We start from the raw sequence: 56,731 nt of genomic DNA on the forward strand, positions 1-56,731 counted from the left end.
CTCGCGGTGCACAGGGAGTTCAGGGCCTTGGAGTAGCCCTTGAGTTCCGGTCCGTCCCAGAGCTCGCCGAGGTCGAGGAGGAGGTCCTTCTTGGCGTAGGCGTCCGCGACGGAGCCGGGGTACCAGGTGTAGACGTCCGGCGGGTTGGCCGAGGTGAGGTAGGTCGGCAGCTGCGTGCGGAACGTCTCCGCGGCCACCGTGTTGAGGCTGACGTCCCCGGACTTCCTCTTGCCGTAGGCGGCGACGATGTCCTGCATCGCGGCCTTGGCCTGGGGAGCGGACAGGTTGGACTGGAGGGTGACCGCGCCCGAGGAGGAGGACTTCGCGGACGAGGTGGAGGTGACGCAGCCGCTGAGCAGCGCGGCCGTCCCGGCGGCGCCGAGCCCGGCGAGGAGTTGCCGTCGGCTGGGCTGGGGGTAGGTCATGGAGGGCTCCCTGTGGATCCGCGCGGGCGGGGCCGGCCGTCCTGACGGCCGGGGGCCCGCTCGCGGCGGATCCAGGTTCGCGTGGCGCTTCCACCACGTCAAGAATAATTACTAATTTATTTGCCTGAGGCCGGTGGCTACTTCGCCTGAGGCCGGTGGCTACTGGACCTGAGCCCGGTGGCTACTTGAACTCGGTCCGGTGGACGGTCCCGTCCACCCCTCGATACGCGACGTCCACGGCACCGTCCGGCCCCGCGACCGCGCCGAGCGCACCCTCGAAGGCGGCACTCGGGAACTCCTGCCGCTTCGTCCACCCCTGCCAGGCGCCGTTCTCGTACCGCTGCTGCCAGAGCGTGTAGTCGCCGGCGCGCGCGTACAGCACCACGGCGCCCCCGACGGTGACCAGCGTCGGGCTGCCGCTCACGGTGCCGGCCAGCGACGACCACGCGGACCAGGCGCCTGAACCGTCGCGCGACCGCGTCCAGATGTCGTCCGACGGGGTACGCACGGCGATGTGCACGCGGCCCTGCGCGTCCACGGCGGCGGACGGCCTGCCGTACGTCTGCCGGTCTCCGGGGGCGCCCAGCGACGACCAGTCCGAGGCGGGGCCTCGCTGCACGATCCGCCCGTCCGAGCCGCGCGCGACGAGCGTCCAGTGCGCCGGGTCGGTGAAGGCCACGGACGGCGCGTCGGTGACCCGGCCGCCGAGGCTCCGCCAGCCGCCCCAGCGTCCGTCCTCGAACACCCGTCGGTACACCCGGGAGTCGGTGCCGCGCACGAACAGGTCGATCCGGCCGCCGGCCGAGGCGTACGCGGCGGGCTGGCCGAGGACGCGACCGTCCACGGGCCCGCCCAGGTCGGTCGTACGGCCGCGACCGTCACCGCTCGCCGTGTGCTGCTTGAGGCTGCCGTGCGGACCGCGGAAGAACGTGGTGAGCGTGTCGCCGCTGCGGACGACCGCCGGGCTCGCGGTCGCCGCCTCGCCGATCCCCGTGCCGGGCAGCGCCTCCTCGCCGGTCAGCTTCAGGAAGGCGGTGCCGTGCGCGGGGACCTCCACGGTGTACGACCCGGTGTGCGTGCCGCGGTCGGCGCGGGCGCGCAGATCGCGGACCTTCACCGTCCCGCCGAGCGCGACGTCGGCGAACTCCACCGTGCGACGGGCCGGCTGGTCGGAGCGGTTGAGCAGGACCACGGCCCGCTGCCCGTTCCCGGCGAGGTCCTTGCTGTAGACGTCCCCGGTGGAGTCGGTGGCGACCCGGACGCCCTGGACGGCGAGCGGGTCCTGGTTCACGGCGATGATCTCGGGGTTGCGCAGTGTCCGGACCATCGACGCGGACAGGGTGCGCGGGTCGGAGCCGAGCACCAGCGGCGAGCCCATCTCGGCCCACATCACGAACTGGGTGGTCGACTCCTCCTCGGACAGCTCGAGGGAGCCGTCGGCCATGCGGCGCATCGGGATGAGGTAGTCCGGGTCGTTGTAGTGGCCGGGGCCCTGCGCCTCAGGATGCCAGGCGTTGGCGTCCATGTTGCGCAGGATGTTGGGCCATTGGCCGGGACTGGGGGTGCCCCAGGCGATGTCGGTACCGGTGCGCCAGGAGTCGGCGATCAGCGGGGCGTAGGCGTACGTGTTGTGCGCGTCCTGCTCGGGGGTGTGCGGCAGGCCCCAGTCGTCCGTGAGCGGGTTGCAGAGGTTGAGCAGCATCCTGCGGCCCGACTTGGCGACGGCGTCGCCGAACTCCTTGAAGGCGGGACCCGGATCGAGCTGGACTCCGATGCCGCACAGGAAGTCGACCTTGATGGCGTCGATCTTCCAGTCGGCGAACTGCCGCGCGTCCTCGGTGTAGTGGCCGCGGCTGCCGAGGCCGCAGGTCTTCCCGCCGTCGTACGCGCCGGCGTCGGTGTAGATGCCGGCCTTGAGGCCGCGCCGGTGGAGGTAGGAGACGAGTGCCGGGATGCCGGAGGGGAAGCGGTCGGGGTGGGCCGTCAACCGCCCTTGCGCGTCACGGGGGTTGTCGGCCTGCCAGCCGCCGTCCAGCCACACGATGTCGTAGCCGCTGTCCCGCAGACCGCTGCTGACCAGCTTGTCGGCGACGGCGCGGACCTCCTTCTCGGTGGGCGCGCCGAGCCCGTAGTAGGTGTTCCAGCCCATGTACGGCGTCGGCGCGAGACCGCTGTCGTAGTAGGCGGGGGCGCCTTGGTCCACGGCGGCGTCCGCCGGGGCGTCCGCGCTGGCGGGCGGTGCCGCGGAGGCGGTCAGGACCACGGCGATCGCGGTCGTCAGGGCGAATGAAGTCACGTGCCTCTCCCGGGGGTTGGGAAGCAGGAGGAGGTGTGACGCGGGCCGCTTCGGTGCCGGGGCCGTCGGCGTCACGGCGAAGACTGTGGCGTGCGGCCGGAACCCTGTCAATATTAATTACTAATTTACAGAAACACGGGTTCCCGCCGTCGGGGGTATTGACGGGCGGTCCCCGGCGGTGCAGGGTTTGGCAACGTTGTCAGAGCCCCTGCGGAGCCCAACGAAGCCTGCTCTCGGCAACGTTGTCAGCAGCGTTCCGGGTCGCCTCGCCCCCCGGACATCCCTGATCGGAGCTCGTGTCCCATGCCGGATCAGTCTTCCGTGCCGTCCCGCCGCACCGTCCTCTCCGCCGGATCGACGCTCCTCGCGGGCTTCGGGGCCGGCTTGGGCTTCCCGGGCGCCGCCGCCGCGGCGGGAACCGGCCACCCGCGACCGGCCCCGACCCAGGGTGAACTCGCCGCGTACCGGCCGGTGAAGGTGTCCTCCACCGACTACGCGCCCACCCCGGCCGAGTTCGCCGTGGACGGCCTGGACACGGTCGGCGTGCGCGGCAGCGGATGGCGGGCGGCGGCCGGTGATCCGCAGTGGATCAGCGTCGACCTGCAGGCGCTGTGCGAGGTGGAGTCGCTGCGGTTCGTCTTCGAGGCGACCGTGGACGACCCGCCGTACGTCGACGCGCCGAACGGCAGTCCCCGTGACAACACCACGGGGCAGGAGATCCTCTCCAGTTGCGCGGTGGACTTCGTCGTCGAGACGTCCCGCGACGAGAAGGCGTGGACGGCTGTGTACCACACGGACTCCGGCCGGGGCGGGGTCGTCGGGATCGAGTTGCCGAAGCCGGTCACCGCACGCTGGGTGCGCCTGACCGTGCGCAAGCGTTCGAACGCCAACCCGCTGGGCCTGAACGGCTTCCAGGTGTACGGCACCTGCCGTGACCGGCGTCCCGCCGTCACCGGCTGGACCGACTGGGGCGTGCACCACCGCACTCCCCCGGCGCTCGGGATGGCCGCCGACGGCACCGTACCCCTGGAGTCCGGCTGGGACCTGACCATGGACGACCGGGCCGGCGCCGAGGGCGCCGAGCTGTCCCGGCCGGAGTTCGACACCAGCCGCTGGCTGCCCGCCACCGTGCCGGGCACCGTGCTGACCTCCCTGGTCGACCAGGGGCATCTGCCCGACCCGGTCGCCGGGTTCGCCAATCTGCACGTCCCGGAGGCCCTGTCCCGGCACTCCTGGTGGTACAGGCGCCGGTTCCGGCTGCCGAAGGGCCTGGACACCGGCGCCGGGCGCCACGTGTGGCTGGAGTTCGACGGGGTGAACCACAAGGCGGAGGTCTGGCTCAACGGCGACCGGGTGGGCGAGGTCGTCTTCCCCTTCGCGCGCGCCGCGTTCGACGTCACCCGGCTTCTGGCCGAGGGCGGCGAGCAGGCCCTCGCCGTGCGGATCACGCCGATGCCGTACCCGGGCAGTCCGGGCGACAAGGGCCCCGCCGGGCTGGCGTTCGTGGACGCCGGCGCCACCATGATGAACCGCAACTCGCCGACGTACCTGGCCGCTTCGGGCTGGGACTGGATGCCGGCGGTGCGCGACCGCGCGGCCGGCCTGTGGAACCACGTGCGGCTGCGCTCGACGGGCGCGGCCGTCATCGGTGACGTGCGCGTGGACACCCGGCTGCCCGGCCTGCCCGACACCGGCACGGCCGAGCTGACGCTCGTCGTCCCGGTCCGCAACGCGGACCCGGCACCCCGGAGTGTCACCGTCCGGGCGGCCTTCGAGGGCGTGCGCGTGACCCGGACGGTCACCGTGCCCGCGGGCGAGACGGTCGACGTCGTCTTCAGCCCCGCCGACCACGCGCAACTGCGCTTGCGGAACCCGAAGCTGTGGTGGCCCAACGGCTACGGCGAGCCCGCCCTGCACGACCTGACGCTGACCGCGACGGTCGGCGGCCGCGAGAGCGACCGGCGCACGACCCGGTTCGGCATACGCCAGTTCGGCTACGAGTACGACGTGCCGCTGACCTTCCAGTCGGGCAGCGACTCCTACGCCCAGACCGTGCAGTTCCCCCGGCAGAAGGCCCGCCATGTGCGGATCCGGTGCCGCACCCGCGCCACCAGCTGGGGATCGTCGATCTGGAGCCTGTCGGTGATCGACAGCGCCTCCCCCGGCACCGACCTGGCCCTGCACCGGGACGCCACCGCCTCGACCGTGGACGAGGACGCGCACAAGCCGGGCAACGTCACGGACGGCGACCCGAAGACGCGCTGGTCGTCGGCGTTCGAGGACGACCAGTGGGTCGCGGTCGACCTGGGCGCCGAGGCGTCCTTCGACCGGGTCGTCGTCACCTGGGAGCAGGCGTACGCGAAGACGTACGACGTGCAGGTCTCCGACGACGGGGACACCTGGCGCGACGCCGCCTCCGTCGACAACGCCGCGACCCCGTTGCCGTTCCGCGCCTCGGGCTCGGCCGCGCTGCAGAGCGTGGAGTTCGAGCCGCGCACCGCCCGCCACGTCCGGGTGCTGTGCCACAGCCGGGCCACCAGCTGGGGCGCCTCGATGTGGAGCCTGTCGGTGATCGACAGCGCCTCCCCGGGCACCGACCTGGCGCTGCGCAAGGACGCGACCGCCTCCTCGGAGGAGGGCGGGGGCAGCCGGGCCGCCAACGCCGTGGACGGCGATCCGAACACCCGCTGGTCGTCGGCGTACGAGGACGAGCAGTCGATCCAGGTCGACCTGGGCGCGTCCGTGCGGTTCGACCGGGTGGTCATCCTGTGGGAGCAGGCGTACGCGCGGACGTACACGGTGCAGGTCTCGGACGACGGCGAGGACTGGACGGACGTGAAGTCCGTCGACAACTCCACGGTGCCGCTGAAGATCAGCGTCAACGGTGTCCGGGTGTTCTGCCGGGGCGGCAACTGGGGCTGGGACGAGCTGCTGCGCAGGATGCCCGCGGAACGGATCGACGCGGCCGTGCGCATGCACCGCGACATGAACTTCACGATGATCCGCAACTGGCTGGTGTCGAGCAACCGCGAGGAGTTCTACGCCAGTTGCGACGAGCACGGCCTGCTGGTCTGGAACGACTTCCCCAACGCCTGGGCCATGGACCCGCCGGACCACGAGGCGTTCCTGAGCCTCGCCCAGGACACCGTGCGCCGCTACCGCTCCCACCCGAGCATCGTCGTCTGGTGCGGCGCCAACGAGGGCAATCCGCCCGGCCCCCTCGACGACGGGATGCGGGCCGCGGTCCGGGCGGAGACGCCCGACCTGCTGTACCAGAACAACTCGGCGGGCGGCATCGTCTCCGGCGGCGGCCCGTACGGCTGGGTGGAGCCCGAGCGCTACTACTCCGCGAGCACCTACGGGAGCGGGAGCTTCGGCTTCCACACGGAGATCGGCATGCCGGTGCTGCCGACGGCGGAGACGATGCGCCGCCTCGTGGGCGACGAACCGGAGTGGCCGGTCAAGGGCGCCTGGTACTACCACGACTGGAGCACCCGCGGGAACCAGGCTCCGCAGAACTACCGGGCGGCGATCGAGTCCCGGCTCGGCGAGGCGAAGGACCTCGACGACCTCTGCCGCAAGGCGCAGTTCGTCAACTACGAGAACTTCCGCGCCATGTTCGAGGCGTGGAACGCCCGCCTGTGGGAGGACGCGAGCGCCCTGCTGCTGTGGATGTCGCACCCGGCCTGGTACAGCACGGTGTGGCAGACGTACGACTACGACTTCGACGTCAACGGCGCCTACTACGGCGTCCGCAAGGCGAGCGAGGCCGTGCACGTGCAGGCCGACCCGGTGAGCGGACAGGTCCTCGCGGTCAACCACACGCCGCGCCGGATCACGGGCGCCACGGTCGTCGTCTCCCGCCACGACTTCTCCGGCCGCCGGCTCGGCACCGAGCGGCGCGCGAAGGTGGACGTCGCCCCCTCCTCGACGGCGGCCGCCCTCACCGCGGGCTGGACGGACGACCTCCCCGACCTGCATCTCCTGCGGCTGAGGCTCGTGGACGCGCGGGGCGATCTGCTGGCCGAGAACACGTACTGGCGCTACCGCGAGCCCGCCCACCTGCGCGCCCTGAACGAGGTCGCCGGGACCCGGGTGTCGGTCGAGGTCACCGGCACGGACCGCACGGGCGGGCGGCACCGGCTCACGGCCCGGCTGCGCAACCGGGGCACGACCGTGGCGGCCATGGTGCGGGTGTCGCTGCTGGACGGGAAGGGGGACCGGGTGCTGCCCACCCTGTACGGCGACAACTACCTGTGGCTGCTGCCCGGCGAGTCCCGGACGGTCACGCTCGACTGGCCGGCGCCCGCCCTGCGCTCCGGCCGGCCGGTGGTCCGGGTGGAGGGGTACAACGTCCCGGCGGCGACCGCGAGCGGACGATGAGCGCGGACGGCGGCCGGCATTCAGAAACGGCGCCGCTGAATGCCATGAAAACGATGCGTTGGACGCGAGAATCGGGCAGGAGCACAGTGAACAGGTCCCTCACCAGGACCGGACGACCCCGACTGCACCTTGCGGAGACCACTCGATGAACCACGTCGCCGACCCCGAGCGCTACGACGGCACCATGCGGTACCGGCGCACCGGGCGCTCAGGACTCGACCTGCCCGTGCTGTCGCTGGGCTACTGGCACAACTTCGGTGACGACAAGCCCTTCGAGACCCAGCGCGAGATCGCGCTGCGCGCCTTCGACCTGGGCATCACGCACCACGACCTGGCCAACAACTACGGCCCGCCCTACGGCTCCGCCGAGATCAACTTCGGCCGGCTGATGCAGCAGGACCTGGCGCCGTACCGGGACGAGCTGGTGATCTCCACCAAGGCCGGCTGGGACATGTGGCCCGGCCCCTACGGCCAGGGCGGCGGCTCCCGGAAGTACGTGCTGGCCTCGCTCGACCAGTCGCTGAAGCGGATGGGGCTGGACTACGTCGACATCTTCTACTCCCACCGGCTCGACCCCGGCACCCCGCTGGAGGAGACGATGGGGGCGCTCGACACCGCCGTCCGCCAGGGCAAGGCCCTGTACGTCGGCATCTCCTCCTACGACGCCGAGCGCTCCCGGCAGGCCGCCGCCATCCTGCGGGACCTGGGCACGCCGCTCCTCATCCACCAGCCGTCGTACAACATGCTCAACCGCTGGATCGAGAACGAGGGGCTGCTGGACGCCGCCGAGCAGGAGGGCTTCGGCGTCATCGGCTTCACGGCGCTGGCCCAGGGACTGCTGACGGGCCGGTACCTGGAGGGCGTGCCCGCCGGGTCCCGGGCCACTCAGGGCAAGTCGTTCGACGAGGGCTGGCTGTCGGACGAGATGCGGGGCCGGCTGCGCGCGCTGAACGACATCGCGGCCCGGCGCGGGCAGAGCCTGGCCCAGATGGCGCTCGCCTGGGCGCTGCGCGACCCGAGGGTGACCTCGCTGGTGATCGGCGCCTCGCGCACCGAGCAGCTCGAGCAGAACGTGGCCGCGCTGGAGAACCTCGACTTCACGGACGAGGAGCTGGCCGAGATCGACAAGTACGCCACCGACGGCGGCGTCGACCTGTGGCGGGAGGCCAGGACCGGCCAGATGGGCTGACGCACACGCCGTACCGCAGCGCGCGCACCCGGAACCTCCGGGTGCGCGCGCTGCCGTCTGTGCGCCGGAAGCACCTTCCGCACATGGTATGGACCTGACAGGTTGCCCTGGCTATGCTCGGCCCAACCCGATGAGAGCGCTCTCAGTTTGCGGTTGTTCCACCCCCACCTTGCTGGAACGACGAAGGGCAACTCCCTTGAGACGCAGCAGACTCACCTATGCCTGTCTCTCCGCGCTCCTGGTGCTCGGCGGCTGGTCCGCGGCCGGCACCGGGCAGGCCACCGCGGACGACTCCCCCACCCCGGCGGACCGCGCCCCCACCTCCGCCGTCGCCTCCGACGGACTGCTCCAGGCCATGCAGCGCGACCTCGGCCTGTCGAAGGAGCAGGCCAAGACGCGGCTCGCCGCCGAACGCACGGCGACGGCCGTCGCGCCGAAGGCACGCGAGGCGGCCGGATCCGCCTACGGCGGCTCGTGGTTCGACGCACGCGCCGAACGCCTCACCGTCGGCCTCACCACGGACGCCTCCCCCGCGACCGTGCGCCGCGTCGAGGCGACCGGCGCCGCTGTCCGGACCGTCGAGCACACCGCACGGGAACTCGACACCGCCAAGGCCCGCATCGACCGCCTCGACGCCCCGTCCGGGGTGAGCAGCTGGCACGTCGACCCGGCCGCCGGGACCGTGGTCGTGAACGTCGTCAGGGGCGAGCGGGCTGACAACGATGTCCGCCGCTTCGTGTCCCGCGCTCGCGCGGCCGGTCCGGTGACCGTCCGCACGGTCGCGTCCGCGCCCTCCACCTTCGCGGCCGGCACCGTCGGCGGCGACCCGTACTACACGGGCAACGTCCGCTGCTCCATAGGCTTCTCGGTGCACGGCGGCTTCATCACCGCGGGGCACTGCGGCCAGCCGGGCGCGGGTGTCCGGGGCTGGGACGGCAGTTACATCGGCACCTTCCAGGGCTCCTCGTTCCCGGACAACGACTACGCCTGGGTCAGCGTCGGCAGCGGCTGGTGGACCGTACCGGTCGTGCTCGGCTGGGGCACCGTGTCGGACCAGCTGGTGCGGGGATCGGGCGAGGCGCCCGTCGGCGCCTCCGTCTGCCGCTCCGGCTCGACGACGCACTGGCACTGCGGCAGGGTGCTCGCCAAGAACGAGACGGTCAACTACAGCCAGGGCGCGGTGCACCAGATGACGAAGACCAGCGTCTGTGCCGAACCCGGCGACTCCGGCGGCTCGTTCATCAGCGGCGACCAGGCCCAGGGCGTCACCTCGGGCGGCTGGGGCAACTGCTCCAGCGGCGGCGAGAGCTGGTTCCAGCCGGTCAACGAGATCCTGGGCCGCTACGGCCTGACCCTGCACACCGCCTGAGCCAGGTCCCGTGCCCGGCCCCGGCTCCGGCCGGGCACGGGGCCTTCCCCCACAGCGGTGAAGTTGTCGGAGTGAGTGCTCACTCATTGACGGAGTGAGCACTCACTCCGTAGGCTGCCGCCATGACTCCCACCGAGAAGCAGACCGCCCGTCGTCGCGCGCCCGCCATGTCGCCGGAGCAGCGCCGCGAGATGATCGTCCAGACCGCCATCCCGCTGATCGCCGAGTACGGCTCCGCCGTGACGACCGCGAAGATCGCCCGCGCCGCGGGCATCGGAGAGGGCACGATCTTCCGCGTCTTCGCCGACAAGGAGGAACTGATCGATGCCTGTGTCGCCGAGGCGCTCTCCCCCGACCACGCGATCCGTGAACTCGACGCGATCGACATGACCCAGCCGCTCGCCGACCGGCTCGCCGAGGCGGCCGAGGCACTTCAGGCGCATCTCGCCCGAATGGGCGCCGTGATGGGCTCACTGGGACACCGCGGCGGCAAGCACCCCGGTGCCGTGCGCGGCGCCGGCCGCCAGGAGTCGACGGCCCGCCTCCGCGCGGCCCTCGCGGACCTGCTGGAGCCCGACCGCGCCACGCTGCGCCGGCCGCCGGAGCAGATCGCGGCCCTGTTCTTCGGCCTGCTGTTCACCCAGCCGCGCACGGACGACGAGCCCGATCTGACGCCCGGTGAACTGGTGGACGTCTTCCTGCACGGAGCGGTCACGGGCGAGGGCCGGTGAGGAGGCGCGGGAGGCGCGCCACCGTGTGCACGGGGGCCGCCGCCCCCTCCTGTCCGGCAGGGGCAGGGGTGGGAGACGCCGTGGACGGCTGCAAGCCGTCGAGCAGGCACCAGCCACTCACGCGCTCCTGATCCATCGTGCGGCAGGATGGGTGCATGAGCGTCGTCAAGATCAACGTGTTGACCGTGCCCGCCGAGCAGCGGGAGGTGCTGGAGAAGCGGTTCGCCTCGCGGGCGCACGCCGTGGAGAACTCCGACGGGTTCGAGTGGTTCGAGCTGCTGCGGCCGGTCGAGGGCACCGACACCTACCTCGTGTACACGCGCTGGCGGGACGAGGAGTCCTTCCAGGCGTGGATGGAGGGCCCGATGAAGGCGGCCCACCAGGGCGGCGGCCAGGAGGGCGGCGAGCGCCCGAAGCCCGCGGCGGCCGGGTCGACGCTGTGGTCGTTCGAGGTCGTGCAGCAGGCGGGACCCAAGGGCGCGTGAGGCGAAGGGGGCGGGGCGTGCTCCCCGCCCCTTTCTCTAGTGCTGTGACCGGCGCGACCGGGCGACCGCAGCGAGGACGAACGTGACGCTGATCAGCAGCGACCAGGCGCCGAACTTCTCCACGCCGACCGGCTGCCAGCCGTCGAGCTGGTAGGGGTAGCGCCACGCGCCGAGGTAGGTGGCGAGGTTCTCCGCGAGCCACAGGAAGAACCCGATGAGGACGAACGCCAGGGCCAGGGGCATCCGCAGGCGGCGCCCGCGCACCGTGTAGCGCACCGACGTGCCCGCGGTGACGGCCAGCAGGAGCACGGCGAGCAGCCAGCGGACGTCGGGCAGCCAGTGGTGGGTGAAGAAGTTGACGTACACGGCGGCGGCCACGAGCGCGGTCATCCGGGGCCGGTAGCGGACCAGTTCCATGTCGAACAGGCGCCAGGCGCGGCAGACGTAGCTGCCGACCGCCGCGTACAGGAAGCCGCCGTACAGCGGGACGCCCGCGAACTTGAGCACGGCGGGCTCCGGGTAGCTCCAGGAGCCGAGCGAGACCTTGACGATCTCGAAGGCCAGGCCGACCACGTGGCAGACCGCGATGACGGCGACGTCCCGGCCGTTCTCCCAGCCCCGCAGATAGAACAGCAGGGTGAGCAGCACCCCGTAGACCACGAGCAGGTCGTAGCGGGCCACGGGGAGTCCGCGCAGGAGGCCGGACGCGGCGACGCCGGACATCAGGGCGATGGCGAAGGCGCACGACCGCGTCTGTATCCACGCGAAGTCGAGCAGGTGGCGCAGGTGCGCGCCCACGGGGCCGGTTGCGGTGAACATGTTCAAAAAGACGATCAGGCCGTGCGTTCGGTTGCGCCTGCCGCCAGGTCAGGACGGCAGGTCCCGCCGAAATTCCGTTGCGGCGGGGCCCGCGTCCCCGGACCCTTGGCCCATGCCTTACGCACTTCGCCCGGCCGGCCTCGACGACGCGGCCGCCGTGACCGACCTGCTCAATGAGATCGACCGGATCGAGATAGGCCGGCCCGAGACCGACCTGCACACCGTCGAATCCGACCTGAAGCGGCCCGACATCGCCCTCGCGCACGACTCGTGGCTGGCGTTCGACGGTGAACGCCTCGTGGCCTACGGCCTGTTGTGGGACGATTCGGGCGGCGAGCGCATCGACGTCGACCACTATGTCCTCCCCGACCACCAGCGGGCCGGTGAGCTGCTGCTGGACGCCATGGACGCGCGGGCGCTGGCCAAGGCCAGGGAGAACGGGGCGGACCGGGCGGTGGTGCATCTGCACCTCAACGCCGAGCCCACCACCGACAAGGGCCTGCTGGAGCGGCGCGGCTGGTCCGTCGTGCGCCGCTACCACGTGCTGCGGCGCCCGGTGGACGCGGCCCGCGACCTGGCTCCGGCCGTCCCGACCGGTGTGCGGCTGCGGCCCTGCGCCGACGAGGCGGACCGGGTGCGGGTGCACGCGCTGCACCAGTCCACGTTCGCCGAGCACTTCGACTTCCAGCCGCGCGCCTACGAGCAGTGGCTGCATGATGTCGACGCCGATCTGCTCGACTGGTCCCTGGTCTGGCTCGTCGAGACGGACGACCTGGGTGACGCCGCGTTCCTGCTCGCCCGCGACGACCGGGAGGCGATGGGCTGGATCCGCAGCCTCGGGGTGCGGCGCGAGGCGCGGGGCCGGGGCATGGGCGGTCTGCTGCTGCGGCACGCGTTCGCCACGTTCGCGGCGCGCGGGCGGGACACGGTCGGACTCGGCGTGGACACCGCCAACGCCACCGGCGCCCCCGCGTTGTACGCCCGGCACGGCCTGAAGGTCCACTTCGCGGTGGACACGTGGGAGACCGTCCTGAAGTGAGGCCCTGCCGGGCGCGTCGAAGCGCTCCGGGGTCCGGTCACGCGCCGGGCGCGCCCGCGGGCTCCTGCTCCCGCCGGCGCGCCCCTCGCCGTTCCCGGCACAGGGCCGCGGCCGTGGCCAGCGCGCCGGCGCCCTCCCACAGCCCGACCCCGAGGAAGCCGGCCGGGGCCCGGCCGCCGATCACGGCGAGGGTGAAGACCGTGCAGGTCAGCAGGCGGAAAGGCACGGTCCAGCGGAAGAACGCGCGCCAGTCCGCGAGGGCCGCCAGCACGTAGTACACACCCATGTTCAGCGCCGCCATGGACGACGCGGTCACGAACACGAGGGTGTGATCCCCCTCGCCGCGCGGTTCCGCCGCCGGCGCGAACCCCGTCACCCTCAGCAGGACATCGGGCGCGAGGAGCCCGACGACCCCCATGACGGCCGCGAGGACTCCGAAGACGGCCATCGTCCAGCCGGCCGGCGAGCGGGGCAGGGAGCGCACGAAGTCCTCCTGGATGCGGCGGAGTCGGGGCGGGAGGCCTCAGCGCCGAAGGGTGCCCCGGCGCGCGTTGTTGTACAGACGTAGCAGGTGCTTGGCGACGGCGCACGGGGTCGTGTCCGCATTGCACTGCCGGCACGTCCGCATGTGCTGCTCGTAGTCGGCGTGCGCCTGCTGCAACGCCTCTTCGGGAGATGACATCGATGTCCTCGGGAGTGGTCGACGGATGGGGCGAGGGGCGCACGAGGGGGACGCTGCGGGACGCCGGGAAGACCGCGTGAGACACCCGGGGAACAAGTGGATCATGTTACTGACGGTAGCGGGAAGTCGCGTTCCCGCATTGATCACTAGCTCACAGGCGGCGTCCGACGACCGGAAAAGCCTTGGACGGAGCGGGACTCGGCGCGGGACACTGCCGTACTCACGCCGTGACTCCACGTAGTCGCCCGAACCGTACAGGGGTGGGATGGGAACGCCTGAGACCCGCAGGACCCTGCCGGCCAAACGCTCGGTTCTGCTCGCACTTCGCCACTACGGACGGGTGCTCGTCCGCCTCAAGTGGCTGACGGCCCCGGCGATGCTGCTGACCTCTCTCGGCAACATCGGCATCAACTACATCGCTCCGCTCATCGTGGCCAAGCTCGTCGGCGACATCGCCGGCGGCGGGCAGGTCACCCTCTCCTCGACCCTTCCGTACGTCCTCGGCTTCGTCGCCGTCCTGCTGCTCGCCGAGACGCTGTGGCGCATCGCCCTGCACTGCCTGAACCGGCTGGACGCCCTCGGCATCGAGCAGCTGTACGTGCTCGGGATGGACGAACTGCTCGCCCGGGACGCCGCGTTCTTCCACGACAACTTCGCCGGCTCGCTCACCAAGCGGGTGCTGAGCTTCGCGACCCGCTTCGAGCAGTTCGTCGACACGCTGACGTTCCAGATCATGGGCAGCCTCGTGCCGCTGCTCTTCGGGGTCGTGGTGCTGTGGCGGTACGAACCGCTGCTCGTCGTCGGCCTGCTGGTGATGATCTCGGTGACGGCGGTCTGTGTGGTGCCGCTCATCCGGCGCCGCCAGGCCCTCGTCGACCAGCGCGAGGAGGCGATCGCGCGGGTGGCCGGCCATGTCGCCGACAGCCTCATGAACATGGACACCGTGCGCGCGTTCGCCGCCGAGGAGCGTGAGGCCGCCGAGCACCGCTCCCGCGTGGCGACGTCCCGCCGGCTGACGCTGCGCTCCTGGGACTACGGCAATCTGCGCATCGACACCCTGGTCGCGCCGATGTCGGTCCTGACCAACGCGCTGGGTCTGCTGCTCGCGGTGACGCTGGGCGGCGGCGGACACGGCGTGGAGGCGGTGGTGGTCGCGTTCACCTACTACAGCAACGCCACGCGGATCATGTTCGAGTTCAACCAGATCTACCGCCGGCTGGAGAACTCCATGACGGAGGCGGCCCAGTTCACGGAGCTGCTGCTGACCCCCGCGACCGTGCTCGACCCGCCCGCGCCGGAACCGGCGCCGACGGGCGCCCTGGACGTCCGCTTCGAGAAGGTCGCCTTCGCCCACCGCGGCGGCCGCCCGCTGTTCGACGGACTCGACCTGGAGGTGCCCGCGGGGTCCCGGGTCGGCCTGGTGGGCCGGTCGGGAGGCGGCAAGACCACGCTCACCCGGCTGCTGCTGCGGATGACGGACGTCGACAGCGGCCGCATCCTCGTCGGCGGCCTGGACATCGGCCGGATGCGCCAGGCCGACCTGCGGGACCTGATGGCCTACGTGCCCCAGGACCCGGCGATGTTCCACCGCAGTCTGCGCGACAACATCGCCTTCGCCCGGCCCGGCGCGAGCGACGCGGAGATCCGCCGCGCGGCCGAGGCGGCGCACGTCACCGAGTTCGCCGACGCGCTGCCGCACGGCTTCGACACCATGGTCGGCGAGCGCGGGATCAAGCTGTCCGGCGGTCAGCGCCAGCGGGTCGCCCTGGCCCGCGCGATCCTGCGGGACGCGCCGATCCTGCTGCTCGACGAGGCGACCAGCGCCCTGGACTCGGAGAGCGAGCTCCTCGTCCAGGAGGCGCTGTGGCGGCTCATGGAGGGGCGCACCGCGCTCGTGGTGGCCCACCGGCTGAGCACGGTCGCCGGCATGGACCGGCTGGTCGTCCTCGATCGCGGGCGGATCGTCGAACAGGGCTCCCACGACGAGCTGATCACGATGGACGGCACCTACGCGCGGCTCTGGCAGCACCAGTCGGGCGGTTTCCTCGACGACACGCCCGCGCGGGCCGAGTTCCCCTGAACCCGGCCCGCCCGTACGGCGGTTCAGCCGCGCGAGGCACGCCGGCGGCGCACCACCAGGACGGCGGCCGCGCCGGCGCCCACCGCGGCGGCAGCGGCACCGGCGATCGGCAGGGCCGAGCTGGAACCGGTACTGGCCAGGTCCCCCGAGACGCCGGTGTCCGCTCCGCCGGTCGCCGAACCGCCGGTGGAGGAGCCGCCGCCGGTGCCGCCCGTGCCGGACCCGCCGGTGGACGAGGAGCCGCCGGTGGAGCCGCTGCCGCCACCCGAGGAGGAGCCGCCACCGGACGACGAGCCGCCGCCGGTGGAGCCGCCCCCGGTCACCTGGAGGGTGATGGGCGCCTTGTCGTTGCCGTGCTCGGTGTCCCAGTCGCCGAGTTTGCCGACCAGGGCCACCGAGCCCTTGGCACCGTCGACGGCCTTGTCGATCCGCACCTTGAAGGTCCGCGCGTACTGCTCGTCCTCGTCGGCCCAGACCAGGTCGAAGGGGCACCGGTAGGTCCGGGCGGACACCTTCTCGCAGTTCGGATGCTTCGTCGCCGTGGTGCCGGCGGGCAGCTCGACCTCGACCTCGGCGAGCGGGACACCGTCCCGGTACACCTGCACCCAGGCGGGACCGGCGTTCCTGAACCCGACCTTGAGGTCGACGGTGTCCCCGACCCGGCCCTTCATCGCCTGGTCCAGGGCCTGGAAGTCCGCGGTGTTCGCCGCCGTCACGGACGTCCGCCGGAAGTGCGCGTCCTCCGCGACGGGCGTACCGGGCTCCTGCGCCGGCACGTCCGGCTGCTCGACGAGCTTCAGGGCCGGGCCCGTCCCCGGCACGGGGCCAGAGGTGGCCTCGTCCCCGGGGTAGGCCTCGTAGTCGGTGACGGAGACGTCGAGGCGCTCGTACAGCGCCCGGTCCATGGCGCCGATCTTCAGGCCGCCCTCGGGTGCGTAGGCGACACCGGGCTTCACCTGCTGATCGAACTCGCACAGCGCCATGGCGCCGGTCGGGATCTCGTCGTAGCCCCAGGTCTTGAAGGCACGGCAGTTGGAGGGCACGTCGCTCAGGGACAGTCCATGGCTGACGGTGTACGTCATCCACACCTTGTCGAGCGCCTCGGTACCCGTGTACCAGAAGCGGCCGGGCACCGTGAACGTGCCGCCCGGCCGCACCCCGTCGACCGGGGCGATCTTCTCCAGGACCAGTCCGGGGGCGGGGGCGGGGTCGTCCGCGGCGGCGGGTGCCGCGCACACGGCCAGCAGGGCGACGGCACCCGCCGCGCCGGCGGTCCTGCGGCGCACACGAAGCCCGAGGGCGGTGGTGAACATGAGGTCCTCTGATCGAACTCGGTTACGGAGGGGTGAACCGCGGGGGAACGCGGGTTCACAGCCAAGACGTCCGAGAGGACCGAAGGGTTGTACGACGGAGCCCGCTCACCCGGAGCAGCAGGCGTCCGCGCCGCCCGCGTCTCCCTTCTCGAGCCGGCAGTAGCAGGACGCCTCCACAGGGACGTCGGCGAGGGCGGCGGCGAGCCGCAGCTGCCGGGCCACCATGTGCGCCTCACCGGTCCGGCCGAGGCGCACCAGGCACTCGTGCAGGCCGTGCAGGGACCAGACGTTGTTCGGGTGCCGGCACGGGCGCGGCAGCGTGTCGTCGAGGCCCAGGTCGGCCCGGTAGACCGCCTCGGCCTCGGCGACCCGGCCCTGTTCGAGGAGGAGGGCGCCGTAGGCGTGCCGGGTGGGCTGCATCCAGCCCCAGGGTTCGTCGTAGGGCAGGTTGTCGTCCAGTTCGATGGAGCGTTCCAGCGCGGCGAACGCGGCGTCGTACGCGCCCTTGCGGTACTCCAGCTCGCCGTCGAGCATCGCCCCGGCGATCTCGAGGATGTCGGCGCAGGTGTTGTTGAAGAGCATGCGGGTGCCGGGCACCCGGGCGACCGCCTCGTGGAAGAGCCTCCGCTCCTCCTCCGCCTCCCGTACGCGGTGCGTCGAGGAGAGGGCGACACCGCGCGCGTAGTGGGTCATCGCCGTGGTGACGCAGTACAGCTCGGGGTCGGCGGGCAGCGGCAGGGCGAGGATGTCGTCCCAGCGGCCGAAGCGGATCAGGGCGTGGACGCGCATGGCGAGGAAGCCCTCGAGCCAGTCGGCCATCGGCGGGCTCTGCACCCTCAGCAGATCCTCGGGGACGGACGCCTCGAGCCGTGCCACGGTGTCCAGCGCCACCTCGCTCTGCCCGAGGAACAGCGCCCCGTAGATCTTGAAGTGGTAGTTGTGCGAGCGGTACAGGGTGTAGAAGTTCATCGATCCCGCCCGCGCGCGGTACTTCTCGTCGGCCGCGATCGCCGCCGTGTTGTCCGAGACCACGCGCCGGTAGTCGCCGCACAGCACCTCCAGATGGGAGGGCATGTGCAGCAGGTGCCCGGCGTCGGGCACCAGGTCGCGCAGCCGGTCGGCGACGGTCAGGGCCAGCTCGGGTGTCGGGGACATCTCCATGAGGTGGATGTACATGTGCACCAGGCCGGGGTGGTCGCGGCCCCGCGGGTCGGCGAGCGCCCGCTCCAGGACCTCCCTGGCCTCCGAAGTGCGCGCGCCCTCGGCCGGCTCACCCGTCCTGAGGTCCCACAGCTGCCAGGGCGTGAGGTTCATCAGGGCGTCGGCGTAGAGCGTGGCGACGTCCAGGTCGTCGGGGGCGAGTTCGTGGACGGCGCGCATCCGGTCGGCGTAGGGGGCGTTCCAGACGGAGCAGTCCGGCACGGCCCGGCTCTGCGGGTAGCGGGCGCGCAGCGCGGAGATCAGGGCCTGTTCGACCGGTGTGGCCGTCGCGGCCTTCTCGTGGGCGCGTTCCACGGCGGCGTGGGTGCGCTCGACGGTGCCGGCGAGATCCTTGTCGTCGAAGGCCTCCCAGGGCTTGTTGTAGTTCGGGCCGAGAGCGTAGGCGATCCCCCAGTACGCCATGGCGCAGTCGGGGTCGGCCTCGGCGGCGGCCTCGAAGCAGGCGACGGCCTCCTCGTGGTGGAAGGCGTACGTCCAGTTCAGGCCGCGGTCGAACCACAGCTGGGCCTGTGCGGAGGACGTCGTCACGGGACGGGTGTGGGTGCCGAGGTCGTAGTACTCCATCGTCGTCTCCTGGCTGTGCGGGGCCGCCACCGTGATGCCGCCGGGGCCCGGTGGCGGGGCCGGGTGTCGCACCGACAACGGGCGGGGGGCCGCTCCGGTGGCGGCCGGTGCCCGGTCGCGTGGGTGCCGGCGCGCATACGGCGTACGGCCGACGGCGGGCGCGGCCGCTCCCCCGCCGTCGGTCCCCCCTTCCGCTGATGTGCCCGGCCGGCTGGCGCGTCACGCGCGAGGCCCGAGACCCGCGGAGCGGCCGGGCGGACGAAACGACGGACCGGCGGACCGGCCGGACCGGCGGACCGGCCGGACCGGCGGCCGGATCGTGGCCGGGGCGCTTGGCCGCGCCCGCTCCGGGTACTCGCCCCGCGCATGTGACGTCTCGCGATCCATACGGCCGCCGTGGCCCGGCGCTGCCGCCCAGGTGCGGACGCGGTGCGTCCTGGCGCATTCTTGCTGTGTCGCACGCGCGATGCGTACGGACGAGGTAGGACCGATGACTGGGAGCGCCGAGAGCGCAGAGCGGAGGTCCGGCAGGCTGGCGGCACTGCTGATCGACGTCACGGCACGAGCGATCAGCGCGTCCGGCGGCCATGCGGCCGGGGTCTATCTGCGGTCCCGCACGCCCGGGCTGCTGCGCCTCGCCGTACTGGAGGGGCTGCCGGGTCCCCTGTTCCGGCCGTGGTGGCGGGTGCACGCCGACCGGCCCTTCCCGGTGGCCGACTCCTTCCGGCTCGGCGTCGAGGTGGCCCTGCCGAACGCGACCGAGACGATGCGGCGCTACCCCCAGTTCGCGGCTGCCCTGCCGTTCCAGTTCGGCTCCCTGTCCCTGCCGGTGACCGGGTCGTCGACGGTCTTCGGCGTCCTGACGGTGCTGCGGCCCTCGACGACGGACGCCACGGAACTGATGCCGGTGCGTGAACGCCTGGGACGGCTGGCCGAGGAGCTGGGTGCGGCGCTGGAGACGCTGGACGGCCAGGTCTCGGACACGGTCGCCTGGGACGGCGGCCCGCTGTGCGTGCGCCCGCCGGCGAGCCGTCAGCCCTCCGGGCACGTCGGGCGCTTCGGCTGGCGGCCGGAGACCGGTGAGGTCACGGCGGACGCGTGGCTGAACGGCGTGCTGGGCGTGGCGCCCGAGGACGAGCCGGTCACCGTCGAGTCGTTCGCGGCGGCCGTCGCCCCCGCCGACGCCGAGCGGGTCCTGGCGGTGCTGCGCGAGGCCGCCGGAGGGCGGTCGCCCGCGCTGCCGCTGTACGTCCGTGCCCCGCAGGGCGGGCCCCGGCTGGTCGAGGTGTGGGGTCCGCACACGGACGTGTCGGGCTCCACCGTGCCGCCGGCGGTCCGGGGCGTCGTCCTCGACCCGGGGCCGGACTCGGTGGCGGGCGCGGCCGCCGACCTGCTGCCGGACGGTGTGCTGTGCCTGGACCGGCTCGGGCACGTCGTCTACGCCAACCCGCACGCGGCGCGGCTGCTGCGCCGACCGCGCACCGAGCTGCTGGGGCGCACGCTGTGGGAGGGCGTGCCCTGGCTGAACCAGCCGACCCTGGAGGACCATCTGCGCGGTGCGCTGCTGTCCCCGGACCCGGTGCACTTCCATGTCCGAAGACCGTCCGGACAGGGGCGCGAGCGTCCCCCGCACCCGTTCTCGGGCGACTGGCTCGCCCTGTCCGTCTATCCCGGCGCCGACTTCCTGACCTGCACGGTCCGGCTCGGGCATCGGGTCGCGGACGCCCCGTCGGGTCCCCCGGACGCACCGGCCGGCCCCCAGCCACCCGAGACCGGTTCCCTCTCCCCGCTGTACCGCCCGATCATCCTCGCCATCGCCCTGACCGAGGCCGTCACCGCCCGGCAGGTGTCCGCCGTGGTGATGCGGGAACTGCTGCCCGCGTTCGGCGGCAACCGGCTGGCCATCTACCTGCTGCAGGAGCGGCATCTGTACCTGGCGTGGGAGACCGGCTTCCCCAAGGGGTTCCTCGCGCCGTTCGAGGGGGTCGGGATGGACGAGCGGCTGCCCGGCGTGGAGACGCTGACCAGCGGGCGTCCTCTCTTCTTCGACTCGATGCAGCAGCTCGCCGACGCCTATCCGGGGATCGCCATGGACGCGCGGGAGGGCGCCCGCGCGTTCCTGCCGCTGATCGCCTCCGGGCGCCCGGTCGGCTCCTGCATCCTGGGCTTCGACCGGCCGCGCAGTTTCAGCAACGAGGAACGCACCGTCCTGACCGCCCTGGCCGGGCTGATCGCGCACGCCATGGAGAAGGCGCAGCGCTACGAGAGCGAGGCGGCCCTCGCCCGGGGCCTGCAGCAGGCCCTGCTGCCCCGGCGGCTGTCGCAGCACCCGCTGGTGGAGACGACCGGCCGCTATCTGCCCGGCACCCAGGGCATGGAGGTGGGCGGCGACTGGTACGACGTCGTGGCCGCCGGGGACGGAATGGCGCTGGTCATCGGCGACGTGCAGGGGCACGGCGTGCAGGCGGCCGCGACGATGGGCCAGCTGCGCAGCGCCGTCCGCGCCTTCGCGCTCGGCGACCGGCCGCCCGACGAGGTCATGAGCGGCACCAACCACCTGCTCATCGACCTCGACGCCGGGCTGTTCGCCAGCTGCTGCTACATCCGGCTCGACCCGGCGACCGGGCGGGCGCACGCGGCGGTGGCCGGCCATCCGCGGCCGCTGCTGCGCGGTCCCGACGGCCGTACGCAGGTGCTCGACCTGCCCGGCGGGGTGGTCCTGGGCGTGGATCCGCAGGCCCGGTACCCGGTGACCGAGCTGCGCGTCGAGCCGGGGGCGGTGCTCGCGCTGTACACCGACGGGCTCGTGGAGCGGCCCGGTACCGACATCGACGTGGGGATCAGCGCGCTGCGGGTGGCGCTGGCCCGGGCCGGCGCGCCGGGCGGACGTCCGGGCGGCCGCTCGCTGTCGTCCATGGCCGACCGGCTCACGGCGGCGGCCCGGCACATGGCGGACCGTCCCGACGACATCGCCCTGCTGCTCGCGACCCGGCGTTCCACGCCGCTGCGGCCGATGTAGGGGGGTCTCGCCTCCGGGGGCGCGGCAGTGTAGACATGGCACATGGTCCGACTAGGGGGTCGCTCGGGGGCCCGGTCGGCCCGTCGTCCCGACGGTCGGCGCGTCCGTACGGCGCCCGGCCGCACCGCTGTCGCGTCCGGACGCGGGCCCGCCCCGGCGGTGGAGCGGCAGGGGTGGTTCTCCGCGGCGCGCTCGACGGTCGGCGGGCGCAGTCTGGCCGGTCAGGTGTTCGTCCTGCAGGTCGTGATCGTGCTGCTGCTGGTCGTCGCCGCGGTCGTCGCGCTGGTGCTGCAGGTGCGGTACGACAGCACGCAGGAGGCCCGCAACCGCTCGGTGGCGGTCGCCGAGGCGTTCGCGAACGCGCCGGGCACCCGGCAGGCGCTGGACGATCCCGATCCCACCGCCGTGCTGCAGCCGCGGGCCGAGGCGGCCCGCAAGGCGACGGGCGTGGACTTCATCGTCGTCATGAACACCGACGGACTGCGCTACACGCACCCCAAGCCGGACCGCATCGGCAAGACGTTCGTCGGCACGCTGGAGCCGGCGCAGGCCGGTGGCGTCGTCGTCGAGGAGATCACCGGGACGATCGGCCCCCTCGTGCAGGCGGTGGTGCCCGTCGAGGACCCGGCCGGCCGGGTGGTCGGGCTGGTGTCGGCGGGGATCACCACGGACACCGTGGGCGGCACCGCCGACCGGCAGCTGCCGCTGGTGCTGAGCGCGGCCGCCGCGGCGCTGCTGCTGTCCACGGCGGGCACGGCGCTGGTCAGCCGGCGGCTGCTGCGGCAGACGCACGGTCTGGGGCCGGACGAGATGACCCGCATGTACGAGCACCACGACGCCGTGCTGCACGCGGTGCGCGAGGGCGTCGTCATCGTCGGCGGCGAGGGCCGGCTGCTGCTCGCCAACGACGAGGCGCACCGGCTGCTCGACCTGCCCGAGGACGCGCAGGGGCGCCGGGTCCTCGACCTGGGCCTCGCCCCGGAGACCGCCGAGCTGCTGCACTCGGGGCGGACGGCCACGGACGAGGTGCACCTGGTCAGGGACCGCCTGCTGGCGGTCAACCAGCGGCCCACGCATCTGCGCGGCCGCCCCTCCGGCAGTGTGGCGACCGTCCGGGACTCGACGGAGCTGCGGGCTCTGTCGGGCCGGGCGGAGGAGGCCCGCGAGCGCCTGGACATGCTGTACGACGCCGGGGTCGGCATCGGCACAAGTCTGGACGTCACCCGGACCGCGGAGGAACTGGCGGAGCTGGCCGTGCCCCGGTTCGCGGACTACGCGACGGTCGACCTGTTCGACGCGGTGCTGGACGGCGGGCAGCCGGAGGCCATGACCCTGGTACGGCGATGCGCGCTCAGCGGGGTACGGGACGACGCGCCGCTGTACCCGGTGGGCCGGCAGATCCGGTTCGTGGAGTCCTCGCCGCAGGCCCGGGCGCTGAAGAACGCGCAGGCCGTGGTGGAGCCGCGGCTGGACGAGGCGCCGGGCTGGCGCGCGCAGGACATGGAACGCTCGGTGCAGGTGATGGAGTTCGGCATCCACTCGCTGGTCACGGTGCCGCTGCGGGCGGGGTCGCTGGTGCTGGGCGTGGTCAGCTTCTGGCGGTCGCGCAAGTCCGGGCCGTTCGACGCGGAGGAGCTGGCGCTCGCCGAGGAGCTGGTCGCCCGGGCCGCCGTGTCCATCGACAACGCCCGCCGGTACACGCGTGAGCACGGCATGGCGGTCACGCTCCAGCGCAGCCTGCTGCCGCGCCGGCTGCCGGAGCAGAGCGCGCTGGACGTCGCCTACCGCTATCTGCCGGCGCAGGCGGGTGTGGGCGGCGACTGGTTCGACGTGCTGCCGCTGTCCGGGGCGCGCGTCGCGCTCGTGGTCGGGGACGTCGTCGGGCACGGTCTGCACGCGGCGGCCACGATGGGCCGGCTGCGCACGGCGGTGCACAACTTCTCGGCCCTGGACCTGCCGCCCGACGAACTGCTCGGGCTGCTGGACGAGCTGGTGGCCCGGATCGACCAGGACGAGGCGGAGGACGACGACACCGCCCCGGTGACCGGCGCGACCTGCCTGTACGCGGTCTACGACCCGGTGTCCCGGCGGTGCACGATCGCCCGGGCCGGGCATCCGCCGCCGGCCGTGGTCCGTCCGGACGGCTCGGTGGAGTTCCCGGACGTGCCGACGGGACCGCCGCTGGGTCTGGGCGGGCTGCCGTTCGAGACGGCGGAGCTGGAACTCGCGCCGGACAGCCGGCTCGTGCTGTACACCGACGGGCTGGTGGAGGACCGCGAGCACGACATCGACGAGGGCCTCGAACTGCTGCGGGAGGCGCTGGCGGGTGCCGGGCGGACCCCCGAGGAGACCTGCCGGGCGGTGCTGGAGGCGCGGCTGGCGGACCGCCAGAACGACGACATCGCGCTGATCGTGGCCCGTACGCGCGAGCTCGGCGCGGACCGGGTCGCCGAGTGGGACGTGCCGTCGGACCCGGCGGCCGTGGCACGGGTGCGGGCGGCGGTGACCCGGGCCCTGGAGGAGTGGGGGCTGGGCGAGCTGACGTTCGCGACGGAGCTGATCCTCAGCGAGCTGGTGACCAACGCGATCCGGTACGGCGGGGAGCCGATCCGGGTGCGGATGCTGCGTGACCGCAGTCTGATCTGCGAGGTCTTCGACAGCAGCAGCACCTCGCCGCATCTGCGGTACGCGGCGATGACGGACGAGGGCGGCCGTGGCCTGTTCCTGGTCGCCCAGCTGGCGGAGCGCTGGGGCACGCGGTACCTGCCGGCGGGCAAGGTGATCTGGGCGGCGCAGCCCCTGCCGTAGCCGACTGCGGCTCCGCCGCCGCTACGGCGTCTTTGTGCATAGGTACGAACCTTTGCCGCGCCCGCTGTTCGGCATGCCCGAGGTCTGATAGTAAACCTTCCTATCAGTGCACGTACGGCCCAGCCTCCCTCCCCCCACACGATTCGGAGTCGCCGTGAAGCACCCCACACCCCTGTCCCGACGCACCCTGCTGACCGCGTTCGGCGCGGCCCTCGCGTCCGTCCCGCTCCTGAACCCCCCGGCCGCCTCCGCCCACCACGCGGCGGCCGGACTCGACGACCCGGCGAAGAAGGAGATCGCCATGCGGCTGGTGTCGAGCGCGGAGAACTCCTCGCTCGACTGGAAGGCGCAGTACCGCTACATCGAGGACATCGGCGACGGCCGCGGCTACACCGCCGGCATCATCGGCTTCTGCTCCGGCACGGGCGACATGCTCGACCTGGTCGAGCTGTACGCGGCCCGCCGCCCCGGCAACGTCCTGGCCCCCTACCTGCCGGCCCTGCGCCGCGTGGACGGCACCGACTCGCACGACGGGCTCGACCCGAACTACCCGCGGGACTGGGCGCGGGCCGCCGAGGACCAGGCGTTCAAGCAGGCGCAGAACGACGAGCGCGACCGCGTGTACTTCGACCCGGCCGTCCGCCAGGGCAAGGCGGACGGGCTGCGCGCGCTCGGCCAGTTCGCCTACTACGACGCCATCGTCATGCACGGCGACGGCAGCGACCCCACCAGTTTCCGCAGCATCCGCCGCCGCGCCCTGGACCGGGCCCGCCCGCCCGCCGAGGGCGGCGACGAGACCGCCTACCTGGACGCCTTCCTGGACGCGCGGGTCTGGGCGATGAAGCAGGAGGAGGCCCACAGCGACACCAGCAGGGTGGACACCGCCCAACGCGTCTTCCTGCGCGCGGGCAACCTCGACCTGAGGACCCCCCTGGACTGGAAGGTCTACGGCGACAGCTTCCACATCGACTGACGGGGAGCGGGCCGCCGCCCCCGCACCCGGCGGCCCGCGCAGCCCGCGACCGGTCATAGAATTGATCTATGAGCTCATAGACCGGACCCGCATACCGGGTAAGGTTTGCCTTAGTTTAGGCTTCCCCCGAGTCGATCTATCGCCTCTCGAAGGGAACCTGATCATGCCCCGCCCCCTGCGGGTAGCCATCGTCGGAGCCGGCCCCGCCGGGATCTACGCGGCCGACGCGCTGCTCAAGTCCGAGGTGGCCGCCGAACCCGGTGTGTCCATCGACCTGTTCGAGCGGATGCCCGCGCCCTTCGGACTGATCCGCTACGGCGTGGCCCCCGACCACCCGCGGATCAAGGGCATCGTCACCGCCCTTCACCAGGTGCTCGACAAGCCGCAGATCCGCCTCTTCGGCAACGTCGACTACCCCAACGACATCAGCCTGGACGACCTGCGCGCGTTCTACGACGCCGTGATCTTCTCCACGGGCGCCACGGCCGACCGCGAGCTGCGCATACCGGGCATCGACCTCGACGGCTCGTACGGCGCGGCCGACTTCGTGTCCTGGTACGACGGGCACCCGGACGTGCCGCGCACCTGGCCGCTGGAGGCGGAGAAGGTCGCCGTCCTCGGTGTCGGCAACGTCGCGCTCGACGTGGCCCGCGTCCTGGCGAAGACGGCCGACGAGCTGCTGCCGACGGAGATCCCGCCGAACGTCTACGACGGCCTCAAGGCGAACAAGGCCGTGGAGATCCACGTGTTCGGCCGCCGCGGCCCGGCGCAGGCGAAGTTCTCCCCGATGGAGCTGCGGGAGCTGGACCACTCCCCCAACATCGAGGTCATCGTCGACCCCGAGGACATCGACTACGACGCGGGCTCGATCGAGACGCGGCGCGGCAACAAGCAGGCCGACATGGTCGCCAAGACGCTGGAGAACTGGGCGATCCGCGACGTCGGCGACCGTCCGCACAAACTGTTCCTGCACTTCTTCGAGTCGCCCTCGGAGATCCTCGGCGAGGACGGCAAGGTCGTGGGCCTGCGCACCGAGCGCACCGCCCTCGACGGCACCGGCAACGTCAAGGGCACCGGCGAGTTCAAGGACTGGGACGTCAGCGCCGTCTACCGCGCGGTCGGCTACCTGTCCGACAAGCTCCCCAAGCTGCCGTGGGACATCGACTCGGGCACCGTCCCCGACCAGGGCGGCCGGGTCGTCCAGGAGTCCGGCGAGCACCTGCAGTCCACGTACGTCACCGGCTGGATCCGGCGTGGCCCGGTGGGCCTCATCGGGCACACCAAGGGCGATGCCAACGAGACCGTGGCGAACCTGCTGGACGACTTCGCAGGGGGCCGTCTGCAGACGCCGGGTTCGCCCGAGCCGGAGGCCGTCGAGGCGTTCCTGGCCGAGCGCGAGGTCCGCTTCACGACGTGGGAGGGCTGGTACAAGCTCGACGCCGCCGAGAAGGCGCTGGGCGAGCCCCAGGGCCGTGCCCGCGTGAAGATCGTCGAGCGCGAGGACATGCTGCGGGAGAGCGGCGCGTAGGCGCGGCTGCCGGCACGGCGGGAAGGGGCCGGGGCCGCGAGCCCCGGCCCCTTCCTCGCGCTGACAGGGGGACCCGGAAGATCACCGTCTGTTAGCTTCCCCGGGTGTTCTCGCTTCTCGAACCCCCGTTCTTCACCCGCCTGCGCGACGCGCGGCGGGTGCTCGTCGCCGGTGCGGGCGGCGGTTTCGACGTGTACGCCGGGCTGCCGCTGGCCTTGGCGCTGCGGGCCTCCGGTAAGGAGGTCCACCTCGCCAACCTGTCCTTCTCGGACCTGTACGGGCTGGACGCGGGCGCCTGGGTCGGCGACGACGTGGCCGCGATACGCCCGGACACCGCGGTGCGCGGCCGCTACTTCCCCGAGCACAGCCTCGCGCGGTGGCTCGCCGCGCACGACCTGCCCGCCACGGTGTACGCCTTCCCGCTGACCGGCGTACGGCCGCTGCGGGCCGCCTACCGCGCCCTGCTGGACCACCTCGGCGGCGTCGACGCCGTGGTGCTGGTGGACGGCGGGACCGACATCCTGATGCGCGGGGACGAGCACGGCCTGGGCACGCCGGAGGAGGACATGGCCAGCCTGGCCGCCGTGGCGGGGCTCGACGAGGTCGCCGAACGGCTGGTGGCCTGCCTCGGCTTCGGAGTGGACGCCTACCACGGGGTCAGCCACTCCCTGGTGCTGGAGAACCTCGCCGCCCTGGACCGCGAGGGCGGCTACCTCGGCGCGTTCTCGCTGCCGCGCGCCAGTGAGGAGGGGCGTCTGTTCCTGGACGCGGTGGAGCACGCGCAGCGGGACACCCCGGAGCGGCCGAGCATCGTCCAGGGCTCCGTCGCCGCGGCCGTGCGCGGGGAGTTCGGCGACGTGCGGTTCACCGAGCGCACCCGGGACAGCGAACTGTTCGTCAATCCGCTCATGGCGCTGTACTTCTGTGTCGACGCGCCCGCCCTGGCCCGGCGCAACCTGTACCTGGACCGGCTGGCGGACACGGCCCTGATGCGCCAGATCAGCACGGCCGTCGAGGAGTTCCGCGACGGCCTCCCCCACCAGCGGCCGCCTCGGGCCTACCCCCACTGAGGCTCCCGCGTCTCGCGTTCCGGTGAAGTGCCGGCGGACAGCACGGCCGAAGTGGTTCCATACACTCCTGATCTTCACACAAGCTCCGCACTCCTACACCGAGGGGTCGAACGACCGGGACGGCAACGGGTACATCACGTTCCACAAGTGACCGGCCGGCGGGCCGGCGAGGGGACCCGTCCCGATGCGGATGGTGGACGGGTCCCGCTCACCGAGTCATTCTGACGACCGCCCACGGCCCGGACCACGGGTGCGCGCGGACCGGTCCGTGCGCACGACACACACCCCGTGTGCACCCCCGCTGCCTCGGTCCGGGCGCACGAGGACGATACTGGACAGAGCACGCGCCCCCGGCCACAGATGGACTCATGCCCAGCTCCTCCCGCACCCGCCCCATGACTCCCCCCACCGTGTGGTCGGCCCGCGGCCGCCACCGAGGACCCGCCGCGCGGGACCACCTGCTGACCGCCCTGACCCGACACGACGTCAGCGGCGCCCTGGACGACTTCCGGGAACGGCCCGGCCCCGACGGAAGCGACGCGACGGCCTTCGAGGCCCGCTGGCGGGTCACCGGCCAGGTCGTCGTCCGCGCCCGGCTGGAGCTGGAGGAGAGCAGCGGCGACGCCCGTACGTGGACGCTCGTCGCGGAGGCCGACGCTCCCTGGGACCCCCGATGGCCGTCGCCGGCCGCCCTGTTCTGGGCCGACGAGGACGACGCGTCCTGGGCGCACGACGCCGCCACCGGCCTCCCCCTGGGCACCGTCAACCTCCTGCCCACGGACGACAAGGCCGTACGGCGCCTGCTGCGGGACGCCGTCCGGGACGGCGGGAGCATCCACGTCCTCGTCCACGAGGCCATGACCACCGACGAGCGCGGCCGCACCCCGCTGGCCGCCATGCTGCCGCCCGGCCTGCGGCACCGGGTCGTGGAACACCGCGCCGTCCCGAGCCAGCTGCGCGTGGTCAACTACGCCCTGCGCGACCTCGGCCCCGAGCTGCCGCGCGGCGGCGCCGTCGTGCTCCCCGGGACGCCGGCCCCGTCCGGCTACGACCCGGACGACTTCACCGTCCGCACCGTCTTCCTGGACGGCACCGAACCGGCCGAACTCATCCACGCCGTCACCCGCTACGCAGCGCTCCCGCACACGCTCCCGGCCGGGGCCGACGCCACCCTGACCGCGCTGCGCGAGGACTGGACCCTGCTCACCGTCGAGGAGGAACTGCGGCGCGAGCGCGAGCTGGTGCGGATGTACGCCGAGGCGCTCGACGCGATGACGAAGTCACGGGACCTGTACCGGGAGGCCGCCGAGGAGGCGCACGCCGCACTTGCCGCCTTCCGGGAGTCCGCGGACGCCGTGGCCGCGCTGCCGCCCGCACCGCCCGCCGACCCCGCCCCGAACCCGCTCCAGCAGCTGACCCGTACCTTCGATCGGCTCAAGGCCTCGGCGCGGGTCCGCAAGCAGGCCCCCGCCCCCGAGGACACCGTCGAACGGCCCCGGGAGAACGCCGACCGCTGACGGCCGGTCGTACGGCCGCTGCGCACGTTGCCCGGGGAGGGAGTACCGCAACGGGCGGGGGCACCTCGGTGGAGCACTGGACGGTTTAGCACGCCTGCCCGAGCAGGTGACCGGCCCCGATCGCGCGTCTTCCGTCCTGACGGGTGACGTGATGCGGCCGGGTGACCGCCGTCATGCCATGTGCGCGGCGCGAGGGGGAATCCGACCTGCGGAGCGTGTGGCGTGCGCCACTCGCCGGGAGGAGGGTCCGTGGAGCCGAGTACCACATGGATCGTCGCGGCGGCGGCACTGGCGGCCGTCGTGCTCGCCGTGGCCGTCGCGGTCCTGACGCGTCTGGTGCGCACCCGGCGCGTGATGCGCCGGGCCGGGCTGCCGACCGGCCCCCGCTGGGTGTTCTGGGGTGCCGTCCTGTACTTCGTGCTGCCCACCGATCTGATGCCCGATCCCGTGTATCTGGACGACATCGGCGTGCTCCTGCTGGCACTGCGCACCCTGCGCCGTCCGCCCGGGACGGGCCGTCGGACGCCGTTGGTGACGGAAAGTAAGGAAACCAACCACTCGTTCGATTCGTTTAAGTAAGTGGAAACCGAAGGGCGTCGTCGGGCAGCGTGACGCCGCTGGGTGACCAGGCTCGATCGGAGCAGCACCTGTGAGGGAGAGACGATGCAACCGTTCGCGCTCAACTATGCACGGCCGGCAGCGGAGTTGGAGATCGCCGCTGTGTACGTCTACGACTCCGGTCTGCAGTTGAACGTGCTGCGTGACGGGCGCATAGCCGCCAGCGATCACGCGCTCCTGCGGGAATTGGGCACCACGACATCGACGGCGGGTTCCAAGACTCACTTCGACGACTGAACGCAGGCCGCCGAAGATGACCGTCTTGATTCTGACCAACGAAGAGGACGTGACGGCGGACATGGTGGTCGTGCACCTTAACGCCGCCGGTGTCCCGGTGGTCCGGTTCGACCCCGCCGATCTGACCGGCGACGTCGCCCTGTCCGGTGAGTACGCGCACGGCACCTTCCACGGGCATCTGTCGTCCGGTGGACGGCTGGTGACCCTGAGCGGGCTGCGGTCGGTGTGGGTGCGCCGGCCGGGTGCGGCGGCGGCGCGGGCCGCGGCCCCCTCACCGTGGCTCGCGGAGGAGTCCGGGCAGGCCCTCTACGGGATGCTGCGGGCCAGTGACCTGCGCTGGATGAACCATCCGGACGCCGCCCACCGCGCCCGCCACAAGCCGTGGCAGCTGCGGCTCGCCCAGCGCTGCGGGCTGCCCGTACCCGCCACGCTGATCACGACGTTCCCGCAGGCGGCCAGGGAGTTCGCCGCGCGCCACCCGGATCTGGTGGTCAAGCCGGTGTCGGGCGCGCATCCGCAGGACCCGCCGCGCGCGGTGCCGACGAGCAGGGTGGCCCCGGACGCGGACTTCTCCGCGGTGGCGTTCGGGCCGACCCTGCTGCAGCGGCGGGTCGTCAAACGCGCCGACATCCGGCTCACCGCCGTCGGCGGGGAGCTGCTGGCCGCCCGCAAGCCGGCCGGTGCCGACGCCGAGGTGGACGTGCGGTTCGCGCCGTCCGACAGTCCGTGGCGGCCCGTAGAGGTGGAGGCACGGGTCGCCGAGGGCGTCCACGCCTACCTGCGGCGGGCCGGACTCGCGTACGGGGCGTTCGACTTCGCCGAGGACGCCGACGGGACGTGGTGGTTCCTGGAGTGCAACCAGTCCGGTCAGTTCGGGTTCGTCGAGGTGGACACCGGTCAGCCGATCGCCCGGTCCATCGCCGAGTGGCTGGCCACCCCGGTGCCCGGCCGGCCGGCGCCCAGCGGGGACACGGACGCGACGATGGTGTGACGAGGCGGGATCAGAGCGGCGAGGGCCCCGGAGGCAGGGCGGTGCGCTGCCAGGCCGGGGCCGGCGCGGCCTGGCCCGCGGGCGCCGGCGGGCGGCCCGGGGACCGGAGCGGCTGAAGGACGAACTCCAGGTCCCTGCTCACGCGTTCCGCCTCCCTGCGCACCTGCAGAGGGATGTCGCCGCGCTCCGCGATGAGCCGGTCGTAGATGGGGGAATCCTGGAACACCCGTCAACGCGCCTTTCCTGTCGTGGCCCTGTGTGCATTTTGGGCACGGCTGTGAAGTCTAGGCGCCGACGCACACTGAAGTACGAATTCTGCCAGAGTGCTTGGACGGGCGAGGGACCGGTGCTATGTCCCGGGGCTCAGGCGCCCGTGGTGGAGCCGGGCCGGACGATCATCAGGACGGTGACCGTCGCCCACAGCAGATTGAAGATCCCGGTGAACATGGCGAGCCGGACCGTCGCGGGCCGCTCGACGGCCCGCCCGGCGTCCAGCTCCTCCAGCAGTTCCTCCTGACGGGGCAGGACGAACGCGACGAGGAGACCGGCGGCCGCCGCCGTCAAGGTGATCGACGTGATGAGCCAGCCGCTGCCGAGCACGCCCATGGCCAGGGCGGTGGCGAGACCGAGCACGGGGACCGACACCCCGAGGGCCGCGTACACCCGGCAGACGCGGTGCAGCAGCCGGACCGTGCCCAGCGCGACCGCGCCGTCCGCGGCGGGGACCCGCCGCGCCGCGGGCGGGAACATGCTGGCGGCCACGGTGACCGGCCCGACGGCCACGATCGCGGCCAGGACGTGCAGGGTGAGCAGGAACTTCGTCATGGGGAGCTGGATTTCCTCCGTGTCGGCGGGTGGTCGGCGCCGCCCACGCTAGAGATCGTCCCCGGTCGCGCACAGTGGCGTGAACGACAGTTTCCCACGGGTTCCCGCCAACCGGACTCGCCTGCGCCTCACCGAGGACCACCTCATGCCACCAGGGGTTCTGTGGGCGGCTGGAACCCGCCTAGGGTGGCATCCATGCACACCGTGGCGATCCTGGTCCTCGACGACGTGGTGCCGTTCGACATGGCGGCGCCCTTCCAGATGTTCGGCTGGGCGCGGCTGCCGGACGGGCGCCGCCCCTACCGGGTCCGGCTGTGCGCGGAGCGGCCGGAGGTGCGGACGGAGGGCTTCGCCCTGCGCATCGACCGGGGTCTGGACGGGCTGGCCGACGCGGACACGATCGTGGTGCCGGGCAGCGACCACTCCGGGCCGCCCTCGGACGCGGTCGTCGCCGCCCTGCGCGAGGCGGCGCGGGCCGGCACCCGGATCGCCTCCGTGTGCTCGGGCGCCTTCGTCCTCGCGGAGGCGGGACTGCTGGACGGGCTGCGCGCCACCACGCACTGGATGGCCACCGATGAACTGGCCCGGCGCTTCCCGGCCGTTCAGGTGGAGCCGGACGTGCTGTACGTGGACAACGGCAACGTCCTCACGTCGGCCGGGGCCGCAGCGGGCCTGGACATGTGTCTGCACATGATCCGCCGTGACCTGGGTTCGGCGGTGGCCGCGCACAGCGCGCGGCTGTCCGTCGTGCCGCTCGAGCGGGAAGGCGGACAGGCGCAGTTCATCGTGCACGAGCACCCGCCCGTGCCGCGCGGCTCGGCGCTCGAACCGGTGCTGGAGTGGATCGAGGACAATCTGGCCGGGGAGCTCACCCTGGCCGCGATGGCGGAGCGCTCCGGGATGAGCGAGCGCACCTTCAGCCGCCGCTTCCGCGAGCAGACCGGGACCACTCCGCTCCAGTGGCTGCTGCGGGCGCGGGTGCGGCGGGCCCAGTACCTGCTGGAGAACAGCGACCATCCGGTCGAACGCATCGCCCGGCAGGCCGGGTTCGGGTCGCCGACCGCGTTCCGCGAGCGGTTCCGGCGGGTGGTCGGCACCACGCCGAACGCGTACCGCGCCGCCTTCCGGGGAAGAAGCGCCGCGCAGGCGTCTTCGGTAACGGTGGGATAAATCACCCGAGTCCGTATGGGCCCGCCGACAGTTGGGCAAGAGGTATCGATCCTCCCCCAAGGACGGTGTATCCCATGAACTGTTCCAGCCGCCTCCTCTGCGTCCTCTACCTGGCCACGAGCGCCGGGCTCGCCTGGGTCACGGTGCAGGAGATCCGGTACGGCCCCGCGTGGGCGGCGTGCATGTTCGCCGCCGCCAGCCTGGTGCCGGTGATCGCTGTGGTGCGCGAAACCGTGATCGGTGAACAGGACAAGCTGCTGCGGAAGTCGGCCGCTCCGGCCGCGCGCGGCGGCGACGCCGCCGAGGCCATCGTGCGGGCCGAGCTCGACGCGGCGTGCTGCGAGCGCTGGTGGACCAGCCTCGGCATTGAGCACGACCTGACCTGCCGTCACCGCTCGCCCCATCGCAGCAGCGCCGCCTGACCGGCGCCCGGCTCAGGTCCGCCGGACCACCTCGACCGCCAGGTCGTTGTCGACCGTGTAGTAGGGCCGCACCGTGAACTCCCCGGCCGTGGCGGCGGGATGGACGAAGATTTCCTTGCGGTCCGCCACGTCGTCGAGCAGACGTCCGGCCCGGATCAGGGGTGTGCCGGCGCCGGACCCGGCCAGGACGAAGACGTCCCAGACGCGGTCGCCCGCCCCGCTCCCGGGAAGCAGGTCCGCGTGGTCCACGGTGAAGGCGAGGTCGAGGCCGTCGGCCCCGGCGCGCGGTGCCACGGTCCGCTCGACGCCCTTCCCGCCCCGCAGCCGCAGCCGCACCGAGGCCCCCGCGTCGAGCGAGGCGCCGTGCAGGCGGGCCCGGACGGTGGTGGACCGGTCGGTGACGTCGATGCCTGCGACCTCCACGTGCGCGTCGCGCAGCCAGGTCCGCAGCGCGAGGTACCCGTCCTTGGTGACGTACGGGATACGGACGGCCACCGGTGACGGCCGGTCCCGGACGTGCCCGTCCACGAGGGCCCGCAGGTCCCGCAGGCCGGGGCGCAGACGCACCCGCTCCCCCTCGGGCCCGGTCTGCAGACAGAGGTCCCAGCGGCCCTCGGGCAGGGCGGGCAACGGGTCGAGGACGGCGCTCAGCCGTCCGTCGCCGGCGGTGGTGAGGGTGAGCACCCGGAGGGTCGTCTCGGGCTGCCCCTTCTTGGGGCGCAGCCGCAGCAGCAGCCGGGGCGACGGGAAGGCCGCCGGGTCGGGCGGGGCGAGGTGGAAGGTGATCCGGCCGTCCGCGTCGGCCGTGCAGGAGGCGCGCGGCGCGGTGGAGAGTGCCGTTTCGGTCGTCGTGGTCATCGCTGTCCTCCGCGGATGGTGCGCCGGGCGGCGGAGGCCGCGGCGTAGGCGGCGTCCCGGGCGGCGAAGCCGTGGCCGGCCAGGGCCCGGCGCAGGCGTGCGGGTTCCGGTGGCGCCGGGGGCCGGCCGGTCCGGCGGGCCGTCGCCGCCGCCTCGATCAGGCGCTCGGCCTGCTCGACCACGGGGACGGGCCCGAAGCGGCGCGCGTTGCTCAGGGCCGTACGGCCCATGCGGCGGCGCAGTTCGTCGTCGCCGACGAGGTCCAGCAGGGCGGCGGTCAGGGCGTCCCGGTCGCCGACGGGCACGAGGCGTCCGTCGGCGCCGTCCTCGATGATCTCGGCGGGGCCGTACGGGCAGTCGGTGCTGACGACGGGCAGTCCGCAGCGCATGGCCTCGACGATGGTCATGCCGAAGGGCTCGAAGTTGGCGGCGGTCGCGCCGATCGAGCCCTTGACCCACTCCGCCTCCATCGGCGCGGCGGCGCCCATCAGCAGGGCGTTGTTGTGCAGGCCGAGCCGCTCGATGAGGCGGCGCAGCCGGGTGTGCTCCTCGCCCTTGCCGTAGATGCGCAGCTGCCAGTCCGGGTGGGCGGCGGCGACCGGGGCGAAGGCCTCGATGAGCAGGTCGTAGCGTTTGACGGGGACCAGCCGTCCGGCGGCGACGATCACCTTGGCGGTGCCGTCGGCGGGGGGCAGCACCGGGTCGGGCACGCTGTTGGGCAGGGCCTCCACACGGACGCCGGGCAGCCGCATCTTGCGCCGGTAGGCCGCCGCGTCGGCCTCGGTCACGGTGGTGACCACGTCGAGCCGGCGGTAGGCCCGGCGCAGCGTGGTGCGGAGCCGGGGCGGGTGGTTGTCGAGGGTGAGGTGCTCCTGCCCGACGCGCAGGACGTGTGCGGGCGCCTGCCGTGCCACGTGCACGTTGAGGCCGGGGCGGGTGCCGATGACGACCTCGGCGTCGGTCGTGGCCAGGGCCTCGGCGATCCGCTGGTCCGTCAGCTCGCTGTACTGGTGGTAGCGGTACTCCGCGACGGGGAAGACACGGGCCGGCCGCAGGTGCAGGGGGTGTTCCTTCTCCTGCCGCAGATCCACCAGGGGGCGCAGCGCCACCCGTGGATCCAGGGTGTGGTTGGGGAGTTCACGATGCCGGAGCACCGAGACGATCTCCACCTCGTGCCGGTCGGCGAGTGCCTGGGCCAGGTTGAAGGTGGTGGTGATCGTGCCCCCTATCCCGTAGGCGTTGTGCAGCAGGAAAGAGATCTTCATAGTGGACCAGACCACGCCGAGGCCCCGTCAGTTGCCTTGCGTTATCGCACTGTTGTCTGGGCCACCTGGCCGTGGTGCGGGCCGGCTGTACGTGCCGTCGCGGGGAGGGGCGCCTCGTGGGCACCGGTCGGGATGGGCGGCCCTCCCCGCGGGACGTGGAATCGGGGACGCCGGCTCACACGGCGTCGAGCTCGGCGAACTCCTTCTCACTGAGGCGCAGTTCGGCGGCGGCGAGCGAGTCCTGGATGGTCTCGGGCCGGCTGGAGCCCGGGATCGGCACGACCACCGGCGACTTGGCGAGCATCCAGGCCAGGCAGACCTGCTGCGGGCTCACCCCGTGGGCCTCGGCGACCCGGGCGAACGGCGCGTAGGCGGAGCCGAGTTCACCGGCCTTGGCGATACCGCCGAGCGGGCTCCACGGCAGGAACGCGATGCCGCGCTCGTCGCACAGGCGCAGCTCCGGCTCGCTGGAGCGGAAGGCCGGGGAGAACTGGTTCTGCACGGAGACGAGCCGCCCGCCGAGGATCTCGTCGGCCTCGCGGATCTGGTCGGGGTTCGCGTTGGAGATGCCCGCCATGCGGATCTTGCCCTCGTCGAGCAGTTCGCGCAGGGCGCCGACGGACTCGGCGTACGGCACCCGGGGGTCGGGGCGGTGGAACTGGTACAGCCCGATGGCCTCCACGCCGAGCCGGCGCAGGGACGCCTCGCAGGCCTCCTTCAGGTGCCGGGGGCTGCCGTCCAGCGTCCAGCTGCCGTCGCCGGGGCGCAGGTGGCCGCCCTTGGTGGCGACGAGGACGTCCTTGCCGCGGTCGTGGGAGGCGAGGGCCTTGGCGATCAGGGTCTCGTTGTGGCCGACCTCGTCGGCGTCGCGGTGGTAGGCGTCGGCGGTGTCGATGAGCGTGACGCCCGCGTCGAGCGCGGCGTGCAATGTGGCGAGGGACCGGGCCTCGTCCGGGCGTCCCTCGATGGACATGGGCATCCCGCCCAGTCCGATGGCGCTGACCTCTACGTCCCCGATACGGCGGGTGTGCATGGGATCGTGACCTCTTTCGCGTCGGGCGGTGGTGAACGTTCCCGGACCCCACCAGCCTGACCGCCGTGCCGCGCAAGGTCCAATAGAGGAATGAGAACGCATTCAGCGACGGCGCCGCTGAATCGCGTGGCGGGTCCCCGGAGGCGGGGACCGCAAACCGGGCCGCTTGCGCCGTGCCCGGACCTGTGTGGCACGCTCGGCCGGTGTTTCCCGGACTGTGAGAGGCGGCGGCATGCGCATCGGACTGCTCGGAACCGGCCCGTGGGCCCGGATGGCCCACGCCCCCGCGCTGAGCGAGCACGGCGAGCTGGACTTCGTGGGGGTGTGGGGCCGCCGTACGGCTCCCACGAAGGAACTCGCCGACGCCCACGGCGTCCGCGCCTACGACGACGTCGACGCGCTGATCGCCGACGTGGACGCGGTGGCCGTGGCGCTGCCGCCGGACATCCAGGCGGACCTGGCGGCCCGGGCCGCGCGGGCCGGCCGGCATCTGCTGCTCGACAAGCCGCTCGCGCCGACGGCCGTGCAGGCCCGGGACGTCGTGGCGGCCACCGAGGCGACCGGGGTGGCGTCGGTGGTGTTCTTCACCGCGCGGTTCCAGCCGGAGATCGAGGAATGGATCGGCCGGCAGTCCGCCGCCGGGAACTGGTTCACGGGCCGGGCCGAGTGGCTGGGCGCGGTGTTCAGCGGCGACGACAGCCCGTTCGCGGACTCTCCGTGGCGGCGGGACAAGGGCGCCCTGTGGGACGTCGGCCCTCACGCCCTGTCGGTGCTCCTGCCGGTCCTGGGCGACGCCCGCCGGGTCGCGGCGGCCGCGCACGGGCCCGGGGACACGGTCCACCTGGTTCTGGAGCACACCGGCGGCGCGTCCAGCACGCTCACCCTGAGTCTCACGGCGCCTCCCGCGTCGGCCGGCGCGACGGTGGAGCTGCGGGGCCCGGCCGGGGTGGCGCTGCTCCCGGAGTCCGGCGCGACCGCGGTGGACGCGCTGGGCCGGGCGGCGGACGCCCTGCTGGACGCGGTCCACACCGGAGAACCGCACGCCTGTGACGCGCGGTTCGGCCTGCGGGTGACGGAGATCCTGGCGGACGCGGAGGCCCGGCTCGGCGCCGCGGGCTGACGAGCGGGCCGCCGGCGTGACCCGCCGGCGGCCCGGCCGCTCCCGGGGCGGAACACGCGTCAGAGGTTGTAGCCGCCGGACACCTCGATGGTCTGGGCGGTGACCCAGCGGCTCTCGTCGGAGACGAGGGCCGCGATCATCGCGCCGATGTCGTCGGGCTCCCCGACCCGGCCCAGCGCGGTCCGCTCGGCGAGCACCGGGATGATCTCCGGGAACCGGGTGAAGGCGTCGTCGCCGAGCCGGGTGCGGGTCGCGCCCGGCGCGACACCGTTGACACGGATGCCGCGCGTGCTGAATTCCTTGGCCAGGCACCGGGTCAGGACGTCCAGGCCGCCCTTGACCGCGGCGTAGGCGGAGTAGCCGGGCTGCATCCCCGAGGACGTGACATTGCTGCTCGTGTTGACGACTGCGCCGCCGTCCGCCAGCAGCGGGAGCAGGGTCTGGGTGAGGAAGTAGGGACCCTTCAGCAGCACCCGCATCAGCCGGTCGAAGTCCTCCTCGGTCGTGTCCTCGAACATCGCGGTGTGGGCGATGCCGGCGTTGTTCACGAGGTGGTCGAAGGTGTCGCGGTCCCAGGTGTCCCGCAGGGCGTCCGCGACGGCGTCGCGGAAGGCCGGGAAACCGGCGCTGTCACCGACGTCGAGGGGCAGGGCGACGGCGGTGCCGCCGGCCCGCTCGATCTCGGCGACGGTCTCCAGGCCGCCCTCCTTGTTCCTGCCGTAGGTGAGGATCACCCCGGCGCCCCGCCGGGCGATCTCGACGGCGGCGCTGCGCCCGATGCCGGAGCTGGCCCCGGTGACGATGGCGACCTTCATGGCGTCTCCCCTTCACGGAAATGGTTCAGATCTGTCGCCCCGGCTCTCCCCGGAACAACCTCGATGCCTCCATTCAAAGCCTCTGACCTGCGCAAACGTTAGACCGATCCTCTCGCGGACCTGCACGATCCTCTCGCGCACGGGAACGGGCGCCCGGCGGGGTGCTGCAATGGGCGCATGGACCTCACCGAGCTCAGAGCGCTGCTGGCCCGGCACGCGCGGCCCGACGCCACGACCGCGATCGAGGGCGTCCATGTGGCGAGGGTCGACCGGTCCGGGCCCCCGGCGCCCGAGACGTCGGGCACGATCCTCGCGGTCATCGCCCAGGGCGCCAAACGGCTCGCTCTCGGGGACCGCGTCTTCGAGTACGGCCCCGGCGAGTATCTGGTCGCGTCCGTCGACCTGCCGGTCACCGGCCATTTCACCCGGGCCGACCCCGAGCACCCGGCGCTGGGCTTCGGCATGGTCCTGGAGCCGTCGGCGGTCGCGGAGCTGCTGCTCCAGGCCGGGCCGGGGGCGGGCGCCCGGACCGGCGGCGGGGGCACGCCTTCGGGGATCGCCGTCAGCACGGCTTCCGACGCGCTGCTGGACGCCGTGGTCCGGCTGCTGCGCCTGCTCGACGAGCCACGCGACCGCGACGTGCTGGCCCCACTCGTCAAACGGGAGATCCTGTGGCGGGTGATCACCGGCGAGCAGGGGGCGACGGTACGTCAACTCGGCCTCGCCGACAGCGGTCTGAGCCACGTCTCGCGGGCCGTGCGCTGGATCCGCGAGCACTACACGGAGCCCTTCCAGGTCGAGGACGTGGCCCGGATGTCCGGCATGAGCACCTCCGCGTTCTACCGCAACTTCCAGGCGGTGACCGCGATGAGCCCCATCCAGTTCCAGAAACGGATCCGCCTCCAGGAGGCCCGGCTGCTGCTGGCCACCCGGCCCGGCGACGTCACGGGCGTCGGCCGCAGCGTCGGCTACGACAACCCCTCGCAGTTCAGCCGGGAGTACCGCCGTCAGTTCGGGACACCGCCCAGCCGGGACGCCGCCCGGCTGCGGCACGCGGCACGCGGCGGGGCGGGCGGCCCGTCCTGAGCGATTCGGCTAATCGCCGCTCGATGGCTGGAAGTTGATGCGTTCGTTGACCACGGGGAAGCCCGCCTTGGCGAAGTGGGCGGCCATGGGGGCGTTGCCCTGGTCGGTGGAGGCGGTGACCCGCTCGGCGCCGTGCCGGACCAGGTGGTGGGTGCACTCGGCGAGCAGGTCGTAGGCGTAGCCGTGGCCGCGCTGCTCGGGGACGACACCGATGAACCCGATGGTCGGCCCGGACGGGTTGTGCGCGGGGATGTGGATGCCGGCCAGCTCACCGTCGGGCGTCCGGGCGATCTGCCACCACTCCCGCGGGGAGGGGCACCAGTGGAAGAAGTCCAGCTCCTCCTGGGCGGCCAGGTCGAGGCCGCCCTTCTCCTTGGCCCGCAGCGCGTGGGCGTCCAGGGTGACGGAGTGGATGCGCCGCAGGGCGTCGAAGAAGACGGCGTCGTCGGGCTCGGGCTCGAACCGCAGACGTCCGGGGCGTTCGGGCAGCCCCAGGTCGGGCGTCCAGCGGTACTGGAAGCGCTCGACGAGCAGGGTGTAGCCGGCCGCGCGTGCGGCGGCGAAGCGGGCCTCGGCGGCCGCCCTGAGAACGGGGTCGTCCCGCCAGCCGCCGGGCAGGTTGATCTCCAGTTCGACCTGCCAGGGCGAGGTGCGCAGCAGCGCGGCCCCGGCCTCCTCCTCGCCCTCGGCGACGTCGAACCAGTTGACGTTGACCGGCTCCTGGTCGTTCGGACCGCCCCACCAGGCGCCGCGGGCGACCACGGCTCCGTCACGCAGCGCCACCCGTTTCCACTCGGGGCGGAACACTGTCTTCCGGTGCCCTTCGGCGGCGGCGAGGGGATCGGGGTGGGCGTCGAAGAGCGCGGCGTCGTCGGCGGTGAGCGTGCGGATGACCGGGTCGGTCATGAAGTCCTCCGGGTTGCGGACGGTGAAAGCCCCCGGACGGTACGTGGGCCCTTACGCCGCCGTCCACGCCTTTTCACTGGTCGACGCGCCCGGACGCCCGCTCCAGGGAGCGCTCTCAGACGCCCATGACGCCTTAAGCGTGCCTTAGGCAAAGATTAAACGATCGTGTACATTTCATGACCATCGCCATCCTCGCAGGTCAGCGCGCTTTCAGTTCTGTGCGGACCTGTTGGCTCCGGCGGAGGGGGTGCGTACCATCGGGGCCCATCGGCGGCACGCCCCTCCGTTTCAGAGAGCGCTCTCAGAAGGCTTTCACGGATACCGGAGGCAGCCGCCCGAACAAGGCACCCGCTCAACACCCCCGGGAGACCCCCCACATGACATCCCGACACCAGCGCCCCCTCGGCCGCCGCCGGCTCCTGTTCGCCCTCGGCGGCGCGGCGGTCGCCGTCCCCGCCATCGCCACCGTGGCGCCGTACGCCCTCGCGGGAACCTCGGAGGACGGCGATCCGAAGGCCGCGGCGGACACGCTGCCGCTGACGATCGTCAACAACAGTGGCGAGTTCGACAACGCGAACGTCCACGTCTACGTCGTCGGCAACCAGGACGGGCGTCAGGTGCGCCTCACCCCGGACGGCACCCTCGCGCCGATCGCCCTGTCGGACAACGGTGCCGACGGCTTCACCGACTACGCGATCAGCCTCGCCGGGAGCGGCGAGACCAAGCTGTCCCTCCCCCACATGTCCGGCCGGATCTACGTGGCGCTCGGCGAGAAGCTCAAGTTCAAGGCCGTCGCCGACGGCAACGGGAACGCCGCGCTCCAGTACCCGGCCGGCTGGGTCTCCTCGGACCCCAACTTCCCGGTGCTGCACGACTGCGCCGAGTTCACGTTCAACTCCTCCGGGATGTTCTGCAACACCACGATGGTCGACATGTTCAGCGTCCCGCTGAGCATCCGGCTCACCGGCGACAAGGACCAGACGACGGGCAGGCTGAAGGCCGGCGGGCGCGCGGGCGTCTTCGACGCGGTCCGCAGGGCGGAGGGGTTCGACCGGCTCGTCGTGGACGACACCCGGGTCATCGCCCCCGGCCACGGCCTGGACGCCGGCCTGTTCGCCAAGGACTACTTCGCCCCGTACATCGACGAGGTGTGGAGCACGTACACGGCCCGGGACCTCACCGTGAAGACCAACGCGGGCACGTTCACGGGCCGGGTGCGCGGCGACCGCTTCACCTTCGACGGCCCCGCCCAGGTCTCCTTCGCCAAGCCGTCCACGCGTGACGTGCTGTTCTGCGACGGCAATCTGGCCGCCCCCAACGACGGCACCACCGGGCCGGTGGCGGCGATCCTCGGCGCCGGCTTCAACCGCTCGACGCTGCTCGGCGAGCCGGCCCAGCCCACGACCGACTCGGCCGCCTTCTACGGCACCGACCTCACCAACCACTACGCCAAGGCCGTGCACGCGGCCACCGAGGACGGAAAGGCGTACGGCTTCGCCTTCGACGACGTCGCCGACTTCGCCTCGTACATCCAGGACACGGCACCGACCGGGCTCACGCTGACGCTCACGCCGTTCGCCTGAATGATCCGTCCGGCGCGGGGTGGACGGTCCCCCCGGGCGGGGTTTCCTCCCCGCCCGGGGAGGTACCCCGAGGCTCCGGGCCACCGGTGCGCGAGCGGGCCCGCGGGTCCTCCGGATGCAGGAGCCGCTCCGGGGATGAATGGTGGGTAGCAGACCCGATGACCGCACCGGGCCCGAACCGAAGATCCCCGGATCCGAGGAGCAGAGATGATGCCGACGTCCCAGCCCGAAGCGTCCGGGCCGTCCGGAGAGCGTTGCACCCCGGACGACCTGCTCCACGCCCGCACCGGCACCGAGGTGTCGCCCGAGGACATCGTGCTTGCCTCGGGCAAGGACCTCACCGCGCACAACCTGGAATGGGCCAAGCGCAAGATCGAGGCGGAAGGTCCCTCCGCCCTGGAGAAGCTGCTGCCGTAGAAGTCCCCCGCGCCCCGACCGCGCGGGCCGCCCCGGGCGCGAGCCGACGCCCGGGGCGGCCCGCGCGCTCGCGTACGCCCACCGGGGTCACTCGTCCAGGCAGAGGACCGGCACCCGCTGCACGAGGTTGTTGGCGAACCCCCCACGGTTCCAGGGCTGTCGGAGGGGCTGGGTACGGCCGTCGGCGTCGGTCGCGCGAGCGCTGAGCACATGCTCCCCGGGGACGGCTTTCCACGGGTGCCGCCAGCGGCGCCAGGCCCAGCGGTGCCCGTCCCCCGGCTCCAGTTCCGCCTCGCGCCAGGTGGCGCCCGCGTCCGCGCTGACCTCGACGCGGGTGACCGGCGCGTATCCGGACCAGGCCCGCCCCTCCAGGGTCACCGGGCCGGGCCGCAGCACCCGGGAACGGGACATGAAGTCGGGGAAGCCCGGCGGGACCAGCAGGGCGCGCGGGGCGATCCGGGTCACGGGCTCCCCCGGGTCCTCGGGCAGCCGGCGCAGCCGGTAGGCGGCGGTGTGCTGGAACCCGGTGAACGGCTCGTCGGCGACCGTGATGGCGCGCAGCCACTTGACGTGGGCCATGCCGTACCAGCCGGGCACGACCAGCCGCAGCGGGAAGCCGTGCTGCGGGGGCAGCGGGGAGCCGTTCATCGCGTACGCCACCAGCACCTCGGGGTCCCGGCCCGTGGCCACCTCCATCGGCAGCGCCCGCTGGTAGTCCTGCTCGACCCCGCGCTCCACCCCGTGGTCGGCGCCGGTGAAGACGACGTCGACGGCCTCCGCCCGCACCGACGCCTCGGCGAGCAGCAGCCGCAGCGGGACGCCGGTCCACTCGGCGGTGCCGACGGCCTCCACGAGCCAGGGCTGGCTGACCGGCCGGGGCTCCAGCAGGGCCCGCCCGTTGCCGGCGCACTCCAGCGTGACGCGGGTGGTCACGGGTGGGAACGCCGCGAGGTCGGCCGGGGCGAGGCTCAGCGGGCGCCGGACCCGGCCGTCGACGGCCAGCCGCCAGGCGGTGCCGTCGGGGACGTAGGGGATGTCGTAGTGCGTGAGCACGTAGTGCAGGCCCGGCGGGGTGAGGTCGTGGCGCAACGTCTCCAGCGGCAGACCGTGGTTGCGCGCGGCGAGCGCCAGCTCGTCCGGGCCGATGCCCTCGCCGGGGCCGGCCAGCCGGGCCGGTGCGCTCGCGTCGGCGAGTCGGTGACCCATGACGGCCATTATCCGCGCGGGGCGGGCGGACCGCCCGCGCTGACGTGCCCACGGACCGCCGCCGCGCGGATGGTTGCCCGCTCACCCTTCCGGAAGAAGGCCACCGGCTGCCAGACTCCTGAGGTGCCCGACTACGACATGCTCGTCATCGGATCCGGACCGGGCGGCCAGAAGGCCGCCATCGCCGCCGCCAAGCTCGGCCGTCGCGTCGCCGTCGTGGACCGCCCCGACATGGTCGGCGGCGTCTCCATCCACACCGGGACCATCCCGTCCAAGACCATGCGCGAGGCCGTGCTGTATCTGACCGGCCTCACCCAGCGCGATCTGTACGGGCAGAGCTACCGCCTCAAGGACGACATCACCGTCGCCGACCTGACCTCGCGCACCCGGCACGTGGTGGGCCGCGAGGTCGACGTCATCCGCAGCCAGCTCTCCCGCAACCAGGTCTCCCTGTACGCCGGCGTCGGCCGCTTCGTCGACCCGCACACGGTCGCCCTGCGCGAGATCACCGGCCAGGAGCGGCTGCTCACCGCCGAGCACGTCGTCATCGCCACCGGCACCCGGCCCGCGCGGCCCGCCAGTGTGGAGTTCGACGGGCGGACGATCATGGACTCGGACAACGTGCTGTCCCTGGAGCGGGTCCCGCGGTCCATGGTGATCGTCGGCGCCGGGGTGATCGGCATGGAGTACGCGTCGATGTTCGCCGCGCTCGGCAGCAAGGTCACCGTGGTCGAGAAGCGCCCGGGGATGCTCGACATGTGCGACGTCGAGGTCATCGAGTCGCTCAAGTACCACTTGCGGGACCTCGCGGTGACGTTCCGCTTCGGCGAGACGGTCGCCGCGGTGGAGCGGCACGCCCGCGGCACGCTCACCGTGCTGGAGAGCGGCAAGAAGATACCGGCCGACGCCGTGATGTACTCGGCGGGCCGGCAGGGCCTCACCGACGAACTGGACCTGGCCAAGGCCGGGCTGGGCGCGGACACCCGCGGCCGGATCGCGGTGGACGAGCACTACCGCACCGAGGTGCCGCACATCTACGCGGTCGGCGACGTCATCGGGTTCCCCGCGCTGGCGGCCACCTCGATGGAACAGGGCCGGGCGGCGGCGTACCACGCCTGCGGGGAGCCCGTCGGCCGGATGCACCACCTGCAGCCCATCGGGATCTACACCATCCCGGAGATCAGCTTCATCGGCCGGACCGAGGACCAGCTCACGGAGGACCGGGTGCCGTTCGAGGTCGGCATCTCCCGCTACCGCGAGCTGGCCCGCGGGCAGATCATCGGCGACTCGCACGGCATGCTGAAGCTGCTGGTCTCCCCCGAGGACCGCACGTTGCTTGGGGTCCACTGCTTCGGCACGGGCGCGACCGAGCTCATCCACATCGGACAGTCGGTGATGGGGTGCGGCGGGACCGTCGACTACCTGGTCGACGCGGTGTTCAACTATCCGACGCTGGCGGAGTCCTACAAGGTGGCCGCCCTCGACGCCACGAACCGGCTGCGGCAGATCGACCACATCGTCGACTGAGCGGTCCGGGGGCGGGGGCCCAGGGGTCGGGGGGCCTACAGGTCCTCGTCGTCCACCACGTGCATCGCGGCCTCCTCGGCGCCGGCCGCCCCGGCGTCGATGCCCACGTCGGAGGCGATCTCCTCCTTCACGGCGTCGGCGTGCGCGCCCTCGTCCGGGGCGACCAGGCGGCCGGCCCGCTCGTCGCCCGCCTCCGGGTCCAGGGGTTCGCCCTCGCCTTCGGGCAGGTCGCCCACGTCGTCACCGGCGGGCGCGCCGACGTCCGGGACCTCCTCGGCCAGCCGCTGGTCGAGGCTCTCTCCCTCGTGCTGCTCGGCCGCCGTGGTGCCGTACTTGGTCACGCCGAGCGGCCTCTCCGGCGGCGAGTAGCCCTCGTCGAGGGTGTCGTCGTACGTCCGCTCGTCGAGGGCGTCCTGCATGTCGAGCGGCGCCGCGTCCTCCTGCTCCTCGTTGCTGCCGGTCGGCTGGTACGCGTCGTCGGCCACCGGCTCGGGGGTGTTCTCGCCCATGCCTGCCTCCCTCACTTCAAGGCGCGGCGGCTGTCGTGCCCGCGCGTGTCCTGAACCGCGTTTCCCAAAGCGCCGTGTCCAACCCGGGAAGATCCCCGACGCGCCCGTACGGCCGCCCACTTGTGGCTATCATCACTCGCGCACACCGCGTGACCACCCGGCGACGCAACGGCGTACAGTGTCCGCCACCCCCATGTCGGCCGCCCGCGATCCGAGGTCATCCCTTGGAGGCTCGTGGCGTTTTCCCACCCCCCACACAGTCTTTACGGCGCCTGGGCCGGGGCCCCGTGCGCCGTGCACGACGGAAAGCGGCGCAGCCATGAGCAACCCCAGGGGCAGAGGGCTCCAGGCCAACGCCCTCGGCACCTTCGACACCGTGGTGATGGCGGTCGCGGGCAGTGCCCCGGCGTACTCGATCGCCGCGACCACCGCGGTCCTGGTGGGCGCGGTGGGCCTGGCCAGCCCCGCCGCGCTGCTGTACTGCGCGATACCCATGCTGGGCATCGCGCTCGCCTTCAGCCGGCTCAACCGGATCGCCGTGAACGCCGGAGCGGGCTACTCGTGGGTCGGGCGCACCCTGCATCCGTTCCTGGGTTTCCTCAGCGGCTGGGCGCTGGTCGTCTCGGCGACGATCTTCATGGTGGCGGGCTCGCTGCCGGCCGGTGCGATGACGCTGGCCCTCTTCGACGAGGGGCTCGCCCATGACACCGCGCTGTCCACGCTGGTGGGCGCCTGCTGGTTCCTGGTCATGCTGCTGGTGGTGCTGGGCGGGGCCCGGCTCACCGTGCGGGCCCAGTTCGTGCTGACGGGGGCCGAACTCCTCATCCTGGGGCTGTTCGCGGTGCTCGCCCTGTTCCGGGCCGAGGGGGCCCGCGCGTTCGACTGGTCGTGGCTGGGCTTCGGGCACTTCGACGGCCTCGCCGGGTTCGCCTCCGGGGCGCTGATCGCCGCGTTCTACTACTGGGGCTGGGACGTCGCGAGCAACCTCAGCGAGGAGACCCGGGACAGCCGGCGGACGACGGGCCTCGCCGGGCTGGTCGGCGTGGGCGTCGTCTTCCTGCTGTTCGAGGTCTTCACCATCGCCGTCAACGTCATCCTGTCGTCCCGGCAGATCCGGGAGAACGACGCGAACGTGCTGGCCGTGCTCGGCGAGGAGGTCTGGCCGGGCTGGGGCGGCAAGGTGCTGATCGGGGCGGTGATGCTGTCCACCGTCGCGACCCTGGAGACCACACTGATCCAGGTGACGCGCTCCCTGTTCGCGATGGGCCGGGACCGCACGATGCCGGCCGCGCTCGGCCGGGTGCACCGGCGCTGGAACACGCCGTGGGTGGCGGTCGCGGTCGTCGGCGTGGTGGCGCCGGCGATGTTCGTCGCGTCCAACCTCCTCGGCACGGTGGGCGACATCCTCCACGAGGCGATCGCCGCGATCGGGTTGCAGATCGCCGTCTACTACGGGCTGACGGGCCTCGCGGCGGTCGTCGCGTACCGCAGGCTGCTCTTCAGGTCGGTGCGGGACTTCGTGCTGGGCGGGGTGTGGCCGCTGTTCGGGTCGCTGTTCATGTTCGCGATCCTCGTCGAGTCGCTGGGCGAGCTGAGCGGCTGCGCGATCGGCATCGGCATCGGCGGTCTGGCCGTCGGGGCGATCCCGATGCTGTGGTACTGGCGGCAGGGCAGCGACTACTACCGGCCGGCCGCGCTGGACGCCACGCGGACCGTCGAGGCGGACTACGTGCCCGCCGCCCGCGGCGCCTCCCCCTCCCTCGTCCACGAGGGCTCTCCCACCGACTTCTGACGGAGGCCCAGGATGGCGCGAGGCGGTTCCCGACGCGATCTCACCCCCGACTTCGACCCCGACTGCGGCGACGCCGCCCTCACCCGGGCCCGGCAGGACATCGTCATCGGCCGCTGGCAGGGCCTGCGGGAGCTGCTGCGGGACACCGGCCCCCGCTGGGCGTCCCGCGGGCACCGGGTCCGCTCGCTCGCGCAGGCGTGCGCGGCCAGTTCTACGGCGGAGTCATGGCTGGCCGCCGAACCCCGTGACGCGGACGCGCTCGTGCTGCGGGCGGCGACCGAGACGGCCCGGGCGTTCAGCCTCGCCGTGGCCGCCGGCCGGGGCGTCCCCGTCGACCAGCGGCGCGTCGACGCGGCGGTGCTCGCGTGTCTGCGGGCCACCGAGGCGCACCCGGCGGACCCGACCCCGTGGGTGTCGCTGATCTCCGTCGCGCGGCTGTATCCGTCGGGGGTGCGGCGGCAGGAACTGGGCCGCTGGTGGGACGAGTTGCACGGGCGCGACCCGTACAGCGTGGAGGGGCACCTGCAGGTGCTCCACTACTACTCGGCGCGCTGGCACGGTTCGCACGGGCTGATGTACGACTTCGCCCGGGACGCGGCCGGGGTGGCGCCACCGGGCTGTCCGCTGCCGGTGCTGGTCCAGTACGCCCGGGTCGAGGAGTACCGCTTCGCCCTGGACGCCAGCGGCGGTCAGCACGCGTCCATGGGGCTCGGCACGCACTGGAGCGGTCCGGGCGCCGTCGGGGACGTACGCCGTACCTGGGAGCGCTGGATCATGGGGCGCCCGGGGACCGACGTCGCCCCGGCCGAGGTGCGGGACCTCAACCACCTGGCGCACGCCGCCTGTCAGGCAGGCGTCCGGGACGTCGCCGGGCCGCTGCTGCGGTTGCTGGCCGGGCGGGCCACCCGCACCCCGTGGGCGTACACCGGTGACCCGGCCAAGCAGGTCGTGCGCTGGCGGCGCGAGATCGAGGTACGGCACTGAGCGCCGTACGTCTCACAGTGTCCGGCGCCGGATCAGCAGCGCCAGGACCAGCAGGCCCGGCAGCAGCGGCAGCCACACCGTCAGCAGCCGGTAGCCGAGGACCGCGGAGGCGGCGGTGGCCGCCGGGGCCCCGGCCGTGGTGAGGGCGTAGGCGAGCACGGCGTCCAGGGAGCCGAGGCCGCCGGGCGTCGGCAGCAGCGCGGCCGCCCCGCTCGCCGCGAGGTACAGCAGGGCCAGGCGGGCCGGGCCGAGGGTCAGCCCGACCGCGTGGGCGACGGCGGTCAGCGTGGCGCAGTGCGCCAGGACGTATCCGAGGGAGCCGCCCCACAGGGCCGCGGCCCGGGCCGGCCGGGCGTGGACGGCGACACCGTGGCCGCGCAGCGCGACCAGGGCTGCGCGGCCCCGGGACCGTACGGTGTCGCTCAGCAGCAGGAGGCACAGGGCCGCCGCGCACAGGGCGGCCGGTACTCCCCCGCCGTCCCTCGGCAGGCGCAGCACGCCCGGGCAGGCGAGGACGAGGCCGGCGACCAGGGCGGCCCGCACGGCCACCCCGGCGGTGCCCTTGACCGCCAGCGCGGTGACGGCGCGGGCGAGCGGCAGGCCGGCCCGCACGAGGTAGCGCAGGTTGACCGCCCCGGAGCCGAGTCCGACGGGCAGCACATGGCCCGCGGCGGACGCGGCGAACTGGGCGGCCACCAGGGCGGTGGGCGGCAGCCGCCGCAGGACGGCGCCCTGCTGGGCGAGCGCCGCGCACGGCCAGGTGGCCAGGGTGGCCGCGGCCGCCGCGAGCAGCCACGCCCGGTCGGCGGCGGCGAGCCGGACGGCGCCGGTGTGCAGCACCGGCCAGTGCCGGCGGGCCAGCCAGGCCACGGCCAGCAGGACGGCGAGGGTGAGGGCGGTGTGCGCGTAGGCGCGTGCGCGCCGGGCGGGGGTGAGCGCCGGGTCCGGCGTCATCCAGGTCCGCCCGCGCCCGGGAGCGGGGCGACGCGGGCGTCCAGGCGGGGCAGGTGGTGCAGTTCCCAGGTGCGGGCGTAGGACGGGCCGTCGTCGCGGCGCCGGCTGAGGGCCGCCACGGGGGTGTGCCGGGCGGCGTCCAGGATCGCGGCCTCGGAGGTGTCGGCGTTGTGGCCGCTGACGGCACCGGAGGAGCAGCCGGCGTAGAAGGCGATGGGGATGGACTGCTCGCCGGTGAGCAGGCAGGGCGGGCGTACGCCGAGCCGGTGCAGTTCGGTGGCTGAACGGGCCCAGGCGATGCGGGCCTCGGTGGTGCGGTCCACGGTGCTGTCCAGGACGGAGAACTGCACGCTCAGGTGAGCGATCAGGGCCAGTCCGATCACGCCGAGGGCCACCGGGCGCCGGCGCCCGTCCTTGCCGACGGCCAGGTGGAACAGCGCGTCCACGACCGGGATGGCGAGCAGCGCGTAGGCGGGCAGCAGGAAGCGGGGGGCGGCGTAGCCGATGAGGAACAGGTAGGGGACGGCGGCCGTGGTGGCGCAGGCCAGCGGGAGCAGGGTGCGCCGGGTGCGGCCGGCACGGACGGCGACGAACAGGCCGTAGCCGGCGAGCACCGGGAGCGTCAGCCACCAGGCGTAGATGCCCGGGTCGGGGAGTTCGCCGCCGCAGGGCCGGCACAGGGCGGACCCCATGAGGCTGCGCATCTGGTCGTCGACGGCGATGTTCCAGCCCAGGTCGCCCTGGATGCGGGACGCCTCGTTGAGCCGTTCGCGCAGTCCGCCGAAGGCGAGGAACGCCTCGACGACCCACTCGACGCCCCCGGCGGCCAGGCCCCCGACGAGCGCGGCGCCGAGCCGCCAACGGCGCCGGACGGCCACGAGGACGAGCAGCGGCAACGTCACCCACACCGCGTCCGTGGGCCGCATCCAGGCCATCAGCGCGGCGCCCCCGACGACGCCCCACAGGGCGGGGGTGTCGAAGCGGTCGGCGCTCACCCGCAGGAAGCAGCCGACGCAGATCAGCGCGCCGAACGCGACCCAGAGGTTGGGCATGGCCTGCGGGCCGTAGAACATCGTGATCCACAGGGTGACGAAGAAGACGCCTGCGCCGGCCAGGACCCGGGCTGGGAAGAGCCCGCGCCACACCCGCAGGGCGATGTACAGGCCGAGTCCGGAGAGGACGGCGAGGTAGACGCGGAGCAGGACCGTGGACGACGACCAGGAGGCGACGGGCCACGCCAGCAGGGAGACGCCGCGGGAGCGGGGGGCGCTGAAGAAGGCGGCGGGCCGGTCGGCGGAGACCTGGCTGACGTAGACGATCTCGTCCCAGCCCAGGCCCATGGCGGGGCCCACGAGCAGGAGTTGCGCGACGGTGAAGGCCCCGGCCACGGCCGCGAGCAGGAGGTCGCCGCGCAGCCGTCGTGGTCCGCCGGCCCCGGTCTCCTGGTCGGGCCGTCCCGTGCTGATGAGCATGGGCTTGGTGCCGTGCGCCATCGATCACCCCTCACCCCCGCGCGTGGCGGGTCTTCTGGCCCCGCGGCCCGGCGAGTGGCGCGGGGAGCCGAAAAGATTAAAAACACCGACAAACTAACCCGTATCGGGCATGGCGGTGGGGTGTGTTGGGCCAGGTGCCGCACGGACGGCGCGTCCGCCCCGGTCAGCGCGCCCACCGGAAGTGGGCCGGCGCCACCCGGATGCCACACTCTGCTGTGTGGCTCCGACCTTCGCAGACCTCCTCGACCGTGCCCGCGCCCTGGCCGACGGGGGTGGCCGTGCCGTCCTGGGCATCGCGGGCAGCCCCGGGGCGGGAAAGACGACCCTGGCCGAGACCCTGGTGCGGGAGCTGAACGGCCCGGGCGACCCCTGGGTCGCGCACGTGCCCATGGACGGCTTCCATCTCGCCGACGCCGAGCTCGAACGGCTCGGCCGCCGCGACCGCAAGGGCGCCCCGGACACGTTCGACGCGGCCGGATACGCGGCCCTCCTGCGGCGGCTGCGCGAGGAACCCGGCGAGGGCACCGTCTACGCCCCCGGGTTCGAACGCGTCCTGGAGCAGCCGATCGCCGGCGCCGTACCGGTGGAGCCGACGGCCCGACTGGTCGTCACCGAGGGGAACTACCTGCTCCTCGGCACGGGCGCCTGGGCGCTGGTGCGGCCCCAACTGGACGAGGTGTGGTTCTGCGAACTGGAGGAACGGGAGCGGCTGCGGCGGCTGATCGCCCGTCACGAGCGGTTCGGCAAGACGCACGAGGAGGCGGTGGCCTGGGTGATGCGCTCCGACCAGCGCAACGCGGAACTGGTCGCCGCGACCCGGGACCGGGCCGACCTGGTGGTCCCGGCCGCGACCGCGCTGCCCTCGTGAGTGAACCGGGGCCCCGCGTGAGCCGTACCCCTGGGCACGGCGGAAGGTGCGGATGATGGCGCTCGAACGGAACCCGGTCGCGGTCACACCCCCGGCGCCGCCGAAGACGCTTCCCGCCCCCGCGAGGCCGTCCCGCCGGTGGCTGCCGCCCCTGCTGGTGGTGCTGCTGCTCGGGCAGATGGCCGTGGCCATGGTGACGTCGGCCGTGCAGCAGACGCCGACGATCGACGAACCCGTGTACGTGGGGACGGCCGCCGAGTACCTGCACGCGCACGAACTGGTCCACAACCCCGAGCACCCGCCGCTCGGCAAGCTCGTGATCGGGGTGGGGGTGGCGCTCGCCGGTCCGCACGTGGACGCTCGATTCAGCGGCGACCAGGGCGAGTTGGGCCGGCACCTGTTGTACGAGTCCGGCAACGACCCCTGGCGGGTGATGCTGTTCGCGCGGCTCCCCGTGATCGTCCTGACGCTGGCCTTCGGCTGGGTCGTGTTCGCCTTCGCGCGTGAACTGGCGGGCACGCTCGCCGGGTTGGCGGCGCTCGGGCTGTACGCCTTCTCCCCCGACCTCGTCGCGCACGGTTCGCTCGCCACGCTGGACGTCCCGGCGGCCGGGTTCGTGCTGACCTCCGTGTGGCTGGCGTGGCGGGCGCGCGACCGGCCTCGCAGGTACGTGCCGCTCGCCGGGGCGGCGCTCGGGGCGGCCCTGGCCACGAAGATGAGCGCGCTCCCCGCCGTGCCCGTCCTGCTCGCGCTCACCGCGCTGTCCGTGTGGTCCGCGCGGTCGCCGTCGCAGCCCCGGCGCCTGGCGCTGCGCCGGGCGGCCGCGGCGGCCGGCGTCGTGGCGCTGGTCGCGGTCGCCGTCGTCTGGGTGACGTATCTGGTGGTCGATCCCCGGCTGCGCTGGAACCCGGACCAGCCGGTGCCGGTCGTGCGCGGCCTGCGGGGCCTGGCGGTGGACCTGCTGCCGTTCCCCGAGTCGTACCGGGACGGCATGCGCGTCCAGTTCGCCTTCGAGAACCACCCCTGGCAGGGCTTCCTGTTCGGCCGGCTCTACACCGGGGCGCTCTGGTACTACCTGCCGGCCGCGCTGCTCGTGAAGACGCCGCTCGGCATGCTCGCGCTCTGGGCGGCGGGCGCGGCGGCGGTGCTCGCGGTCCGGCGGCTGCGGCCCGCGGCGCCGTATCTGCTGGTGCCCGCCGCCGTCCTGCTGGTCGCGGCGATGCTCGGGGCGCGCAACTTCGGGACGCGGTACGCCTTGTTCATGCCGATGTTCCTGGCCGTGGCCGCGGGATGCGTGCTCGCCGTGCGGCGGCGGTGGGTCACGGCCGGGGTGGCGGCGCTGGTGGTGTTCGTCGCGGTCAGTTCGCTGCGGACGTTCCCCTACTATCTCCCGTACTCCAACGAGGCGTTCGGCGGTCCGGAGCGGACCCGGCTGCGGCTGCACGACTCGAACGTGGACTGGGGTCAGGACCTGGGCCGGCTGGCCGACCGGCTGCGCGAGCGGTACCCGGACGAACGGGTCTGGCTGGTCTACAAGGGCAGCGGGGTGCCGTCGTACTACGGCATCCGGGCCCGTGATCCGCGCGAGGTGCCCCCGCGGGAGGTGCGCGGACTGCTCGTGGTGTCGGACTCGGCGGCGGCCAAGGCGACCGGGCCGCTGGCCCGGCTGATCGCCGGCAGCCGTCCCGTCGATACGGTCGGACACTCGATCACGCTGTACCGGCGGTGAGCGGGCGCCCGTTCGATCCCTGGTCATCACGGCGTGTGGGCTATGTTGAAGCACTGTGGAAGACAAAGGAGGCGCGCCTTCGCCCTCGCCCCAGCAGGCGCGCGCGCAGGCGTCCGCGATCACTTCGGGTAAGACCGCTCCGGAAGCGGAGGCTTCCCCGACTTCCCAGCTCAGGGACCTCTTCGACCAGCCCAGGCTGTCGCCCGGGCAGCGCCGGATCGCCCAGTACCTGATCGAGCACCTCACGGAGGCGGCGTTCCTGTCGATCACCGATCTCGCGGAGCGGGTCGGGGTCAGCCAGCCGTCGGTGACGCGGTTCGCCGCCGCGGTGGGCTTCAGCGGTTACCCGGCGCTGCGGGAGAAGCTCCAGTCGATCGCCCTGGGGACGTTCACGGGCGGCCCCCCGTCCGAGGAGAACGGCGCCAACGAGCTGCAGGCCGCCGTGGACGCCGAGATCGAGAACCTGGAGAACCTGCGGCGGGACTTCGTCGACCCCGACGAGGTGATCGAGGTCGGCCGCAAACTGTCCCGCTCCACGCCGCTGACCATCCTCGGGCTGCGCATCTCGGCCTCCCTCGCCGAGTACTTCGCCTACGCGGCCCGCCGTATCCACCCCGACGTACGCCTGGTCACCCGGGGCGGCAGCGTCGCCTACGACGCCCTGCTCCAGTCGCGCGAGGCCGGGGGGACCTGGGTGCTGGCGTTCTCGATGCCCCGGCACGCCCAGGAGACGCTCACCGCGGTGCAGGTGGCCCGCGGCGCCGGCCTGAAGATCGCCCTCGTCACCGATCTCGCGCTCGGCCCGGTGGCGGACGCCGCCGACGTCGTCTTCGCCACGGGCACCGGCTCCCGCCTGGTCTTCGACTCGTACGCGGCGCCCGGTGTGATGGCGGCCGCGCTGCTCCAGGCCATGACCGACGCCGATCCGGAGCGCACCCAGGGGCGCCTGGAGGACTACGAGCAGATCTCCGAGCAGCACCAGTTCTTCCTGCGGGACTGACGGGACCGCTCCCACCCCACCTGCCGAACCACGGCACACGGGCAGCTTTCGCTTCAAATCACGCATGAATGTTTTCATACGCCTTGCAAACCAGACGGCATATATAAATACTGCACACGCATCACCCGCCCGACAGAAGGCAGCCGGTCCGCTCATGCACACGTCCTCCCATCCGTCGTGTGCATCCCGGCTGCCGCGTCGGGCTCCACAACGAACAGCTCCTGCCGCCGTCTCCTACCCGCGTCGGCGCACGGGCTGTTCGGTCGGGCACCGCCTGCGCGTGTGCCCGGTGGCGGCGGCCCCGGTCATCCCCTAGGCCGGGGCCGCGCCGAAACCCCGTCGGACACCCCGGACGACGCCGCACACCCCGTGGAAGCGATGATCATGCCCCTGACGACGACGCGCATCAGCCCGGACTGGCCGTGCCAGGTCAAGACCCCCGGCTCCTACGACTGGGAACGCTCCGCGGCGAAGTGGCTGCGCGACCTCGTGCCGGCCCGCTACGCCAGCTACCCGGCCCTGATCCGCCACCCCGTCCTGCTGGCCCGGCACGCGCAGATCCAGGTGCAGCAGGAGATCCGGGTCGCGCGCACCGCGCTGCAGACCGCCCGGGCCGACCTGCCGGCGCTGGGGCTTCCCGAGTCGGTCATCGAGCACACCATCAAGATGTACGCGGCCGAGGTCATGCAGCTCCAGCACATCGCGCGCAGTGTCCGCGCGGTGTCGCAGGCACTGGTCGAGCGCGGGCGCTGACCCCGGCGCACCCGCGGTCAGGACTCGCCGCGCGCCGCGCAGCTGACCTCCGCCGACGGCGAGGCGTCCGACGCGGTCGCCGCCAGGAAGCCGAAGGTGACGCTGCCGCCCGGTGCGATGCCGCCGTTCCAGTCCGCGTTGACGACGGTCGCCGAGCCGTCGGTCCCGGTGGACAGCGTGCCGTCCCAGACCTGGGTGAGCCGGGCGCCGGCGGCCGGTACGACCGTCGCCGTCCAGGCCGAGACGGCCGCGGACGGGGCGCCGGTCACCGTCACCTCCCCCTGGAAGCCGCCCTGCCAGCTGGAGACGGTCCGGAAGGACGCGGTGCAGCCCGCGTCGGCACCGGGCGCGGCTCCGCCAGGAGCCTCGGACGCGGAGGCGGAGGGCTTCGCGTCCGAGGCGGGTTCCCGGGCCTCGGCCCGGGAGCCGCCGCCGTCGCGTTCCACCAGCAGGAGGGCCCCGCCGAAGCCCAGGACGGCGGCGGCCGTCACGGTCACCACGAGGGCGGTACGGCGAAATCCCGCGCTGTGCGCGACCGGAGCGGGAGCGGCGCCGCCGTACGGGACGGTCCCGCCGTCACCGGGGACGGCCGGCAGCTCCTGCGTCGCGTCCTCGGCACCCGGCGCGGACCGGGGCAGCGCCACGGTCTCGTATCCGCCGGCGGTGTCCTCCTCCCATTCGCGGAAGAGTTCCGCGAGCGCGTCGGTTCGGCGTGGGCGCAGGACGTGGATCGGCTCCAGGGCCGGTCCTTCGCCGGGTTCCGCGGGGTCGGGCTGGGTGGGCACACCGCTCTCCTTCCGTCCCGTCGTGCACGGGCTGGCCAATCCCCGCAGAGAGATACGGCGGTGCCGCCCGCCCGGTTCAGGCGCCCGCCGGCGCGGCACCGGTGACGAAACGGCGCAGGGACTCCTTCAGGGCGGCGACGAAGGCGTCCCGCCGGGTGTCGTCCACGGCGTCCAGGGAGAGATAGGGGTTGAGGTCCTCCAGCTCCACCAGCAGCAGGGCGCCGTCCGGGGCGCGGCAGGCGTCGACGCGCTGGATGCCGTGCCCGAGGGCGTT

At 73.0% G+C, this 56,731-nt stretch carries 49 protein-coding genes (2 of these 49 only partly in view); 29 read left to right on the top strand and 20 right to left on the bottom strand.

Going from position 1 to position 56,731, the window contains the following annotated elements; all coding sequences use genetic code 11:
• Positions 1-425: the beginning of an ABC transporter substrate-binding protein gene (locus ADL34_RS11330; protein ID WP_062672280.1), read on the bottom strand. Its footprint begins 862 nt before the window's first position; the window shows 425 of its 1,287 coding nt (coding positions 1-425); the start codon lies at positions 423-425; its stop codon lies beyond the left edge, outside the window.
• A 181-nt stretch (positions 426-606) separates the two neighbouring features.
• On the bottom strand, positions 607-2,721 hold the full coding sequence (locus tag ADL34_RS11335; protein WP_234374991.1) for a glycoside hydrolase family 27 protein: 2,115 nt from the start codon (positions 2,719-2,721) through the stop codon (positions 607-609).
• Between the two features lie 303 nt (positions 2,722-3,024).
• Here ADL34_RS11335 and ADL34_RS11340 point away from each other — a divergent pair, with 303 nt between their 5' ends.
• From ADL34_RS11340 to ADL34_RS11360, 5 genes are all read left to right on the top strand, one after another.
• Positions 3,025-7,104 carry a discoidin domain-containing protein gene (locus tag ADL34_RS11340; protein ID WP_062672278.1) on the top strand — a complete coding sequence of 1,360 codons (4,080 nt, stop codon included), beginning with the start codon at positions 3,025-3,027 and terminating at the stop codon, positions 7,102-7,104.
• A gap of 145 nt (positions 7,105-7,249) precedes the next feature.
• Positions 7,250-8,293: an L-glyceraldehyde 3-phosphate reductase gene (mgrA, locus tag ADL34_RS11345; RefSeq protein ID WP_062672276.1), complete on the top strand. Its 1,044-nt coding sequence runs from the start codon at positions 7,250-7,252 to the stop codon at positions 8,291-8,293.
• Positions 8,294-8,489: 196 nt separating this feature from the next.
• The gene (locus ADL34_RS11350; RefSeq protein ID WP_062672274.1) at positions 8,490-9,662 is read left to right on the top strand and encodes a S1 family peptidase; all 1,173 of its coding nucleotides are present in this window, start codon (positions 8,490-8,492) and stop codon (positions 9,660-9,662) included.
• 191 nt (positions 9,663-9,853) lie between these two features.
• Positions 9,854-10,393 (top strand): TetR/AcrR family transcriptional regulator, encoded by a 540-nt coding sequence (locus tag ADL34_RS11355; protein ID WP_199835557.1) that lies wholly within the window; start codon positions 9,854-9,856, stop codon positions 10,391-10,393.
• A 155-nt stretch (positions 10,394-10,548) separates the two neighbouring features.
• Complete coding sequence (locus ADL34_RS11360; protein ID WP_062672270.1) at positions 10,549-10,878, top strand: antibiotic biosynthesis monooxygenase family protein; 330 nt, start codon at positions 10,549-10,551, stop codon at positions 10,876-10,878.
• Positions 10,879-10,914: 36 nt separating this feature from the next.
• Here ADL34_RS11360 and ADL34_RS11365 read toward each other — a convergent pair whose 3' ends face one another.
• Positions 10,915-11,697 carry a DUF817 domain-containing protein gene (locus ADL34_RS11365; RefSeq protein WP_062672267.1) on the bottom strand — a complete coding sequence of 261 codons (783 nt, stop codon included), beginning with the start codon at positions 11,695-11,697 and terminating at the stop codon, positions 10,915-10,917.
• A gap of 112 nt (positions 11,698-11,809) precedes the next feature.
• Here ADL34_RS11365 and ADL34_RS11370 point away from each other — a divergent pair, with 112 nt between their 5' ends.
• The gene (locus tag ADL34_RS11370) at positions 11,810-12,736 is read left to right on the top strand and encodes a GNAT family N-acetyltransferase (protein ID WP_062672265.1); all 927 of its coding nucleotides are present in this window, start codon (positions 11,810-11,812) and stop codon (positions 12,734-12,736) included.
• A gap of 37 nt (positions 12,737-12,773) precedes the next feature.
• Here ADL34_RS11370 and ADL34_RS11375 read toward each other — a convergent pair whose 3' ends face one another.
• Positions 12,774-13,184: a hypothetical protein gene (locus ADL34_RS11375; RefSeq protein ID WP_179199455.1), complete on the bottom strand. Its 411-nt coding sequence runs from the start codon at positions 13,182-13,184 to the stop codon at positions 12,774-12,776.
• Positions 13,185-13,259: 75 nt separating this feature from the next.
• On the bottom strand, positions 13,260-13,418 hold the full coding sequence (locus ADL34_RS36350) for a hypothetical protein (RefSeq protein WP_179199453.1): 159 nt from the start codon (positions 13,416-13,418) through the stop codon (positions 13,260-13,262).
• A gap of 265 nt (positions 13,419-13,683) precedes the next feature.
• Here ADL34_RS36350 and ADL34_RS11380 point away from each other — a divergent pair, with 265 nt between their 5' ends.
• Entirely contained in the window at positions 13,684-15,498 is a 1,815-nt protein-coding gene (locus ADL34_RS11380; RefSeq protein WP_079034380.1) for an ABC transporter ATP-binding protein, read from the top strand.
• 23 nt (positions 15,499-15,521) lie between these two features.
• Here ADL34_RS11380 and ADL34_RS11385 read toward each other — a convergent pair whose 3' ends face one another.
• Together ADL34_RS11385 and ADL34_RS11390 are read right to left on the bottom strand one after the other, a co-directional pair.
• On the bottom strand, positions 15,522-16,811 hold the full coding sequence (locus ADL34_RS11385) for a hypothetical protein (RefSeq protein WP_062672262.1): 1,290 nt from the start codon (positions 16,809-16,811) through the stop codon (positions 15,522-15,524).
• Positions 16,812-16,916: 105 nt separating this feature from the next.
• A complete protein-coding gene (locus ADL34_RS11390; RefSeq protein ID WP_062672260.1) occupies positions 16,917-18,596 on the bottom strand; it encodes a hypothetical protein in 1,680 nt (559 codons plus the stop codon).
• Positions 18,597-19,086: 490 nt separating this feature from the next.
• On the opposite strand from ADL34_RS11390, the gene ADL34_RS11395 reads away from it, so the two are divergent.
• The 9 genes from ADL34_RS11395 (at position 19,087) to tgmB (ending at position 31,357) form a co-directional block, all read left to right on the top strand.
• On the top strand, positions 19,087-21,615 hold the full coding sequence (locus ADL34_RS11395) for a SpoIIE family protein phosphatase (protein WP_062672258.1): 2,529 nt from the start codon (positions 19,087-19,089) through the stop codon (positions 21,613-21,615).
• A gap of 42 nt (positions 21,616-21,657) precedes the next feature.
• On the top strand, positions 21,658-24,423 hold the full coding sequence (locus ADL34_RS11400) for a SpoIIE family protein phosphatase (RefSeq protein ID WP_062672256.1): 2,766 nt from the start codon (positions 21,658-21,660) through the stop codon (positions 24,421-24,423).
• Between the two features lie 154 nt (positions 24,424-24,577).
• A complete protein-coding gene (locus tag ADL34_RS11405; protein ID WP_062672254.1) occupies positions 24,578-25,396 on the top strand; it encodes a chitosanase in 819 nt (272 codons plus the stop codon).
• A gap of 163 nt (positions 25,397-25,559) precedes the next feature.
• Positions 25,560-26,924 carry an FAD-dependent oxidoreductase gene (locus ADL34_RS11410; RefSeq protein ID WP_062672252.1) on the top strand — a complete coding sequence of 455 codons (1,365 nt, stop codon included), beginning with the start codon at positions 25,560-25,562 and terminating at the stop codon, positions 26,922-26,924.
• A 104-nt stretch (positions 26,925-27,028) separates the two neighbouring features.
• On the top strand, positions 27,029-27,994 hold the full coding sequence (locus tag ADL34_RS11415; protein WP_062672245.1) for a DUF1152 domain-containing protein: 966 nt from the start codon (positions 27,029-27,031) through the stop codon (positions 27,992-27,994).
• A 368-nt stretch (positions 27,995-28,362) separates the two neighbouring features.
• Positions 28,363-29,511, top strand: coding sequence for a hypothetical protein (locus ADL34_RS11420; RefSeq protein WP_062672243.1), 1,149 nt, complete (start codon positions 28,363-28,365; stop codon positions 29,509-29,511).
• 249 nt (positions 29,512-29,760) lie between these two features.
• Positions 29,761-30,090, top strand: a complete 330-nt coding sequence (locus tag ADL34_RS11425; protein ID WP_062672241.1) for a YkvA family protein — start codon at positions 29,761-29,763, stop codon at positions 30,088-30,090.
• 84 nt (positions 30,091-30,174) lie between these two features.
• Entirely contained in the window at positions 30,175-30,366 is a 192-nt protein-coding gene (gene tgmA, locus ADL34_RS11430) for a putative ATP-grasp-modified RiPP (RefSeq protein ID WP_062672239.1), read from the top strand.
• Positions 30,367-30,382: 16 nt separating this feature from the next.
• Positions 30,383-31,357, top strand: coding sequence for an ATP-grasp ribosomal peptide maturase (gene tgmB, locus ADL34_RS11435; RefSeq protein WP_062672237.1), 975 nt, complete (start codon positions 30,383-30,385; stop codon positions 31,355-31,357).
• Between the two features lie 10 nt (positions 31,358-31,367).
• On the opposite strand, the gene ADL34_RS11440 is transcribed toward tgmB, so the two are convergent.
• A complete protein-coding gene (locus ADL34_RS11440) occupies positions 31,368-31,583 on the bottom strand; it encodes a hypothetical protein (protein ID WP_062672235.1) in 216 nt (71 codons plus the stop codon).
• 137 nt (positions 31,584-31,720) lie between these two features.
• Positions 31,721-32,182 (bottom strand): DUF2269 family protein, encoded by a 462-nt coding sequence (locus ADL34_RS11445; RefSeq protein ID WP_062672233.1) that lies wholly within the window; start codon positions 32,180-32,182, stop codon positions 31,721-31,723.
• 195 nt (positions 32,183-32,377) lie between these two features.
• On the opposite strand from ADL34_RS11445, the gene ADL34_RS11450 reads away from it, so the two are divergent.
• Both ADL34_RS11450 and ADL34_RS11455 read left to right on the top strand, forming a co-directional pair.
• Complete coding sequence (locus ADL34_RS11450; protein ID WP_062672231.1) at positions 32,378-33,352, top strand: GlxA family transcriptional regulator; 975 nt, start codon at positions 32,378-32,380, stop codon at positions 33,350-33,352.
• 74 nt (positions 33,353-33,426) lie between these two features.
• Positions 33,427-33,774 carry a hypothetical protein gene (locus tag ADL34_RS11455; protein WP_062672229.1) on the top strand — a complete coding sequence of 116 codons (348 nt, stop codon included), beginning with the start codon at positions 33,427-33,429 and terminating at the stop codon, positions 33,772-33,774.
• 12 nt (positions 33,775-33,786) lie between these two features.
• Here the strand turns inward: ADL34_RS11455 and ADL34_RS11460 are convergent, their stop codons facing one another.
• The 3 genes from ADL34_RS11460 to ADL34_RS11470 form a co-directional block, all read right to left on the bottom strand.
• Positions 33,787-34,632: a hypothetical protein gene (locus ADL34_RS11460; protein WP_062672227.1), complete on the bottom strand. Its 846-nt coding sequence runs from the start codon at positions 34,630-34,632 to the stop codon at positions 33,787-33,789.
• A complete protein-coding gene (locus ADL34_RS11465) occupies positions 34,629-35,897 on the bottom strand; it encodes a glycosyltransferase family 4 protein (RefSeq protein ID WP_062672225.1) in 1,269 nt (422 codons plus the stop codon). The genes ADL34_RS11460 and ADL34_RS11465 overlap by 4 nt, the downstream gene beginning before the upstream one ends.
• Before the next feature lie 175 nt (positions 35,898-36,072).
• On the bottom strand, positions 36,073-36,930 hold the full coding sequence (locus ADL34_RS11470; RefSeq protein ID WP_062672223.1) for an aldo/keto reductase: 858 nt from the start codon (positions 36,928-36,930) through the stop codon (positions 36,073-36,075).
• A gap of 232 nt (positions 36,931-37,162) precedes the next feature.
• Here ADL34_RS11470 and ADL34_RS11475 point away from each other — a divergent pair, with 232 nt between their 5' ends.
• Positions 37,163-38,050 carry a Gfo/Idh/MocA family protein gene (locus ADL34_RS11475; protein WP_062672221.1) on the top strand — a complete coding sequence of 296 codons (888 nt, stop codon included), beginning with the start codon at positions 37,163-37,165 and terminating at the stop codon, positions 38,048-38,050.
• A gap of 59 nt (positions 38,051-38,109) precedes the next feature.
• On the opposite strand, the gene ADL34_RS11480 is transcribed toward ADL34_RS11475, so the two are convergent.
• Positions 38,110-38,865, bottom strand: a complete 756-nt coding sequence (locus ADL34_RS11480; RefSeq protein ID WP_062672219.1) for an SDR family NAD(P)-dependent oxidoreductase — start codon at positions 38,863-38,865, stop codon at positions 38,110-38,112.
• A 177-nt stretch (positions 38,866-39,042) separates the two neighbouring features.
• Between ADL34_RS11480 and ADL34_RS11485 the strand changes: the two genes are divergently transcribed.
• Positions 39,043-39,951, top strand: coding sequence for an AraC family transcriptional regulator (locus tag ADL34_RS11485; RefSeq protein ID WP_062672217.1), 909 nt, complete (start codon positions 39,043-39,045; stop codon positions 39,949-39,951).
• A 9-nt stretch (positions 39,952-39,960) separates the two neighbouring features.
• Here the strand turns inward: ADL34_RS11485 and ADL34_RS11490 are convergent, their stop codons facing one another.
• On the bottom strand, positions 39,961-40,857 hold the full coding sequence (locus ADL34_RS11490; RefSeq protein WP_062672215.1) for a GNAT family N-acetyltransferase: 897 nt from the start codon (positions 40,855-40,857) through the stop codon (positions 39,961-39,963).
• A 377-nt stretch (positions 40,858-41,234) separates the two neighbouring features.
• On the opposite strand from ADL34_RS11490, the gene ADL34_RS11495 reads away from it, so the two are divergent.
• Positions 41,235-42,440 carry a glycoside hydrolase family 64 protein gene (locus tag ADL34_RS11495; RefSeq protein ID WP_062672213.1) on the top strand — a complete coding sequence of 402 codons (1,206 nt, stop codon included), beginning with the start codon at positions 41,235-41,237 and terminating at the stop codon, positions 42,438-42,440.
• Between the two features lie 210 nt (positions 42,441-42,650).
• A complete protein-coding gene (locus ADL34_RS11500) occupies positions 42,651-42,857 on the top strand; it encodes a hypothetical protein (RefSeq protein ID WP_062672682.1) in 207 nt (68 codons plus the stop codon).
• Positions 42,858-42,944: 87 nt separating this feature from the next.
• Here the strand turns inward: ADL34_RS11500 and ADL34_RS11505 are convergent, their stop codons facing one another.
• Positions 42,945-44,063, bottom strand: a complete 1,119-nt coding sequence (locus ADL34_RS11505) for a sulfite oxidase (protein ID WP_062672211.1) — start codon at positions 44,061-44,063, stop codon at positions 42,945-42,947.
• Between the two features lie 123 nt (positions 44,064-44,186).
• Between ADL34_RS11505 and sthA the strand changes: the two genes are divergently transcribed.
• On the top strand, positions 44,187-45,590 hold the full coding sequence (sthA, locus tag ADL34_RS11510) for a Si-specific NAD(P)(+) transhydrogenase (protein ID WP_062672209.1): 1,404 nt from the start codon (positions 44,187-44,189) through the stop codon (positions 45,588-45,590).
• Positions 45,591-45,625: 35 nt separating this feature from the next.
• On the opposite strand, the gene ADL34_RS11515 is transcribed toward sthA, so the two are convergent.
• Positions 45,626-46,099: a DUF5709 domain-containing protein gene (locus ADL34_RS11515; protein WP_062672206.1), complete on the bottom strand. Its 474-nt coding sequence runs from the start codon at positions 46,097-46,099 to the stop codon at positions 45,626-45,628.
• Positions 46,100-46,418: 319 nt separating this feature from the next.
• Between ADL34_RS11515 and ADL34_RS11520 the strand changes: the two genes are divergently transcribed.
• Together ADL34_RS11520 and ADL34_RS11525 are read left to right on the top strand one after the other, a co-directional pair.
• On the top strand, positions 46,419-47,891 hold the full coding sequence (locus tag ADL34_RS11520) for an APC family permease (protein WP_062672204.1): 1,473 nt from the start codon (positions 46,419-46,421) through the stop codon (positions 47,889-47,891).
• A gap of 12 nt (positions 47,892-47,903) precedes the next feature.
• The gene (locus ADL34_RS11525; RefSeq protein ID WP_062672202.1) at positions 47,904-48,875 is read left to right on the top strand and encodes a hypothetical protein; all 972 of its coding nucleotides are present in this window, start codon (positions 47,904-47,906) and stop codon (positions 48,873-48,875) included.
• A gap of 12 nt (positions 48,876-48,887) precedes the next feature.
• On the opposite strand, the gene ADL34_RS11530 is transcribed toward ADL34_RS11525, so the two are convergent.
• The gene (locus ADL34_RS11530) at positions 48,888-49,829 is read right to left on the bottom strand and encodes a lysylphosphatidylglycerol synthase domain-containing protein (RefSeq protein ID WP_062672200.1); all 942 of its coding nucleotides are present in this window, start codon (positions 49,827-49,829) and stop codon (positions 48,888-48,890) included.
• Positions 49,826-51,322, bottom strand: a complete 1,497-nt coding sequence (locus ADL34_RS11535; RefSeq protein WP_062672197.1) for a hypothetical protein — start codon at positions 51,320-51,322, stop codon at positions 49,826-49,828. Before ADL34_RS11535 ends, ADL34_RS11530 begins: the two co-directional genes overlap by 4 nt.
• Before the next feature lie 217 nt (positions 51,323-51,539).
• On the opposite strand from ADL34_RS11535, the gene ADL34_RS11540 reads away from it, so the two are divergent.
• The 4 genes from ADL34_RS11540 (at position 51,540) to ADL34_RS11555 (ending at position 55,672) form a co-directional block, all read left to right on the top strand.
• On the top strand, positions 51,540-52,190 hold the full coding sequence (locus ADL34_RS11540) for a nucleoside/nucleotide kinase family protein (RefSeq protein ID WP_062672195.1): 651 nt from the start codon (positions 51,540-51,542) through the stop codon (positions 52,188-52,190).
• Positions 52,191-52,242: 52 nt separating this feature from the next.
• Complete coding sequence (locus ADL34_RS11545; protein WP_062672193.1) at positions 52,243-53,919, top strand: ArnT family glycosyltransferase; 1,677 nt, start codon at positions 52,243-52,245, stop codon at positions 53,917-53,919.
• Between the two features lie 55 nt (positions 53,920-53,974).
• Positions 53,975-54,919 (top strand): MurR/RpiR family transcriptional regulator, encoded by a 945-nt coding sequence (locus tag ADL34_RS11550; RefSeq protein ID WP_062672191.1) that lies wholly within the window; start codon positions 53,975-53,977, stop codon positions 54,917-54,919.
• 378 nt (positions 54,920-55,297) lie between these two features.
• Complete coding sequence (locus tag ADL34_RS11555; RefSeq protein WP_062672189.1) at positions 55,298-55,672, top strand: hypothetical protein; 375 nt, start codon at positions 55,298-55,300, stop codon at positions 55,670-55,672.
• 17 nt (positions 55,673-55,689) lie between these two features.
• Here the strand turns inward: ADL34_RS11555 and ADL34_RS11560 are convergent, their stop codons facing one another.
• On the bottom strand, positions 55,690-56,457 hold the full coding sequence (locus tag ADL34_RS11560) for a cellulose binding domain-containing protein (RefSeq protein ID WP_062672186.1): 768 nt from the start codon (positions 56,455-56,457) through the stop codon (positions 55,690-55,692).
• 76 nt (positions 56,458-56,533) lie between these two features.
• Positions 56,534-56,731: the end of a hypothetical protein gene (locus tag ADL34_RS11565; protein WP_062672184.1), read on the bottom strand. 648 nt of this gene lie beyond the right edge of the window; 198 of the gene's 846 nt are visible here — the last part of the coding sequence; its start codon lies beyond the right edge, outside the window; it ends in the stop codon at positions 56,534-56,536.

The sequence above is a fragment of the Streptomyces sp. NRRL WC-3605 genome (assembly GCF_001509795.1).
GTDB classification, from domain to species: domain Bacteria; phylum Actinomycetota; class Actinomycetes; order Streptomycetales; family Streptomycetaceae; genus Streptomyces; species Streptomyces viridochromogenes.

What these genes read in the sequence shown, in the direction of transcription:
- ADL34_RS11340 (WP_062672278.1), top strand. Translation starts at nt 3,025, where the DNA reads ATGCCGGATCAGTCTTCCGTGCCGTCCCGCCGCACCGTCCTCTCCGCC.
- mgrA (WP_062672276.1), top strand. Translation starts at nt 7,250, where the DNA reads ATGAACCACGTCGCCGACCCCGAGCGCTACGACGGCACCATGCGGTAC.
- ADL34_RS11355 (WP_199835557.1), top strand. Translation starts at nt 9,854, where the DNA reads ATGATCGTCCAGACCGCCATCCCGCTGATCGCCGAGTACGGCTCCGCC.
- ADL34_RS11360 (WP_062672270.1), top strand. Translation starts at nt 10,549, where the DNA reads ATGAGCGTCGTCAAGATCAACGTGTTGACCGTGCCCGCCGAGCAGCGG.
- ADL34_RS11365 (WP_062672267.1), bottom strand. Translation starts at nt 11,697, where the DNA reads ATGTTCACCGCAACCGGCCCCGTGGGCGCGCACCTGCGCCACCTGCTC.
- ADL34_RS11370 (WP_062672265.1), top strand. Translation starts at nt 11,810, where the DNA reads ATGCCTTACGCACTTCGCCCGGCCGGCCTCGACGACGCGGCCGCCGTG.
- ADL34_RS11375 (WP_179199455.1), bottom strand. Translation starts at nt 13,184, where the DNA reads ATGGCCGTCTTCGGAGTCCTCGCGGCCGTCATGGGGGTCGTCGGGCTC.
- ADL34_RS36350 (WP_179199453.1), bottom strand. Translation starts at nt 13,418, where the DNA reads ATGTCATCTCCCGAAGAGGCGTTGCAGCAGGCGCACGCCGACTACGAG.
- ADL34_RS11380 (WP_079034380.1), top strand. Translation starts at nt 13,684, where the DNA reads ATGGGAACGCCTGAGACCCGCAGGACCCTGCCGGCCAAACGCTCGGTT.
- ADL34_RS11385 (WP_062672262.1), bottom strand. Translation starts at nt 16,811, where the DNA reads ATGTTCACCACCGCCCTCGGGCTTCGTGTGCGCCGCAGGACCGCCGGC.
- ADL34_RS11390 (WP_062672260.1), bottom strand. Translation starts at nt 18,596, where the DNA reads ATGGAGTACTACGACCTCGGCACCCACACCCGTCCCGTGACGACGTCC.
- ADL34_RS11395 (WP_062672258.1), top strand. Translation starts at nt 19,087, where the DNA reads ATGACTGGGAGCGCCGAGAGCGCAGAGCGGAGGTCCGGCAGGCTGGCG.
- ADL34_RS11400 (WP_062672256.1), top strand. Translation starts at nt 21,658, where the DNA reads ATGGTCCGACTAGGGGGTCGCTCGGGGGCCCGGTCGGCCCGTCGTCCC.
- ADL34_RS11410 (WP_062672252.1), top strand. Translation starts at nt 25,560, where the DNA reads ATGCCCCGCCCCCTGCGGGTAGCCATCGTCGGAGCCGGCCCCGCCGGG.
- ADL34_RS11420 (WP_062672243.1), top strand. Translation starts at nt 28,363, where the DNA reads ATGCCCAGCTCCTCCCGCACCCGCCCCATGACTCCCCCCACCGTGTGG.
- tgmA (WP_062672239.1), top strand. Translation starts at nt 30,175, where the DNA reads ATGCAACCGTTCGCGCTCAACTATGCACGGCCGGCAGCGGAGTTGGAG.
- tgmB (WP_062672237.1), top strand. Translation starts at nt 30,383, where the DNA reads ATGACCGTCTTGATTCTGACCAACGAAGAGGACGTGACGGCGGACATG.
- ADL34_RS11445 (WP_062672233.1), bottom strand. Translation starts at nt 32,182, where the DNA reads ATGACGAAGTTCCTGCTCACCCTGCACGTCCTGGCCGCGATCGTGGCC.
- ADL34_RS11450 (WP_062672231.1), top strand. Translation starts at nt 32,378, where the DNA reads ATGCACACCGTGGCGATCCTGGTCCTCGACGACGTGGTGCCGTTCGAC.
- ADL34_RS11455 (WP_062672229.1), top strand. Translation starts at nt 33,427, where the DNA reads ATGAACTGTTCCAGCCGCCTCCTCTGCGTCCTCTACCTGGCCACGAGC.
- ADL34_RS11460 (WP_062672227.1), bottom strand. Translation starts at nt 34,632, where the DNA reads ATGACCACGACGACCGAAACGGCACTCTCCACCGCGCCGCGCGCCTCC.
- ADL34_RS11465 (WP_062672225.1), bottom strand. Translation starts at nt 35,897, where the DNA reads ATGAAGATCTCTTTCCTGCTGCACAACGCCTACGGGATAGGGGGCACG.
- ADL34_RS11470 (WP_062672223.1), bottom strand. Translation starts at nt 36,930, where the DNA reads ATGCACACCCGCCGTATCGGGGACGTAGAGGTCAGCGCCATCGGACTG.
- ADL34_RS11475 (WP_062672221.1), top strand. Translation starts at nt 37,163, where the DNA reads ATGCGCATCGGACTGCTCGGAACCGGCCCGTGGGCCCGGATGGCCCAC.
- ADL34_RS11480 (WP_062672219.1), bottom strand. Translation starts at nt 38,865, where the DNA reads ATGAAGGTCGCCATCGTCACCGGGGCCAGCTCCGGCATCGGGCGCAGC.
- ADL34_RS11485 (WP_062672217.1), top strand. Translation starts at nt 39,043, where the DNA reads ATGGACCTCACCGAGCTCAGAGCGCTGCTGGCCCGGCACGCGCGGCCC.
- ADL34_RS11490 (WP_062672215.1), bottom strand. Translation starts at nt 40,857, where the DNA reads ATGACCGACCCGGTCATCCGCACGCTCACCGCCGACGACGCCGCGCTC.
- ADL34_RS11495 (WP_062672213.1), top strand. Translation starts at nt 41,235, where the DNA reads ATGACATCCCGACACCAGCGCCCCCTCGGCCGCCGCCGGCTCCTGTTC.
- ADL34_RS11500 (WP_062672682.1), top strand. Translation starts at nt 42,651, where the DNA reads ATGCCGACGTCCCAGCCCGAAGCGTCCGGGCCGTCCGGAGAGCGTTGC.
- ADL34_RS11505 (WP_062672211.1), bottom strand. Translation starts at nt 44,063, where the DNA reads ATGGGTCACCGACTCGCCGACGCGAGCGCACCGGCCCGGCTGGCCGGC.
- ADL34_RS11515 (WP_062672206.1), bottom strand. Translation starts at nt 46,099, where the DNA reads ATGGGCGAGAACACCCCCGAGCCGGTGGCCGACGACGCGTACCAGCCG.
- ADL34_RS11520 (WP_062672204.1), top strand. Translation starts at nt 46,419, where the DNA reads ATGAGCAACCCCAGGGGCAGAGGGCTCCAGGCCAACGCCCTCGGCACC.
- ADL34_RS11525 (WP_062672202.1), top strand. Translation starts at nt 47,904, where the DNA reads ATGGCGCGAGGCGGTTCCCGACGCGATCTCACCCCCGACTTCGACCCC.
- ADL34_RS11530 (WP_062672200.1), bottom strand. Translation starts at nt 49,829, where the DNA reads ATGACGCCGGACCCGGCGCTCACCCCCGCCCGGCGCGCACGCGCCTAC.
- ADL34_RS11535 (WP_062672197.1), bottom strand. Translation starts at nt 51,322, where the DNA reads ATGGCGCACGGCACCAAGCCCATGCTCATCAGCACGGGACGGCCCGAC.
- ADL34_RS11545 (WP_062672193.1), top strand. Translation starts at nt 52,243, where the DNA reads ATGATGGCGCTCGAACGGAACCCGGTCGCGGTCACACCCCCGGCGCCG.
- ADL34_RS11555 (WP_062672189.1), top strand. Translation starts at nt 55,298, where the DNA reads ATGATCATGCCCCTGACGACGACGCGCATCAGCCCGGACTGGCCGTGC.